The following is a 57,671-nucleotide window of genomic DNA, read 5'->3' as shown; positions in this document are numbered from 1 at the left end:
CGCGATGCACGCCATCGAAGTTGCCGATGGCCGCGATGGACGGGCCGAAGTCGGACGGGATCTCAGATAAAGAGCGATAAACAGGGACGGTCGCAATCATCTGCTCTGTCATACGCATGCCGCTCCCAGTTCGATCGAGAAACTCAGTTGGTCGTAGGCAAGGCGGATATTTGGAGGCAGGTTTGTATTCGTCTCTTCATGACCGAGTTCGTGAGCGATGTGAGTGAGCCAGGCATGCTTTGCGCCAATGCGCTGTGCCCAACCGACGGCCTGCTCTACGGTGGCATGGCTGGGATGCGGCTTATGCCGCAACGCTGAGAGCACGACATGATCGAGGCCGCGAAGGAGCGCAAAGCTCTCCTCCGGTATATCGCTGACGTCGGTCAGGTAAGCGGTGCGTCCGAAACGGAAGCCGCAGATTTGCTGGTGACCGTGAAGGATAGGCACGCGGAGGAATTCGACGCCATAGGCACAGATCGAATCGTTGAGCGGCTCAATCTGAACGCGGGGGCGATTGGGATAAGTGGCGTCGGGGGAGAATGTGTAGTCGTAGACCCGACGGAGAGTCTCTTCAGTCTCGGCGGACGCGTAGAGCGGAATGCGGCCGCCTTCGCGCGCGACGGTGAAACTGATGGGGCGAAGGTCGTCGAGCCCAAAGATATGATCGGCGTGGCCGTGGGTGTAGAAGACGGCGTCAACGCGAGTAAGTTTGTTGCGCAGCGCCTGCTCCCGAAAGTCGGGGCCTGTGTCGATCAGGACCACTCGGTCGCGGCCGTCATGATGCCATTGCAGCAGGATGGATGGTCGCAACCTGCGGTCGCGGGGATCGGAAGAGGTGCAGACGGCGCAATCGCACCCCAGGGTCGGGACTCCCATGGAAGTCCCGGTGCCCAGAAATGTGAGCCGGCCCTGCATGGCGGCTAGTGCTTTTCCGGTTTAGGAGGCGGGGCCTGCATCCCTTGCAGAGAGATCATTTTGCTGAGTTCGAGGAAGGTCATGCGCAGTTCAAAGAGCACTGTCTCGAGCATGCGGGCCTCGACGTCGGTCAAATTGCCCTTAGTCTTTTCGTCGAGCACGCCGAGCAGGTCGATGCTCTGGCGGGCCCCGATGATATCCACGCGGGGACGCTGGCCTTCCGGCGTCGCAGCACCCATCTGCATGAGGGCTGAAAGATAGAGCTGCTGGACCAGGTGCTCGAATTTGATCGGAGGCTGCGCACCCATCGTGGGGTTCTGGGCGCGAAGAAGGTCTTCGACACGCTGTGCGGAAGCCTCATAGGCCGATTCCTGCTCGCGCATCTCCTCTTCGCTGGGCAGCGGGGGCATCTCGGCAGCCAGTTCGTCCTCTGGACCTAGCGAGGGTGGCTCTTGCTGCGGCGGCCTGGCCTCTTCCGGCTCAACCAGACGAGGTCCGGCGGATTTCTGCGCGGGTTCTGGGGCTGGCTTCGCTTGGGAAGACGTGTCGGGGGAGGAGGGGCCTTCCTGCTCCTCGTCCTTCTTCATCTTGCGGCGATCGATGACTTCGAATTTGGGTGTGTCGCTCATTATTCAAATACCGTCACTATCGATGATATAGGCCTGTGATGCGTCGATCACAATTCAGGTGGTTGGGCCAGGATTCTGCCAGTTGTCGGCATGTCCTTGCAGGCGAGGGGCTGATTTTTGGTTTCGGCTTCGCCACGAACCATGGCAAGCGCAAACCGGCGGGGGCCGAAAGAAAGCGGCAGCTCGGCTGCGCTGGTGATCTGGCCGACTGAGGCGCCGTCAAGGAGGAGTTCGGTGCCGGAAGCGGGAAGCGGGCCGTCGATTTCAAGTTGGCGGAGGTGACGGTGAACATTGCCGCGCGAGCGGATGCGCTCCACGATCTCCTGGCCGAGGTAGCAGCCCTTGTCGAAATGAAGGGCGCGCGTCTGCGAGGTTTCCTGAGGCAGATCGCGCTCGGCGATGTCGACGCCATAGGTTGGAATGCCTTCGGCAATGCGGAATGCATCGAGCGAGGCAGCACCCACCGGGGTTGCTCCTGCGGTGGAGAGCGCGCGCCACAGAAGTCCCAATCCCGCGATCGGAGTATGAATCTCAAAATGCTGGGCAAGAGTACCGAAGCTGCGGCGGATCGTGAGGTCGAATCCATTCCACTCGCTTCTGAGGGTTGTCATGGGCTCGGATGGAGCAGGCAGGCCCATGCGTGAGAGAACCTCAGTTGCCTTGGGACCTGTCAACCCCAACACAGTCTCGGCGGAGACGTCGTGCCCGACCAGCTCTACGTCATCCATGATGATGAAGTGGTCAAAGTGCGCCATCAACTTGTCGTACTGGTCCGCGGCAATCTCGAGCTCGAGCGAGTCACCGTCGCGCCACACAGTCAGATCTCCCTGAATGCGACCCTGCGCATTGAGGACGAGATTCCAGGCGCCGCCGTTTTCCGGGATATCCTTGACCGTATTCGTGACCATGCCGCTCAACCAGCGGGTGCTATCTTCACCCCGGACAGTGACCCGCCGCATCCAACCGAGATCGTGAGCTGCGGCTCCTTTGGCCAAAGCCGCTGTTTCGAGAGCTGGAGCGTCCAATTGCTGAGGAGTTATGAATCCCCGAAACTCCATCAGTTGAGGCTTGTTGGAGCCGGTGGTGAGTTGAGCAGCGAGGGGAGTGAGAATCGTGGAAACAGCGAGATGATCGGTCATAGGGGAGCTACTAAACCGTCTGGCGCAGTTCTCGATCACATCGACGTACGCCCGGACGCATCCTGATTATAGCCTTGAGATCAGATGCAGATTGCCGCTGGCTGGCGATGCCCGTGTTTTGAGGAGTATAGATGAGCAAGTGGTTTTTAATGAATAATCTACGCAAGGGTATCGTCGTGCAGATTGCGGGGGTGGTGCTGCTGCTGGGGCAGCAGGCTGCGCATGGGCAATCGCAGCAGGATTCGCCCGCCGCTGGGAGGCCATCAACTCCCGATCAGGCCAAGCCGGGATCGCCGGTGAAACCGGAGACGCACATCACACCCGAGGAGGCGAAGCAGCTCTTCGGGCTCGTGGATGAGCTCATCAAGTTTTCTTCGCAGGAGACGGGCCTGCCAATCAAGAGCCAAGTGAAGCGGCAGCTCACAACTCGGACCGCGGTCGAGAAGTACCTGAAGGAGAAATTTGAAGACGACGAAGACTCGAAACGGATGCAGCGCAGTGAGATTGTGCTGAAGAAGTTTGGTCTTCTAGATCGCGATTTCGATCTGAAGCCGTTTCTGCTGGAGCTGTTGAAGGAGCAGATTGCCGCGTACTATGACCCGAAGGAAAAGACTGTCAACCTTCTGGACTGGGTGTCCGTCGACGATCAGAAGTCTGTTCTTGCCCACGAGCTCACGCACGCTCTGCAGGATCAGCACGTGAATCTAGACAAGTGGAGCGACCAGACACCGCCTGATGTGTCCCACACGGCCGCTGAAGACAGACAGCACCTGGCGAAGGATGAGATCGACACCGCGCGCGACGCTGTCACGGAAGGCCAGGCGACAGCGGTGATGATGGACAACATTTTGAAGCCGATGGGAAAGAGCCTGGTTGGCGATCCAGAAGTTGTGGAGATCATCAAGCAGAAGATGAACGGCTCAGAGGATTCGCCCGTATTGGCGCGGGCTCCGCTGCTACTGTCGGAGTCGCTTCTGTTTCCTTACCGGGAGGGGTTGAGCTTTGAGCAGGACGTGTGGATGGACCGCGGTCAGGGCGCTGCATTCACGGGCGCTCTGGATCGGCCTCCGTCGTCGACATGGGAGATTATGAATCCACGCGAGTATGAGCGCGGACGCGCGCCCTCTGTTCCTTATCTACCGGATATCCATCCGCTTCTGGATTCGGCATATCGGCCGTACGACATCGGCCAGGTGGGCGAACTGGACGTGCAGATTCTCGCCAATCTGTTTGGCGGTGAAAAAGCAGCGCGAAACTTGACTCCGGCATGGGATGGGGGAGTCTACTGGGCCGGGCAAAAGCTTAGCGCTACTCCAGCGGAGCAGGCCACGACGAAATCGATCACCTTCTTTTACCTCTCGGCGTGGAAGAACGAGAGCTCTGCCCAGTCGTTTGCGGACCTTTACGCTGAGGAACTGGGTCGCAAGTACTCTGGAGTGAAGCGCGACGCAGCGGCAGAGAAGGATGCGGAGGCTCCCGCTGACGTGACGGAAAAGGTCTGGACCACCGATGAGGGCCCGGCCGTGATCACGCAGAAGGGGAAGCTGGTATTCGTGGCGGAAAGCTTCGATCTGCCGGTGGCCCGGAAGCTCGCGACGCTGATTCTGGAGTCGCAGGCAAACGGCCCTCTCCAGAACGCCTCGGTCGAGCCTTCGGTCGGGTTTCGACCTGTCGACGACGACGGTTCGCGTCCAGGGAGTCTCTCGGGGCCGCTGGTCCGGTTCATGTCGAACTGCGGGGTTGCAAAGGCCGTTGTCGACGGCGCCCGGCAAAGCACCCGGAGGATGACTCACTAGCTCTGACGGTAACTTGCAGATGGCAATTTGTGCTTGCCTTGGCCAGGCGAATTCTGCTGTTCTGAGAGAGAACAATCCCCCAGCGGAGGGTGCCCATGAAAGCCACACCTCTCTTCGTCTCTTGTGCCCTCGCGCTTGCACGCACGGCCGCAGGCCAGGCCTTCGGTGAGTCGATCCAGTTGAGTCAGCCCGCGCTGCACAGTACGGGAGCGGCCACTGCCGTTCCAACTTCGCCGCTGTCACGATCAGGGTTGCCGCAGCAAGGCGGGGTGCTGGTTGTGAACGATGCGTACCGTGGGCAGGCAGATTGCCATTGCGCCAAGCCGCCCGTGTTTCTGCCCAGCCCTAAAGACGTTCTTCCCGGCACGGTCGTGATTCTCACGAGCCCTAATCCGAATGCGGTGATCTATTACACGGCGGACGGATGGACGCCCACTGAGTCCTCGAGCAAATATGAGACGCCGATCCCGATTCTGGGAAGCACGCGCATCCAAGCGTTTGCCGTGGAGCCGGGGAAGGCGCCAAGCCCGATCGTGGCCGGGAACTACACACTCAGCGGCGCCCCTACACCGCTTCCGACGGATGAAGCAATCAGCGGTTCGACCGTGCCGAAGGGAACGCAGATTCGGCTGCAGACCGGGAATCGACTCTCTTCAGAGACGGCAAACGTCGGAGACCACTTCTACGTGCTGCTCGACCAGAACATCATTGTGAACGGCAAAATGATCGCGCATCGCGGGATGTCTGTGGATGCGATTGTGACTGCGGTGAAGCAGGCCGGACAGAATGGCCGATCGGGGATGATCGTATTCAGGCTGGCGGGACTTTCTGCAAACGGAGTGCGGATCCCTCTTGATGGGATCTACACGCTGGTCGCACCGGACATCGGAGCCGAGATCAATCACATCGCGGATACAAGCTTTGTGCATGTGGCCGGACCGCTGCCGCCGGGCAATCAGGCGAAGATCGAGCCGGGCATGATGCTCACGGCATCGGTGGCAAGCGATGTGGCTGTAAGCCAGTAGAGAAAGACACGCACAGAAATAGAAGAGGCGGGCCCGTAGAACCGGACCCGCCTCGTTGTTCTGACGAACCCTCTTGTTGGAAATCCGTCTAGCCCGTCTCGGCTTTCGCGGAGATGGTTTCTGTTTCCTCGTCGACTGTCTTTTGAATGAGGTATTCGTCAATCAGGACGGAGACCAAGACGGCGGTGGGCACGGAGACGATGGCGCCGAGCACGCCTCCCAGTTCCGAGCCGATAAGCAGTGCCACCAGGATGGAAATGCCGGGAAGGCCTACGCGGGTTCCCATGATGCGCGGGATCAGAAACGAATTCTCTACCTGTACCCAGATTACGTAGAAGATGGCGACTCCGATGACGCGGCCCCATGAATCGACGGCGGCGACCAGCAACGCAACGGCGATACTGATGGCAGAGCCTACGACCGGGATGATGTTCAGAAGTCCGGTGAAAACGCCAAGGGCGTAGGCGTAGCGCACGTGGAGGCTGGCATAAACTGCGGTGCTGGCGATGCCCAGGATGAGCATGAGACTTCCCTGCCCCAACAGCCACTGTCCCATGCGAATGTCGGAGCGCTGGAGCGCCGCATCGAGCCGGGCCCGCCTACCGGGCGGGAAGAATGAGAGAAACCACCGATAGGCGATGTCGCCCTCAAGGATGAAGTAGACGGTGAGGATGACGCCCATGGCGATGCTGAAGATGGCGCCTGCCCAGTTCTTGATGGAGAGCAGGAGATACGTCGCCGCATTGCTGACGAAGTCCTGCACTTTTTCATTGACGGCATCGGTGTTGACCTGGTCGGCGAACGGGACGCTCTTCAGCTTCTCGAGAAAGACGGGGAGCCGCTGCGGCATTTCCTTCCCCGCCTCGTTGAGATCGCGGATCACCGGCGGGAAGGCCAGAAATCCGAACGCGGTGAGCGCTCCGACCACCAGGAGCATGAGGATGAGAATTGCCTTGCCTCTGAATGGCCGTCGATTCCCGATGCGAAACCGCGAGGTTGCACGAACGATCGGCGTGAGGACGACGGCAGCGAGAGCGCTTACGAAGAGTAGAAGCAGTACGTGGCGCAGCATCCAGGCCAGGTAACACAGGACGCCCAGCGCGAATACGAACAGGATGTCGCCGCGTAGGTCGCGTCTCGTGCCTTCAGTCTCTGTCACGTATGAACCCTTCCCGTACCTGGGTGCATGTTTCTGTTGGTCGGATCATCACCTGGATCGCTACTGGTCGTTGCCGAACATTGAACCGAGGACTCCTCCGAGGATGGCACCTCCTGCGGCAGCAGGACCCACCTGACGTCCTTCCACATGCGGGAGGTACTCGCTGATCTGATGAGCGAGGCGCGAAATGGGCAGCGTTTGCAGCCATACAGTTCCCGGACCGGTGAGGACGCCGAGGAAGATTCCATCGCCGCCGAAAATCATGTTTTTGATGCCGGGGACGGTCGTGATCTGGAACCCGACGGAAGCCTGGAAGGCGCCGACGTGGCCTGGATGGACCAGGAGCGTTTCGCCGGGTGCCAGGTTCTTCATGATCAGTTCGCCGGAGAGTTCGAGCCATGCCATGCCGTAACCCGCGATGCGCTGGAGCAGGAATCCGCTGCCGCCGAAGATGCCGGCGCCGAGCGACTGCTGGAATCCCACGCTGATGGTGACCTGCGGTGTAGCGCAGAGGAATCCGTGGCGGTGAACCAGATACTCCTGACCGGGCGCGACCTGCACTGGAACGATGTGGCCGGGTACCTTCGTGGCGAACGAAACCTCGCCCGGATACTGCACGGCACGGTATTCGGTCATGAAGATGCTGCCCCCGCCGGCGACGCGCTTGAGTACGCCAAAGAGGCCTCCACCTCCGCCCATCTGGGTGTGGGTGGTCATCTGGATGGATGCGGTCATCCATGAGAGTTCGCCACTCTCTGAGAAGATGCTCTCGTTGGGGTCAAGCTGCACGTCGAGAACGGGCATGGTGGTGCCCTGGATCCGGGTCTGCATGAGGTCTCCTGTCGTGGACAGTGTATCTGCTCGGGGTTGAAATGAAGCGGCGGCCGTGATCTGGTTGGAGTACCCGAAGCGGCTAGAGCCCACTAATCAACGAGTTCGTCGGCGATGCCGAGATGACGATCGAGGGCTGCGATGCCGAAGTCGATCTCCTCTTTCGTAACGATCAGCGGTGGGGCGATAACGAAGTGACTGATCCAAGATTGCTGGGCTACGCCATCGGCCATCATCTTCGCTGCGATCTGATCCACGATCATCGGCTTGCCTTCGACTTTGTCCCTCATCGTGTTGAAGGGCTGCTTTGTCGTGCGGTTCTTCACGAGATCGACGGCAAAGAAGAGGCCGATGCCGCGCACGTCTCCGATGGACGGGTGCCTCTCTTTGAGGGCTTGCAGTTTTTGGCTGACATATGGCTCCAGTTCGGCGGCTCGCTCGACGAGTTTGAGCCGCTGCATCTCTTCGATTGTCGCTGCCGCAGGACCGAGCGTGATGGGGTGCGCCTCATAGGTGTGTCCGTGGGAGAAGTAGCGGTCTTCAAAGTGATCGGCGAGCTTCTTCGTGGTCGCGCAGAGACCTAGAGGAACGTAGGCGGAAGTGATTCCTTTCGCAGTGACGAGAATGTCCGGCTTCACGTTCCAGTGGTCGACCGCGAACCACTTTCCCGTGCGGCCCCATCCGGTCATTACTTCGTCGGCGATCATCAGAACTTCGTGGCGATCGCATATTTCGCGCAGCCGGGGAAAGTACTCCGGAGGAGGAATGAGCACGCCATTGGTGCCTACGATGGGCTCGAGGATGATGGCAGCGACGTCGCTTTCGTTCTCGATCATGTGCTCGATGTAGTCGACGCAGGCCACGTTACAGCCGGGATAGGTGTGCTTGATGGGGCACTTGTAGCAATTCGTTTCTGGCGCGAAGACGACGTGCTGGCCTTTGCCGGCGGGCTCCATGGCCCAGCGGCGCGGATCTCCGGTGGCGGCAATGGAACCCATCGTTGAGCCGTGGTAAGAACGGTAGCGCGAGATGATCTTGCTCTTTCCCGTGACCATGCGGGCGATCTTGAAGGCGGCCTCGTTGGCTTCGGTGCCGCTGGTGGCAAAGAAGAACTTTTCAAGGCCCGCGGGTAGGACCTCCAGGAGTTTGGCGCTGAGGCGGGCGCGTGCTTCGGTGGCGTAAGCCGGTCCCATGAAGGCGAGATCGCGCGCTTGCTGCGCGATTGATTCAACGACAGCCTTGTTTTTGTGGCCGAGGTTGACGCACATGAGTTGCGAACTGAAATCGAGATAGCGCTTTCCTGCGCCGTCGGTGATCCAGCAGCCCTCAGCGTCGGCGATGTAGAGCGGCTTCCAGGTCTTTTGGACGCGCCAGGTTCCGTAGTTGGTTTCCCGCGTGAAGCTGCTTATCTCGTCGGGCGTGAACGGAGGACGAAGGGGTTCGGTCATACCGCACCTCGCGGAAAGTATGGCTCAATGCTATGGCTTTCGATAGCTTCGAGCTACCAGCTCCCAAGTCGCTGACTGATGGCCATCAATTACTGCGCTGAATTCATGCGCTTTCAATCCCAGGTCTCAGGATCGAGACCTGGGGCACCCGAAGTCCGTGATTGGTTATCGGTATTACTGTTTACTGTGCATCTGAAGGAACGACGGAGAGGCTGATGTAGCTTGCATGGTCAGGTGTGTGCCAGATGCGTTGCGTGGCTTTCTGATAGTCCTGCGGCTGGGCGGTGAGAATGTTCGGCACGAACTTCTGCGGGTTGCGATCATAGAGCGGGAAGAGCGTCGATTGCACCTGAATCATGATGCGGTGGCCGGGCAGGAAGGTGTGGTTGACCAGCGGCAGCGCGAATACGAATGGCAGCGGCGCGTTGGCCTCCAGTGCTTCGGGGTGCTCGAAGCTGGTGCGGTAGCGTCCGCGGAAGATGTCAGTTGCGATGGGCAGTTCATAGCCGCTCATCTGCTGTGTGGGTTCGACGACGCTTTCGGGCTGAACATCAATGATCTTCACGACCCAGTCGGAGTCGGTGCCTGACGTCGAAGCTACAAGGTGCACCATGGGCTCACCGGACAATTTGATCGACTTTTCCAGCGGATCGGAAACATAGGTGACGACGTCGGGACGGCCGTCGACAAAGCGCTGATCCGTAACGAGCCACGTGCGCCAGTTGGCCTGGGTGACAGGGCGCGGCAGATACGGCACTGGGTTTGCGGGATCCGAGACATACTCTGTGTACTTCTCTTCCGAACCGGTGGGCGGCTTGAGAGAAAGCTTGCCGCCTGCTTGGAGATAGAGCGGCTTCGACAGCGTAGGGCATCCCTTCTCGCAAGACTGCGGGAACGTAGAGTAGGTGTCCCATCTGTCCAGGCCTGTGTCGTAGATGAGCGCATTGGGCGTTTCGGCTTTCGGTGAGCCGGGCTTGAGGTATTGATTAAAGAACGGCAGCAGAATCTTTTCGCGCCACCAGGCCGTTGTGTCCGTGCCCCACACGAGCGGGCCTAGATTGCGGCCCGGCCGATTGACCTGGCTATGGAACCACGGGCCCATCACGATATGGTTCATCGCATCGGGTGTGCCTGCGGACTTGAGCGCGCGATAGCTGTGGTTGGCGCCCCACATGTCTTCCTGGTCCCACAGACCCTGCTCCCACATGGTTGGGACTGAGAGCGGCTGCTTGACGATGAGCTTGTCGAGAGCCTGGCTCTGCCAGAAGCCGTCGTACGCGGGATGCTCGACGGTGACCTTCCAGAAAGGAAGCTGATCGGCGCCGAGTTTGTGCGCGAATGCTGCTGCAGACCCCGCATTGAGCAGTCCGGTGTACTCGTCGTAGTTGGGATGCGGCACGTCAAAGCCGCCGGCGCGCTTCGTCGTCTGCCCCAGCATGTAGTCAATGTTGGGAATGCGATATGCGCCGTAATGGAACCAGTCATCACCCATCCAGCCATCGACCATCGGGCTCTCCGGCGCGGCTACCTTCAGCGCGGGATGCGGATGGAGCAGGGCCATCACCACAGTGAAGCCCTCGTAACTGGAGCCGATCATGCCGACGCGGCCGTTCGACTCGGGAACGTTCTTGACGAGCCAATCGATGCAATCGTATCCGTCAGTGGTATCGTCGGCGCCGCCAGGATTGTAGCCGGAGTTCACCGGAGGAGGCGTCATGATGTACGGGCCTTCGGAGCCCCACTTTCCGCGCACGTCCTGGTAGACAATGATGTAGCCGGCTTTGACGAAGACCTCGTCCGCGAGTGGAAGAGCCTCGATCATGCGCGGGCTTTCCGAACGCTCGGCGCGCTTCGCCGCGTTGTAGGGGGTACGATCAAGCAGGATGGGCGCGTCCTTTGCGCCCTTCGGAATAACGATGACCGTGTAAAGCTTGACTCCGTCGCGCATGGGCATCATGACTACGCGCTTCTCGAAGTCGGTTGGCTGTGCGGGAGCCTTGAAGTTCGGATCCAGATCGTCAGGCGGGAGATTGTTTTGCTGAGCGGACGCGGCGATGGACAACAGAGCGAGAACGGCTAGGGCAAAGGGGATTTTTCTCATGGCCTCTCTTGGGCTGATCCAGGTGGAATGAAAAGAACCCTGGATGGCACAAGAGTACAACATCGATGCGGATGAGCCGTGTCGCGCGGAGCGTTCGGTTTCCGCAAGCGAGGTCTCGCTGCGCTAAGCACCAAGTGGAGAACAAAAGAAAGCCCCGGCAAAACTGCCGGGGCTTGATTGGAAACAGTTGATCTCGCTATGCGCTGTAGAGCAGGATGCCAGCGGCTTTCTCTTCGCTGCCACCTTCTTCAGAGCTGACGGGGCGATAGAAGAGCTGGTTGTTTTCGAGGTAGACCTCGAGGAAGGCGGGACGCTGCGGAATGCCACCCGCAATGAGCGCCTCCGACAGAGGATCTTCCACGTACCGTTGCAGAGCGCGACGCAACGGACGAGCACCGTAGCTGCGATCTCCGAGAGTCTTGTCGAGGATCCACTTCTTTGCTTCCTCGGTGACAGAGATGGTGATCGACTTCTGCGCCAGGTTGGAGTTGAGCTGCTGCACGAGCAGTTCGACGATCTGGATGAGGTCGGCATCTGAAAGCGACTGGAAGAGGATCACTTCGTCGAGGCGGTTGAGGAACTCGGGATTGAAGGTCTTCTTGACCTCATTCTTGACGAGCTCTTCCACCTTCTCGGTGACGAGATCTTCGCGATCGCTGGCGAAGCCGAGGCCCTGCTTTTTCTGCAGGTGCCGCGCGCCGATGTTCGACGTCATGATGATGATGGTGTTCTTGAAGTCGACCGTGTTGCCGAGTCCATCGGTCAACTGGCCGTCCTCAAACACCTGCAGCAGGATGTTGAACACATCGGGGTGCGCCTTCTCGATTTCGTCGAGCAGGACCACGGAGTACGGCGAACGCTTGACCCGTTCGGTCAACTGGCCACCCTCTTCGTAGCCCACGTATCCCGGAGGCGAACCGATCAACTTCGAGACCGAGTGCTTTTCCATGAACTCCGACATGTCGAAGCGGATAAGCGCCTTGTCTGAGCCGAAGAGGAATTGCGCCAGAGTGCGCGCCATTTCCGTCTTGCCGACGCCTGTGGGTCCGAGGAAGAGGAAGCTGCCGATCGGGCGGTGCGGCGACTTGAGGCCTGCACGCGAACGCCGGATTGCACGGGCGAGGGCAGAGATCGCCTTCTCCTGCGAGATAATGCGGCGGTGGAGCTCTTCTTCCACACGTAGCAGCTTTTGCGTCTCTTCTTCCTTGATGCTGGTGACGGGGACGCCGGTCCAGCGGCTCACGACATCCTCGATGTCTTCGCGGCCGACAATGCCGGCGGCGGAGTCATCGAGGTGGTATTTGTCGCGAAGAGCGCGTAGGTTTTCGCGCTCCTTCCGCTCCTCATCGGAGTAGAATCGGGCCTTCTCGAACTCGTGATTCGCAATCGCCGAGTCCATGCGGTGGACGATGAACTTGATCCGCTTCTGGACCTCGGTGATCTCCTCAGGCAGCGAGGTCTGGCGCAGCTTGACACGGGCGCCGGCTTCGTCAATGAGGTCGATGGCCTTGTCGGGCAGGAAGCGATCAGGTATATAGCGGTTGGAATGCGACACGGCAAACTCGATGGCCGCATCGGTATAGCTGACCGCGTGGAATTTTTCGTACCGGTCCTTGATGCCGTTGATGATCTTGACCGCATCGGATTCGCTCGGAGGCGGAACCTTGACTGCCTGGAAACGGCGCTCAAGTGACCGGTCCTTCTCAATCGATTTGCGGTATTCGCCCGGCGTGGTTGCACCAATGCACTGGATTTCGCCGCGCGAGAGAGCCGGCTTGAGGATGTTGGCAGCGTCGAGGGACCCCTCGGCGGAGCCGGCACCCACCAGCGTATGAAGCTCGTCGATGAAGATGATGGAGTTCTGATTCTCCATCAGTTCCTTCATGATGGTTTTCAGGCGCTCTTCGAACTGGCCGCGGTATTTGGTTCCAGCGACGATGAGCGACAGGTCGAGGGCGAGCACCCGTTTATCAGCGAGGAAGCTGGGCACTTCGCCGTCGGCGATGCGCTGAGCGAGGCCTTCGACGATGGCTGTCTTGCCGACGCCTGGTTCGCCGATCAGCACCGGATTGTTCTTGGTGCGGCGGCACAGAATCTGAATCACCCGTTCCAGTTCTCCGTCGCGCCCAACAAGCGGATCAAGCTGACCGTCCATTGCGGCCTGCGTGAGATCGCGGCTGAACTCGGCCAGAAGGCTGGACTCCCGCTGGCGCTGCTGCGCCGGAGCCTTCTCCTGCGTGACGCGGGCCAGCTCGTCGCGAATCTGGGCGAGTTTAAGGCCGCGCTCCTGAAGGATCTCTGAGGCGAAGCACTTCTCTTCGCGCAACAGACCCAACAGCAGGTGCTCTGTTCCGATGTGTTTGTGGCCCAGGCGCTCGGCTTCTTCTGCCGCATACGCCAGAACGCGCTTGCACTCATTCGAGAGCGGCAGGTCGACCGAGGTCGAGACCTTCTCGCGAATGGTCGTATGCGCTTCAATCTGCTTGCGAATCGACTCTACCGAGGCATGCGAACGCAAAAAGCGATTGGTTAAAGCCTTGTCCTCGCGCAACAGGCCAAGCAGCAAGTGCTCGGTTTCGATATAAGGCGACCCGAACTGGCTGGCCTCATATCGCGCGAAGAAGATCACGCGTCGTGCCTTCTCCGTATAGCGTTCGAACATTTTGTTCTCCTCTTACTTCAGGCTTGGGAACGAGATAGTCGTCCGATTGTGCGTCGGCCTCAACTTCTCTGTCCGTGCCCTTCTTTAAACTACGCCGCCGGAAGCCTCTGGAAAGTCTTCAATAACTGCGCCCCGAACAGCTCTTTTGGATGGACCGGAGTTCGAAATCCTGATCCGGCCGCCCCGGAATTTCTCGTCCGAAAGCACCCCACCCACCGCTCGCGAGACCGGTATTGCGACCGGACCCACATATCCATCAGACTCAAAAACCACCCGGAAAGGTGCTTTATACCTCGTCCGAGGTTACTCACGCCGCTGCGTGAAGGCGCCCGCTCTCCAGGCGCAGAGTCCGCGTACAGCGCGCGGCCAAATCCAGGTTGTGGGTCACCAATATCGAGGTGAGCCCGTGGGTTAAGTGCAATCGTTCAAGCAACTCAAAAACTCGTCTCGCTGTGGTTTCGTCCAGGTCGCCCGTCGGCTCATCGGCCAGCAGCAATCGAGGGTTCCCGACCAAAGCTCTCGCCAACGCAACCCGCTGCTGCTCTCCACCGGAAAGCTCTCCTGGGCGGTGTTCGCTGCGGTCCTCCAGATCAACCTCTCTAAGCCAATTAGATGCAGCATCTAGCGCCTGTCGACGATCGATTCCGCGCGCCAGAAGGGGCATGGCAACGTTCTCGACAGCCGAAAACTCCGGAAGCAGGTAGTGAAACTGCCACACGTAGCCGATCTCGCGGTTGCGAAAAGCTGCGGCCTCCCGGGCGTTGAGAGCTGCCACGTTGGTTGAAGCGCAGTGTACAGTGCCCGCAGTTGGCGCATCAAGAGCGCCCAAAATGTGCAAAAGTGTGCTTTTTCCTGTGCCGGATTGCCCAACGATTGCAATCAGTTCTCCGCTATCGACCGTAAGCTCAAGACCTTTGAAGAGCGTCAGCGCTCCTCGGGAAGTGCGATAGGTTTTCTCAAGATTGCGAACCTGAACGAGCGGAGATGCGGTCTGTACCCGCACGTCTGTCTGCCGCGTAAAGCGGATGGCCTGCCCGGCAGCCGCTGGAGTGCTGAAAGCCATTCTCTGGCTTCATTTTAATCGGTCAACCGATTTTCCTGTCATGGCCAAAGTCACCTTGATGCACTTTGAGGTAACCGAACTTGCATGCCGCGACAGGAATTTGTAGCCGCACAGGAACGAACCCGATTTCTGCTTTGGTACGCAGCACGATTACGAACTGCGATAAAGCGGCCGGACGAGGTCACGACCGCTGCGGTTCCGCTGCGATCTCGGAAGCAAGCGAACTCTGGCCGCGATGTTCCGGTCGAGCGTTTTGGCCGACCGGCACCATCGTGATGCACTCGTCCACAGGACATACGAGCGCGCAGAGATTGCAGCCGGTACACTCGGTTTCGTCTACACGGGGGATCTTGGCAAGCGGAGTGGGGTAGGGGCCGTGGTTCGAGGCGGCGGCGGCACGCTCCTGCCGCGTGACCGGCGTGGTCGCAATTGAAGTGCGCGATCGAAACTCGACTGTGGGGGGCCCATCATGCAGCTCGATGCGCCCATTCACGGGACCTGACACACGATCCGAGTGAATGCACTGATTTGCGCCATCCCAGCAGGAGATCTGACACAAGCCACAACCGATGCACTTCTGCTCGTTGATGTGCGCTACAACCTTGTAATCGCGATTGAGGCCTTCCCAGCCGGTGACCCGCTGCAAGGAGAGTCCGCGAAGATCTTCGAGGGTTGCGAAACCTTTGGTGCGCATCCAGTTTTCGAGCCCTTCGGCCATGTCTTCGACCACCCGATAGCCGTAGTGCATCGCGGCGGTGCACACCTGGACGGTCGTGCAGCCTAGCAGCATGAATTCGACGGCATCGCGCCAGGTTGAGATTCCGCCGATACCAGAGAGCGGCAGAGCAGAAGCGGGGTCGGACATGATCTGCTGGACGATGTTCAGCGCGATCGGCTTAACGGCTGGACCGGCAAACCCGCCGTAAGTGCCAGCCCCGCCGACATTCGGCTCGGGAACGAGCGTGTCCAGGTCGATGCGCGGAATTGAGTTGACGGTGTTAATGGCGGAAAGACCATCCGCGCCACCTCGCCGTGCGGCCGCCGCGACCACCCGGATATTCGTCGCGTTCGGCGAAAGCTTCACGAGCACGGGGATGCGCGCTTTCTCTTTGACCCAGGCAGTGATCATTTCCGTACGCTCGGGATCCTGAGAGAGGGAGCCAGCTTGACTACCGCTGAAGTTGAGTTCCAACCCGTCGGCGCCGGCGTCTTCGGCCCGCTGCGCGATCTCGTGCCACGACTCGCGTACCGATTCAGCCATGAGCGAGGCAATGATCGGGTGGTAAGGGTAGTACCTTTTGACCTCCGCCAGTTCGCGCAAGTTCTCTTCGATCGGACGATCGCTGATGCGCTCGATGCTGCTCAGGCCCATCATGCGGTGTCCGTTCCAATCGACCGAGGAGTAACGCGGACTGGTGTTCGTGGCAGGGTCGCCTATGGTCTTCCACACCGCTCCGCCCCAGCCTGCATCGAAGGCGCGCATGATTTGCTCGCCCTTGTTCGAGACAGGTCCCGACGCGAGCCAGAAGGGATTCGGGCCGTCGATTTTGCCGGCGAACTGATGGACACGGATATCAGGCATAGGCCGCCTCCGCGATCTTGAGGATCGCACGGGCTGCGCGCTTTCCGTCGGCTACGGCATCCACCACCTCTTTGCCGCCGTTAGCGCAATCACCGCCAGCGAAGTAGCGTGGATTGTCGGTCTGGCCGGTCTCGGGATCTACGACGATGACTCCGTTGCGCAACTCGATGCGCCGAAGCTCCTGTACGAGCTGAGCGAAAGGCGATTGTCCGATGGCTGGGATAACGTAGTCGCACTCGATGACCTGTTCGGAGCCGTCGACGGGTTGGAGCAACCTGTCGACCTCATTAACCTGAACGGTGTCGAGCAGCAGACGGCCACGCTCGCTGGTACGGATCCGGTATGGCTGCCGGCGCCAGAGGAACTGCACCCCTTCGTGCTTGGCGTGCTCGTATTCGAAGTCGAATGCCGTCATCTCGCGTTCGCCGCGGCGATAGAGGAGGTAGACGGTTTCGGCGCCAAGACGCCGAGCTGCATTCGCGGCATCGATCGCTGTGTTCCCTGCACCGACTACAACAACTGTGCCGGATAGCTCTTTCAGGCGACCGGTTTTGTAGGACGCGATGAACTCGAGCGCATTCAAAACGCCTTTCTGATCCTCGCCGGGAATGTTCATGCGCTGCATGGCGCCGAGGCCGACGCCGAGGAAGAGGAAGTCGAACTCCGACTCAAGCTCTTCCAGCGCTTCCGCAGTTTCGATGGCCGCGCCGGTGCGGAACTCGACTCCCATGCGGCGGATCATCTCGGCTTCACGCAGGCTGTCGGATGTGCGCAGCTTGTACTCAGCTACTCCGTAGGTGTTAAGGCCACCGGGAAGCTCATTGCGCTCGATAATGATGGCGTGCGCGCCGTGCCGGCACAACTCCGCGGCGCAGGCCAGGGATGCCGGTCCGCCGCCGATGCAGGCGACCTGCACGTTCCGCGATCCACGCGGCGCGGTGAGCAACTCCTCGCCCGTCGCCTGGAACGAATCCATCGCATAGCGCTGCAGACGCCCGATCTGAATCGGTTCTGTGTTGTAGCGGTGCATTACGCAGGCGCCCTCGCAGAGCACTTCGACGGGGCAGGCCTTTGCGCAGCTGCTGCCCAGGATGTTGGCGTCGAGGATGCGGAGAGCAGAGCCACGGAGATTGCCGGTGCTGATGCGCTTGATGAATCCCGGAACATCGATATGGGTCGGGCAAGCGGCAGTGCAGGGTGCGTCGAAACAGTTGAGGCAACGATTGGCTTCAATGACAGCTGCCTGCGGCGAAAGAGGGGGCCTGATCTCGGTGAACCGCTCTCGCAGGAGGAGATCGTCAGGGATGGATGTGGTACTCATGAGGACCTCGGGAAGCGCGCGTACTCTGGTCTGCCGTCCTTATCGAGTATCCAGCGACAGACTCCCGTATGAAAAGGGATGAGTTAATAGACGTTATCGTACCGAAATCAACTTGAGCAAGGGCGGGACGTTGCATTAAAAGCACTTCCGATTGGTTTGGCGCCGGATGGCAGGCTGAGTGACCTGAAAAGCGCTCGAGAGTTCGAGCCCGTCTAATAGGGAATCTTTTGCGCGGACGCAATCCAGGCTTCGAAGCTTGCCCAAGCCTCTTCGCGCAGGAACTGAGCCTCAGGAAGCAACCGATCGGCCGGATCTTTGCGGAATTCTCCGTACAGAAACTCGTCGTCGAAACCAGCCTTAGCCGCATCTTCCGCGCTTGCTGCAAAAACACCGCATCAAGTCGCGCCCAATGCGACGCTGCAAGGCACATGGGGCAGGGCTCGCAGCTCGAGTAGAGCTCACACCCGGTCAAGGTGAAAGTGCTCAGCGCCTTACAGGCGTTCCGGATCGCAGTGACCTCGGCGTGCGCGGTCGGATCATTCGTAGCCGTAACAACGTTCACTCCCTCAGCGATCACCTTGCCATCTCGCACCACAACCGCGCCAAACGGCCCGCCCTTGCCGGTGCTGACGTTGCTCGTGGCGAGCGAGATTGCCTGGCGAAGAAACTCCAGATTTGGCTGGCGACTGAATGACATTGTTCCGTGGGTCGGGCTGCAGGCTAATTTCGGCTGCAGGCAGATTCAGTATTGCATGCGGTCCGGGAGGCCTATGAGCCGGGAGGCATCCTCGGGGCTATCGATGTCCAGCTCACCACCTTCGAGGGGAATTTCAGCGACGGATCGGTCCGCTTCAGCAAGCAGACGACGGGCACCCTGATCGCCGCGCAACGCAAGAAGATCCTGGAAGGCTTGTGCCGGGAAAATGGCCGGAATGCCGCGCTTGCCCGCATAAGTCGAAGCGATGACGTTGGTCGGGTTCTGTCGGAAAGCACGGAACATTCGGCCCAGGTGCTCAGGGGTGACCGCGGGCTGGTCGCAGACCAGCAACAGAACGCCGGTGGCATCGGGCTCGTGTTCCATGAGCGCTTGGACGCCAGCGGTGATCGAACTAGCCATCCCTTGTTCCCAGGAATCGTTGACCACGATGTTGGCTGCAGAAAGATCCACCTGCGTCTCGATTTGGTGCCGATGTGCTCCGAGCACCACGAATACAGGGCCAGCGCACGCTGCGCGGGCCGTCCGGATGCACCTCGCAAGAAGGGTTTCGCCATTCAGCGTCAAGAGCTGTTTCGGTTGGCCGAGTCGCCTGCTGGCCCCGGCGGCGATGATGACTGCGGCGACATCTTTCATGGGGATCAGTGTACGAGGCGCTTACGCTTGCTGATCCAGATCTGCCTGAACGAGCAGGAGCAGCACAAGGGCGAGAATCGCGAACATTCGGAACGCCTGCTGTTGTCCGTTCCATGTTGGCGATTGCCACATCAGGAACCACTCTCCGCCCACATCGAGGAAGGCAACAAGCCACATCAGAAGCGACACCGCGAGCGCGGCGACGGCTACGCGCTTTTGTGTATTGAAGGTAGCCGCGGGCTTGCGAAGTGCACGAAAGAGGCTCGCTGTAGCCCACCAGAAAAGAGTCGTACTGACGAGCTCCCACAGAATGATCGTCCAGTAGAAGATGAGATAGATCGCGGGCGAGTGAATGGCTCGACCCATCTCCCGATTTCCGGCGAAGGTGGAGTCCATCGCAAGCACGTGTTTCACGAACTGATAATTCGAGTTGAAGTCAGTCAGGTTGTTGAGAACCACCAGCGTGTAGTAGAGAGCCATGGCTGCGAGTAAAAGCAATTTTGTCCAACGGATGGTCACGGCAGACCTCGTTCAGCAAATTTCGTCATAGCAATGAAGAGTTTGGGCTTGCCTCATCGTACCGTGCACGCGTGGAGAGAAACGAATGCCGGCTGGTCCGGGTCCCGCACCTACAATCCGGTCATGGAGTTTCCGCCAACAATACGCGAAGCGCGAGCCTTACTCGCCGCAGGGGCCACTACGCCCGGGTTGATTGCAGAGGCAGCACTGGCGCGCGCCAATGGGAACGCCGGAAAGAACACCTATCTGTGGCGAGATCCGCAATGGACGACGAAGGAGGCTGCGAACGCCTCTGCCTTGGCTGCCACACCGCTCGGCCTCTTCGGGGACGGTAGATCGAACCTTTGGGGCATCCCAGTCTCTGTGAAGGATCTGTTCGACCTGGCCGGAACACCTACGAGTTGCGGGGTCGAGTTATACCGCGTATCGAACGGTGCTGCAGCAAACGATTCGTGGCTGGTCGAGCGGCTTCGTCGGAGCGGAGCCGTGATCACTGGCAAGACCCATCTGCATCCTCTCGCATTCGGGATCACCGGCGAAAACCCCGATTTCGGCGACTGTGTGCAACCGGGCGATGCTGACGCTCTTACGGGCGGGTCGTCAAGCGGCGCGGCTGCCAGCGTGCTTGAGGGTTCCGCCCTCGCTGCGATCGGCACCGATACGGGCGGCTCCATCCGATTGCCCGCGGCTCTTTGCAGCCTGGTTGGCTACCGGGCGTCCATCGGCCGGGGAGACTGGCGGGGAGGCGCACATCTCTCGCAGACATTCGACACGATGGGTTGGCTCTTTCGCGATCTTGAAGACGCGCCTCTGCTGGCAGAAACATTCGCTCAGTCGGAGCCGCCAGAGATCCGCGAGTACACGAGGTTTGCCGTCGTGGATGAAGGTTTTTTGGATGACTGCGATCCGGCCGTTGCCGAGAACCTGCGCAGTGTGACTGCGGAGTTGCAGGCGCTCGGCCTAAGGAGTTCCAAGATCGATGTGTCCTGGTGGCGGCCATCTTTTGAGATCTACGCCGCGATCCAGGCGCGGGAAGCGGCGGAGATTCACGCAGGGAACTACGCGCACTTCCCGCCCGCTATTCGGGAGCGCCTCGAGTGGGGAGCCGGGATCAATGACGCGGAACTGAGGGTCCGTCGTGAGCAGCACGAGGAATTTAGCGCGCGAATCGATGCACTGCTCGGTGAACATCAGCTTTTGTTATTGCCCGCGTCTCCTGTCGCCAGACTGACCGCGGGCGGAGACCACAGCCGCGCACGCAAGCAGATCCTGCGGTACACGACTCCGTTCAGCCTTGGCGGCTATCCGGTTGTCACGATCCCTTGCACAGTTGGAGGGATGCAGCTCGCTGCCAGTCGCGAGGAGGATGAGAGCCTGCTGAAGCTCGCAGCCCGCGTTGGAGCACAGCGGGCTGCGGCTTTTTGACGAAAACAGTCTGCGCTAGATCTGAGAAGCTGCCAACGGGCTGAGGATCAGGTTCGTGATGTTGCTGACGATCGGCTCGAAGGCATACTTCTGATCAGACGAGAGCTTTTTCCACGTCGGATCGTTGCGGAACTTCTCCCACTTGGCGTCTAGTTCTGCGTGATCCGCGAAGCTGAGCATGTAGGTAAGGTTCGGCATGCGCGGACCGATCACGGTGTCTCCGTAGAAGACCTGATGGAAGCCTGCGTTCTTGAAGATGTCGAACTCGCCGGAGTGAAACATCTCGACCTTGCGTACGTGGTCTCGCAAGCTAGGGCTCTCGTAGGTGCGGAGTTGGAAGATGCGCTTGCCCTTTTCAGGCGGCGTGATCCTGGGCCAGCCTTCAAAGGCCGCCAGCAGCGAAGATTCCACGCGAATGAAACCGGGCGACGAGGCGGGCGCGCTCCAGAACGGCTCGGCCGCCTTGATGTACGTCTCATTCTGATTGAGATCGACTTCCAGAGAAGCCGCAGCCGCCGGCGACGGCAGCGGGATCAGCACGTAAAAGGTCGGCGTCTCCGGTCCGATATCGAGGCGGAATGCTCCAACCGGCCCACCCCTTCCGGCCAGCGCCGGAATCAGCGCCTCGCTGATGTACTTCTCTGTCATCGAGCTCTGCGGGCCCGACTGCACGAAGTACCGGCGAATCTGGTAGTACTCGCGCTGTTTTGATTGATTGTCCTGGGTCTGTGCGCCGGCTCCGGGTGCAATGGCCAGCGCGGATGCAGCGAGAGTTCCTGCTAGAAAATCGCGACGCTCCATGATCTCTCCAGTAAAGCAGATAGAACTGCCAAACTACTCCTCCCCAATATCCTCGTTCCAGATCTCGGGATGTTCGCGAATGTAGCCCTCGAGCAGTTCGCGGCAGGCGCTGTCGTCGAGATCCACGACTTCGATACCGTTTTCGCGAAGCCACTCGATACCGCCGGAAAACGTCCGGCTCTCGCCCACGATCACCTTGCCGATGTGAAATTGCCGGATAAGGCCGGAGCAGTACCAGCATGGCGCAAGAGTCGTAACCATGATGAGATCGCGGTAGCTCTTCTGCCGGCCCGCGCGGCGGAAGGCGTCCGTCTCGCCGTGCATGGTTGGGTCACCCTGCTGAACGCGGCGATTGTGCCCGCTGCTCACGAGTCTCCCATCCAGGGTGAAGAGAGCGGCGCCAATGGGAATTCCACCTTCAGATCGGCCGTAGCGCGCTTCCTGGAGTGCAACGGCCAGCATCGATTCATAACGTTCGCGATCGTCGTTCATTTCAGCAACGATCATAGGGGATCAATGCGCGGCAGAGCCAAGAGCACGAGTGGAGAATCGAGACCGCCACGCACCTCGGACAAGAATCTGAAACCTGATCAGCTGAGGCTATCAGTTGCGCTCCTTCCTTAAGAATTGTTAAGCCAAAATCGAGCTTCGCAGGAGGCTGATAACGTTATCTCGTTGAAAAGGGGTAAATTGCGGAAATCTACTCTCAGACCCTATGTATAAAGATCGCGTAAACGTCTCATTTCAAGAGCCTAGTGGCGTTGACTTCGTGTGCGCTCAAAGTTGTAGCGTGGGAAGTGATGAGAGACGCTGGTTACACTATCCGATCCATGGCTGAGCGTTGCGGAATGACCGCGCACACTCTTCGCTACTACGAGCGCGTTGGCTTGATCCAACCAGTCGGCCGCGCGCGCAACGGTCACCGAAGGTATTCCGAAGCAGACGAGGCCTGGCTCAACTTTCTGCACTGCATGAGAGCCACCAACATGTCTATCCGCGAGATGCAGAAGTACGCAGCGCTCCGAGCGCAGGGCGACTCCACTTCTCTCCAGCGCCGCAAGCTGCTGGAAGAGCACCAGACAGGCATCGCTGAAAAGATCGCCGAGCTCCAGAAGGCGCACGACCTGCTTTCGCACAAGATTGCAAACTATAAAGCAGTTGAAGATCGAACCCGGATCGGCGGCCCGCGGCTGGTTGAGCCGGAAGAGCACACCGAGCTGGCAACAGCAAGCTAGATGAAAGCACGATGGCCCGGCTGACCGGGCCATCACTGTCTGCGGTGGAGCAGAAACATCCGAGCCATTTCCGTGTGCTGAAAGTCCCGGATTCCCACCTGCAAGGCCGTGGGGGTAGGATATCGGCACGGCGCTTTTCATGCTTTTTGTTCGCGTTCGCCGGTAGCCCGAAACAATTAAATGGCAGTCCTGTCCGAGGAGGTCGACCTGTGGCAGACAGCATTGACACGCGCTTCAAGCATTTACGCTCGCGCACGCCCGAGCACTCGAACCACCCACTCGCTCCCGATCAGCAGTCGGTGGATCTCGAGCCGATCGGTCTCGAATCAGCGAAGGTGCGGGTGAGCCGTCGAACCTTCCTCTCCGGCATCGGCGCGACGAGTCTGCTGGCCGGCGCAGCTCCGCTGGCGACTGCTGCTCCGGTTGAGGCCCCGGCGCAGGAGCAGACAGAAGCCATCGGCGGCAACACCATCACACTGCGCGTCAACGGCAAAGACTACCCGCTGAAGAACCTCGACGTGCGCGCCACGCTCCTCGATACGCTTCGGGAGCGCATTCACCTCACGGGCACGAAGAAGGGCTGCGACCACGGCCAGTGCGGCGCCTGTACCGTGCACGTGAACGGCCGCCGCGTGAACAGCTGCCTCTCGTTTGCGCTGATGCATGAGGGCGACGAGATCACCACGATCGAGGGAGTCGGCCAGCCCGGCAATTTGCATCCCATGCAGGCGGCCTTTGTCGAACACGACGGATACCAGTGCGGCTACTGCACCAGCGGCCAGATCATGAGCGCAGTGGCGCTGCTTAAGGAGCCAATTGGCTCGACCGATGACGAACTGAAGCAGGCGATGTCCGGCAATATCTGCCGCTGCGGCGCCTATACGAACATCCTGACTGCCGTGAAACAAGTCCGGTCGTCGCGGGCCTAAAGAGGAGACTGACAGATGGAAACTTTCAATTACGTCAAAGCTCCGAATGTCGAGAAGGCTCTAGCCTCGGCGGAGCAGGCAAAGTTCATCGCGGGCGGCACCACCCTCGTCGACCTGATGAAGCTGCACGTCGAAACGCCGAAGACCCTGGTTGACATCAACTTGCTGCCGCTCGAAAAGATCGAAAAGCTGCCCGATGGCGGCCTGCGCATTGGCGCAATGGTGCGAAATTCTGATCTCGCCTGGAGCGACGAGGTGAAGAAGTCCTATCCAGTGCTGTCTGAAGCTCTTCTCTCCGGTGCATCCCCGCAGTTGCGCAACATGGCCACAACCGGCGGAAACCTGCTGCAGCGCACCCGCTGCATGTACTTCCGCGAGCCCAATGCGGGAACTCCCGGCGGCTATGGCTGCAACAAGCGCACTCCCGGCTCAGGTTGTGCTGCATTGGACGGTTTCAACCGCATGCACGCCGTTCTGGGCACGAGCGACAAGTGCATCGCGACGCATCCCTCTGACATGTGCGTGGCCATGGCCGCCCTGGAAGCCGTGATTCACGTCGAAGGACCCAAAGGCAAGCGGACAATTCCATTCGCAGATTTTCACAAACTGCCCGGCGACACACCGCACATCGAAAACGCGCTGGAGCCGGGGGAGCTGATCACGCACGTCGATCTGCCCAAGCCCGTGGAGGGAGCGAAGTCCACGTATCTCAAGCTGCGCGACCGTGCCAGTTACGAATTTGCGCTCGCATCAGCGGCCGTCGTGGCGCGTGTCGAGGGCGGCCATATCCGCTACATCCGCGTTGCGATGGGCGGGGTCGGCACAAAGCCGTGGCGCTCGCACGAGGCCGAAGCGGCCCTTATGGGCAAGCCCGCGAACCAAGCCTCGTTCAAAGCGGCGGCGCTGGCTGCTCTGGCGAAATCCAAGCCGCACAAAGACAACGCATTCAAAGTGGAACTGGCGAAGCGCTGCCTGGTGCGCTCGCTAAAAACCGCAACAGCAACCGCATAGTTGCGCATTATGGAGTTGCTTATGGCGACGGATTCCCTTCCTCACGCATCGGGCATCATTGGTGTGGCGGTGCCTCGCATCGATGGATCGTTGAAGACCACCGGCACGGCGCGTTACGCAGTCGATCACAACTTCCCCAACATCGCTCACGCGGTTGCCGTGCAGGCCACCATCGGCAAAGGCCGGATCCGCAGCATCGACGCCTCTGCAGCGGAGAAGATGCCCGGCGTGCTGCTCGTCATGCACCACGGCAAGATCGACAACGTCTACCGCTTCTATCCGCATGAGTCAGACGGCACCATCAGCGAGGCGCGCCCGCCGTTCTCTGACGATAAGGTCTACTACTGGGGTCAGTTCGTTGCCGCGGTTGTCGCCGAGACATTGGAACAGGCCAAGGCCGCTGCTTCCGCGATCAAGGTGGAATACGACGCCGAGACTCCGGACGTTAATCCGGACCTGAGCGACTTTGACGGCGAGAAGCAGGAAAGCTGGAAGCGCGGCGATCCTGACAAGGCGCTCGCATCATCGCCCGTCACCTTTGACCAGACCTACGTTACTCCCGTAGAAACGCACAATCCCATGGAACTGCACGGCACCGTCGCTGTGTGGGACGGCGACAACTACACCCTCTACGAATGCACGCAGGGCGTGGTCAATCACCGCGTCGTGATGTCGCAGGTGCTTGGGGTCCCGCGCGAAAACGTGCGCGTGATCTCGCGGTTTATTGGATCGGGATTCGGCGGCAAGCTATTCCCGTGGCCTCAGTCTTCGATCGCCGCTTCCGCTGCGCGCACGCTCAATCGCCCGGTAAAGATCAGCGTCGATCGGCGCATGATGTTCTCGAATACCGGGCATCGGCCCCGCACGCAGCAGCGCATCCGCCTCGGCGCCACGCAGGATGGCAAGCTGACCGCGATCCGGCATGATTTCTTCACCCAGACATCGCAGCTCGATGACTTCGTCGAGCATTGCGGTGAGCAGACTCCGTTCCTTTACAGCACGCCGAATCTCGTTGTCACAACCGGCATGGTTCGCCGTAACGTTGGCGCTCCCGCCCCCATGCGCGGTCCTGGAGCGGTCCCCGGCCTCTTCGCCCTTGAATCGGCGATGAACGAACTCGCTGAAAAGCTGAAGATGGATCCGCTAGAACTCCGACTGAAGAACGACGCAGAGCGCGATGAAGGCAAGAACCTGCCCTTCTCTTCGCGTCACCTGAAGGAGTGCTGGACGACCGGCGCGGAAAAGATCGGCTGGAAGAGCCGCACTCCCGGAGTGGGCTCGATGCGGCGCAATGGCAAGATTGTCGGCCTAGGACTCGGCAGCGCCTCCTGGTCCGCCGCGCGAATCCCCTGCACCGCCAGCGTCGAGCTTTGCCCTAATGGACGAGTTTGCGTGCGTTGTGCGACGCAGGACATCGGTACCGGCACATACACGATCTTTGCGCAAGTAGTTCATGCGGCGACCGGCGTGCCGCTCGACCGCATCGACGTCTTCCTCGGCGACAGTTCGCTCCCCGATGGTCCCACCTCTGGTGGATCGATGGCCACAAGCGCCGTTCTCCCCGCAACGACTACCGCGACGAACTCTGCTGTTACGCGTCTGCTCCACATCGCCACCAGCCTTCCAGATTCGCCGTTTCATGGCATCAAGCCTGAAAATCTCGCCATCGCCAACGGCCGCGTGATGCAGAAGAACGATCAGCAGCCGAAGGTCGTCGGTGTCTCGATGAGCTCCAGCCGCGATCTGACAGCAAACGGCGTCCCCTTCGAAGAGGTGCTGAAGATGGCGAACCTGAGCGGCATCACGGCGACCGGCAAGACCGCGCCATCGTTCGAAGATCCCAAAGCGAAGCAGTACTCGCTCCACTCCTACGGCTGCCACTTCGCTGAGGTGGAGTGGGAGCCCGAGATTGCTCGCCTTCGCGTGAGCCGCGTCGTCTCCGTCTTCGACTGCGGCCGCATCATCAACAAGGGCGCAGGCACAAACCAGATGCTCGGCGCCGTGATTATGGGGCTGGGCATGAGTCTATTCGAAGAGACAGTACACGACCACCGCACAGGCCAGCCGATTAACAACAACTTCGCGGACTACATCGTTCCCACGATGGCTGACCTTCCGGACCTCGACATCACCTTCCTCGACTATCCCGACTACATCGTCAATGAGTACGGGGCGCGCGGGATCGGCGAGATTGGGATGGCTGGAGTCGCGCCTGCGATCACGGATGCGGTGTACCACGCCACCGGTGTTCGTGTGCGCGAATTACCGGTACGAATCGAGGACCTGTTGAAGTCGACTGTCCACGAGGCTTGATCAAAGAACGGAAAGAGGCACGCATGAGCACGACACCCTCTGGCATTATCGGACGTCCAACCCCGCGCATCGACGGTCCACTGAAGACGACAGGGGCCGCCAAATACGCGACCGACTTCCACATCGACGGCATGGCTTATGCGGTCCCTTTCGTCTCGTCCATCGCCAGCGGGCGTATACGCAATCTAGACACCTCTGCAGCGGAAAAGATGCCGGGAGTATTGCTCGTGCTGCATCGGGGGAATATCGGCCAGCTTTACCGCACGGTTCCTGGAGATGGTGACGCGACCAACAGCGAAGTGCGTCCGGCATTCGAGGACGACATCGTCCGTCATTGGGGGCAGTACGTCGCACTGGTTGTTGCAGAGACATTCGAGGAGGCGACGTCAGCCGCAGCGGTGATTCACGCAGAGTACGACCTTGAAACGCCGAAGCTCCGCTCCAGCCTCGATGACTTCACCGGCGAACGCAAGAAAGGCAGCCACCGCGGCAATTTCGATGCCGCCTTTGGGTCCGCTCCGGTCAAGGTCGATCAGACCTACGTCACCCCCATTGAGACGCATAATCCGATTGAGATGCATGGCTCCGTTGCCGTTTGGGACCGCGACCAACTCACCATGTTCGAAACCACGCAAGGTGTGGTGAATCACCGCGTCGTGATGGCGCAGACGCTTGGTATTCCGATTGAGAACGTGCGCGTAGTCACGCGTTTCCTGGGATCGGGATTCGGCGGCAAGCTGTTCCCCTGGCCTCATTGTGCAATGAACGCCGTTGCTGCGTGCAAGCTCGGCCGACCCGTCAAGCTGTGTCTCCCGCGTCGCATGATGTTCTCGAGTGTCGGGTATCGACCGCGAACTGAGCAGCGCATGCGTCTAGGCGCATCGATGGATGGCAAGCTGCTGGCCCTGAGCCACGATTATTTGAATTCCACGTCGCTACTCGACGACTACGATGAAGGCTGCGCGGAGGCGACTCCATATCTCTATAGCGTCGCCAACCTGTCCGTCACGAGTGGACTCGTGCGCCGCAACCTCGGCGCGCCGATGTACATGCGTGGGCCTGGAGCAGTTCCTGGACTGTACGCAATGGAAGCTGCCATGAACGAACTGGCGGACGAACTCAAGATCGATCCCGTGAAGCTTCGCATCCTCAACGACGCCGAGAAGGATGAGGACAAGAACATTCCCTTCTCGTCGCGACACTATCGTGAGTGCCTCGAAGTTGGCGCGAAGAAGTTCGGCTGGGAGAAACGTACGGTTGGTATCGGGTCGATGCGGCGCTATGGAAAGATTCTAGGCTGGGGCATGGCCGGAGCAAGCTGGGTTGCGCTGCGCCTTCCCTGCACCGCGCATGTCGAGTTCCACGCAAACGGACGCGTCTCCGTTCGCAGCGGTACGCAGGACATCGGCACCGGAACTTACACAACCTTTGCGCAGGTCGTTCACGAGAAGACCGGCGTTCCGCTCGACCGCATCGACGTGGTCATCGGCGACAGCGCCTTGCCCGACGGGCCGATGTCCGGCGGATCAATGGTGACAGGTTCGGTGTTGAATGCGATCGCCAACGCTTCCACCGAAGCCATGAAGAAGATGATCGCTCTCTCGACCGGCACTGAAGGCTCGCCGCTCAAAGGGACGAAAGCGGAGGAACTCGAATTTGCCGAAGGACGCATTCGCAAGAAGGACTCTGCCGCAGGCGATCCGGAGTTCGCGGAGATTCTTAAACTCGCTCGCGTTGACGGTCTTAGTGCCGAAGGCAAGACTGTTCCCACCTGGGAAGATCCGCAATCCAAAGACAAGTCGCTTCACTCGTATGGCGCGCAATTTGTCGAAGTTGAGTGGGAGCCCGACATCGCGCGCCTGCGTGTGAGCCGAGTGGTTACCGTTATCGATGCCGGCCGGATCATCAATCCCAAAGCTGCGGCGAACCAGATCGCCGGCGCTGTGGTGATGGGCGTCGGAATGGGCCTGCTGGAAGAGACGGTCCACGACCAGCGCACAGGCCAGCCGATCAATGGCAGCATGGCAGATTACCTGATGGCCACCTGCGCAGACAGCCCCGAGATCGACGTGACGTTCCTCGACTACCCAGATCCCGCAATGGGCGAGTACGGTGCGCGGGGGGTCGGTGAGATCGGGCTTGCAGGCGTTGCCGCGGCCATTACCGCTGCGGTGCATCACGCGACCGGTGTGCGCGTTCGTGAGCTGCCGGTGAAGATTGAAGACCTGCTTCAGTCGAAAATCCTGCAGGCGTAAGCTATTTGGGAATGACGGATCTCGAAAACATTCTCCCGCTTTGGCAGGAGTTGGAAGCAGCCGGGGCGGAGTATGTGCTCGCTACTGTCGTCGAGGTTGAAGGCCCGAGCTACCGCAAGCCCGGGGCACGCATGCTGATTGCGAAGGACGGCCGGCGCGCAGGAACCGTGAGCGGCGGCTGCCTCGAGGCCGAGGTCGCCAAGCGGGCTTGGTGGCTCACCGAGTCGGGGCCTGTGATTGGACGGTACTCCACAGTCGCAGACGATGGCGAGATGCCCTACGGCTCCGGATGCGGCGGCGTGGTCTACGTTCTGCTTGAGCGTCGCGCAACCGCGGATCCGCTGTTGCGCGCGCTTGAAGCTGCATTCCACGCGCGTGCGCCCTTGGCGATTGCCACCATCCTGGAAGGTGCCGCAATCGGCACACGGGCTTTCGCAGGTCCAACCATCGCACGCGATTCCGGCATTCGCGAAGCTGAAGAGGAGGTTCACTCGACTCTGAACGGTATGGCCCTGCAGGCGCTCCAAGGCATGCAGACCGTAGACCAGCGCGTCAAAGCCGGAGATCTAACAACCCGAGTGTGGGTGGACTATCGCGCAGCGCGGCCGGGGCTCTGGATTTATGGCGCGGGAGATGACGCAAAGCCCATCGTTCATCTCGCGCGGCAGCTCGGATGGTTTGTCGCGGTCGCGGATGGACGAAGCCATCTCGCCACTCGTAATCGATTCCCCACCGCTGACTCTGTCCTGACGCTCCCGATCGAGCAAATGCCGGAGAGGAGAGCGCCTGTCCTCAGTGAGCTGAAGTCTACGGACGCGGCAGTCCTGGTGACTCACAGCTTCGAGCAAGATTCCCGCATACTCGCTTCGCTGTTAGCTCGTGAGACCCCGCCTGCTTACGTCGGCGTGCTCGGACCGCAGCGGCGGACGCGCGAAGTGCTCGCGGAAGCCTTTCGTCTTCTCGGCCGCGAAGACGGGCAGGAGCAAATTGAAAAACAGCTCGCGGATCTACACGCTCCCACGGGCCTTGACATTGGCGCTGAGACCCCCGCTGTAATCGCGCTCTCTATCATCGCGGAGATTCAGCAGACCTTGAGTAATGGATCCGCACTGCCGCTGCGCCAGGTTCGCGCAGTGCAGGCCAGTGTGCCATCCAAGGCGTGATCTTCCCTGCCTAAGCTGCCGCGTCCTGCTCCAGATGGGCAGCCAGCACGTGCAGGAACTTCGCCAGCCATGCTGGATGGGCCGGCCAGGCAGGTCCCGTGACCAGATTGCCGTCAATCATCGCATCCGTCATCTCAAGCGAAACAAATGTGCCTCCCGCCAGCCCGATCTCCGGCGCACATGCGGGATAACAGTTCAGCTTGCGGCCTTTCAGTACGCCGGCCGCCGCCAGCAATTGCGGACCGTGGCAGAGCGCCGCGATGGGCTTCCCTTCTCTGTCGAAATGCCGAACTACATCCAGGACCTTCTCATTCAGCCGCAGATACTCCGGTGCGCGGCCGCCCGGGACGACAAGAGCGTCATACGTGGCCGGATCTACTTCGGCGAACGTGGCATTCAGCGTGAAGTTATGTCCTCTCTTCTCCGAATACGTCTGATCGCCTTCAAAATCGTGAATCGCGGTGCGGACCTGTTCGCCCTTCCTCTTGCCGGGGCAGACGGCATCAACGGTATGGCCGACCATCTGCAACGCCTGGAAGGGCACCATAATCTCGTAGTCCTCGACAAAGTCGCCGGCCAGAACAAGAATGTTCGCTGGTTTCATCGCAATAGCTCTCCGTGTGACACATGCTATCCGATGCAGCGATCTGGGTGAAGACGAGGTTGTGAAAAGCTCATCGAGTGTGAGCCAAATCGCGATTCACCGATCGTTATAACCTGTAAGAAATGGTTTCTCCCCCGAAAACGCTCGAAGCGCTGAACGCGCGCATCGTTCAATGCGATCTCTGTCCGCGCCTGCGGGCGCACTGCACGGAGGTCGCGCGCGTGCGGCGCCGCGCTTACATGGACTGGGAGTATTGGGGACGGCCGGTGCCGTCTTTCGGGGATCCTGAAGCTCGCGTGCTCGCTCTGGGACTCGCTCCCGGAGCACATGGTTCAAATCGAACGGGACGCCCATTCACGGGTGATGGATCGGGCGACTTTCTGTACCCGGTTCTCTACGATGCAGGATTTGCTTCTCAGCCGAAGGCCATGTCCCTGAACGATGGCATGAAGCTCCGCGACCTCTGGATTACGTCCGTGGGACGTTGCGCTCCACCGGGAAACAAGCCGACTCCGGAAGAGTTGCGCAACTGCGCTCCCTGGCTGGACCAGGAAATGACCCTTCTCAGGAACCTTCGCGTGGTCGTCTGTCTGGGACGCATTGCTTTCGACGGCCTGCTCGCCCACGAGCAGAGAGTGGGCGCGCGTCTACTTCGCGCCGAATTCCCTTTTGGTCATGGCAACGAATTCACGCTGCCCAGCGGAATCAAGGCACTCACCAGCTATCACCCGTCACTTCAGAACACCAACACCGGCAAGCTGACGAAGGTGATGTTCCTGAAGATCTTCATGCGGGCGCGCGAACTTGCAGGATTGGAGTAGCTGTCGCCGAACCGGCACGGATCTGTATTCTTCCAACTGGCGGTATCTTTGCCGGAGGTCGAGATGCGATTCGCAACTGTAAAGCTGTTGGCTTCAGTTCTCGTTTTTAGTACGGTGGGAGCACAGGCGCAAACAATGAAACTGGATCACTGGTCTAAAGCACAGCTACTGGAACGCGCGAAACACCTCGAACAAGAAGCTGCAAGGGGCGATGGCTCCGCAAGCGAGACCCTCGAGAAGTACCCTCATCATTACACCATGCTCGCTTTTCGCGAGAAGAGCGGTGGGGGCGAGTTGCATCAGAACTTCGCCGACATGTTCGTCATCCTCGATGGACGCGCGACTGTCGTGACAGGCGGCAGCGTCGTTGATCAGAAGATCGTCGGACCCGGAGAGATTCGCGGCAAGTCCGTAGAGGGTGGGACGCGCGAGGAGGTGAAGGCCGGGGACGTCGTCCACATTCCTGCGGGCATGCCGCACCAGACGCTTGTCGCAGATGGCGATACAGTGACGTACTTCGTCGTGAAGGCGGAAGAGACGCGCTAGGCCGAAATGCCTGAGTCGATAAGTGGTTCACGTTGAGAGGCACGCGACGCGATCCCCCGCTCCAGCTTCTTCGAGAGCAAGATGCTCGAGATGCAGAAGCCGATGAAGAGATAGTAGCCGGGCAGGATGGTCGAGCTGTCTGTAGGAAGCACCAGTTGCTGGATGGCTGGTTGCGACCGTATGCCGCCCATTCCGCTCTCGATCACTCCGTTGAAGGCGATGAACGACATGAAGATCGCGAGCACCATTACGTCGGCCATCGACCATTTCGAAAGGTCGAAGGCAAGCAGCGTCACGATGCGGCTGTTGCGCAATAACGACGGACGAAACAGCGAGGCGCTCAAGGCAAGCATCTTCAGAGCCGGGAACACTACGCTGAATAGGATCACCAGCACCGCGACAATCGACATCGCGGGACGGCGCATCTCCAACAGGCTTCGCGAAACTTCAAGCACCGTCTTGCTGCGGTAGTAAAGTGATTGGTCTCGAAACTCGATAGGCGAGCCGAGCAGTGTCGCATCGAGCCTGGTGACGCGCACTTCCACCTCAAGCATCGGGCTCAAAACACCGCCCACAAGCATGGCCAGGCAGAACAGCATAAGCACCACAACCGCACTTCGCGACAGAGGCGCGCGCGTGGCGGCGAGCAAAATGAACGCCAGCGCCGCCGATGCGAGGACGACGATGTAGTCCCTGGTCAATTGCCCGTCAGCCTGCTGGATGCGACTGCTCAGGATCGGTTCACACTCTGCGCCGTTTGCGCAGCCGTACCGCCTCAGAATGGCGTTGTACGTCGTCATGTCAACTGAACTGAACGTGTTCTTCACCGCATCGTTCAGCACTGTGCGTATAGACTCTTTAAACGCATTCTGGTTCTGTGGCTTCGCTATCTCGGCCATCACAACATTTGTGTACTCCGGAATATGCGGACGCAGCGAATTGACGATCATGTTTACCAGCATCGGCGGAGCGGCGAACCCGGGAGCCGCGGGCTTCGCACTCACTCCGGTCGCTGGCTTCCCCGCAGCCGGCTTTGGTGCGGTCATCTGCTTTTGGATGTTATCGAGGAGGTTGTTGAGCGAGTGTTCAACCATGGGCCGAAGGCCCCTGCTCTGCGCCTGAAGATCAAGCTTGTCTACCTGCGCATTCAGAATGGGTCCGATGATGCCCCGCCACCGGTCTGCGCTCAAGATGCCGTACCGCACATGCTGCAACTCGGCCAAGTCGACGCGAAGATCGCGGCGCTGACTCAAGCCATCAACCGTCTGCCAAGTGAACCAGATCGCCGGTAGGAGCAAAACCGCGCTTACCGCGAGCCTGGCGAAGTACCAGCGCGAACGTTCGCGCGAAGGAGGATTCGGTTGTGCGGCCAGATGTCTCACTGCAGTGAATACGAGTATATGCGGTCGCTCGGGCGCTCGGAGGATAGCTAGAACGAGGACCAGATCGCGGTCGAGCGGGAGGAGGGCGCTACTGCCCAAGCGCTCCCCCAACCTCAAGATGAGTGATAGGGTTTGCTGTAGTGCGTGGACCACTGGACCAAGCCTGCGTTCAGAAAGCGCCAGCTGCCTTGGTCGGGATCAATCTCGAGCAGCATGTACGCGTTCGGATCGTATCGCGTGGCGGCCATGATGTAGTGCTGCGGTCCGTAGGTATGGGCGAAGTCGACCCACTTGTGCACGTGCCCGGAAACAACCAACTGGATCGTGTCCTGATGTTTGCGAAGCAGCGGATGCAACCCGAAGTCCTTGAACTCGACATCCTGCACCGCGATCAGCGGGTAATGAACAAAGACGAATGTGGGCTTACCTTCCGCAAGCTGCGCTTCGAACCACTGGAGTTGCTCCTCCCCGAGACTTCCCATACTCGGGTTGAAATTTGGCGCTTTGTTGTCCTGGGTTGATCCCAAAAAGTTATTCAGGTGAACAAATTTGTAGCCCTTGTAGTCAAACGCCCAATACGGTTCAGTGTTGAACTTAGCCTTGAAGAGCTTATGGCTCATCTCGCGCGGCACGCGGCGCACGTCATAATCGTGATTACCCCAGCCGATGTGGACCGGCATCTTGAACTGATCCGTGATCGCCTTCGCGTTGTCCAGTCGGGTTTTGTTCTTAAAGTAGAAGTCGTAATCCTGTGACGGGTAGTTGTGGAAGTAGTCGCCAAGGAGAAAGACTTGCTCGATTGCGGGATTGAGCGAGTTGATGAAGTCGCGGGCAGCGATCAGACGCGGCGTTGTAAGCAAAATGCTTTCGTTATCTTCGACTCCGTTTTCACTGCCCTTCACGTAGAAGTCGTCGATGATGTGTGTGTCTGCGATGAGTGCGATATAGAATTTGCGGCTGCCGGATTGTGGCGCAACCTCACGCGCCCAGAGCGAGCGCGTGAGATTTGCGGTGAGGGCCGCGGCGGTGAGTGCGCCGAAGCTGCGACGTGTGAGATGCGCCATGCAAACTTCTCCAGGTTAGAAGCTGAGTTTGCCCGCGACCTGAAGCTGACGAGGCGGGAAATAACCGGTGATCGAGCCAAAGCTGCCTGAGCTGCGATTCGAGTTTGGAGCTGTGTAGTTGACCTTGTTCAGCACGTTGAACGCTTCGCCGCGCAGATCGAACGAGGAGTGCTCATTCCACAGGCGGAAGCTCTTATGCAATCCAAGATCAAACTGGTTGAAGGTCATGTCGCGCAGCGAATTGCGTCTCGCGGTTCCGTAGGGGTGCGATGGATCGCCGGGCAGCGTGACGGCAGTTGTGCTCAGGTATCCGTTCAGAGCTGAGGCAGTCTTGACCCAACTGCTTGCCGGGTTGATGGCGTTGCCGTTCTGATTGGGCCGCTGGTTCAGCAACGGGCTGAGCTGGAAAGCAGCAGAAGGGCTGTACGTGAGATTGAATGGCTGACCGCTGGTGTCTGTATTGATGGCCGTAAGCTGCCATCCGCCGAGCACTGTATCGACAGCGCGCGGCATGCCGGCGGCGAAGCGGCGACCGTTGCCGAGGGGAAGGTCCCAGACGAGACTCAGCGTGTTGTTGATCGGCTGGTTATAGGCAGACTGTCCGCGTTCTCCGTCGAGGTTGGCCAGGTTCACGCGCGAATTGTCACCGTTGGGCGTGTCCAGGTGGCCAGACGCATTGTCGATCGCGTGCGACCATGTGAAGGAATTAAGCAGATAGATGCCGCCCGCGTAACGGTGCTCGAATTTGCCCTGCAGTCCGTTGTAGCTAAGGAACCCCGCGGGAATGGATTCTTCGATCGTGGTGAAGGTCGCGATCGGTCGACGAGCCTGTACGCTCAGCGTGCCTTTCGCCGCGTTTGCCGCTGCCTGATTTAGATCGGCAAGCACCCAGATGTGGACACCGTGTTCGCCGACATAGGAGATTGTGAAAACGCTGTTGTGCCCGAGCTCATGCTGGAAATCCACGTGCCATGCCTGAACATACCCCGTAGGGATGTTCTTCGGGATATATCGAGTCTGTGCAATCAGCGTGTTGAAGTTACTGGCCGCCACGAAGTTCGAGGGGTAGCCCTGCATCACCGTGCGAAAGCAGTTGGTGTAATTGTCGCCTGTGCAGAGCGGCTGCTTGGTTCCCGTAAAGGCGAAGGGCGCCACCTGGTTTACAGCCGAGTTGATGATGTAGGGGCCGTTGTAGGCAAGCAGGTTTTCACCGCCCTCACGGTTGAACTGGTCGTAGCTGATGCCGTATGCAGAACGCACAACGGTCTTCGGATCGACCTGCCACGCGATACCGATGCGCGGCGCAAAATCTGTCTTCGGCGTGTTGACGAGAGCGCGCTTGTACAGTGAGCCACCCGAAGCCTGGATCAGCGTGTTGGTTGTCGGATCGAAGTTCGCCAGGTGATTGCCGTCAACATACTGCGGTGTTACCAGTTCATACCGCAGACCCGCATTGACCGTGAGCGAGGGCAAAAGCTTCCAGTCGTCCTGCACATAGAAGTAGTTCATCTGCTGGTGATAGTTCACAATGCGGAAGTTGTTGAGCTGATAGCTGTCGCGCGCGCCCGTGAGGAAGTCCGTGAGATAAGCGGCAGTCCCCGCGCCGGCGTCGCTTGTACCTCCGCCATTCTGGCTGAATCCCTGGTTGAATGTTTCGCCACCGTAGACAGGATTGAAGTCATCCACCTGGGTGTTGATCGAGAGATACTCCCAGCCGAACTTCATGCTGTGGCGTCCCCTGATCAGTCCGTAATTCACCTTTGGGTTGATCACGAAAGGGTTTTGGAACTGCGGATTCGATGTCTGTGCGCCCCAGGTGCTGAAGTTCTTCACGCTCTCATTGCTGAGCCTGCGAACGACTGTCTTGTCAGTGGGAAGGCCCGGAACGCCCGCCTGCACATTGAGGCTCTCCTGACCGGCAAGATACGGAGCCTTTCCGCCGTGCGTCCACGTAAACCCAATGCGAGCATCAAGGGTTGAGTTCGGCCCAAAGGCATGGGTCACACCGGAAGCAATCTGCTGGTTGTACGCGTGAATTGTACCGTTGCCGCCGTCGCCGGCAGGACCGGGAATCGAAGTTGCGTCGACAATGTCACCCTTGTGATCGCTGAAGCGGCCGAAAATCGTCGTCTTGGTGCTCATGATGTAGTCGAGCCGGCCATCGCCCTTGTTATCTGTCAGCGTTGCGCGTGGGAACGAGACATAGTTATTGGAGAAGCCAGCGACGTTGGGCGAAGGAAGCGCGTTGATAACCGAAAGTGCCAGCGGTGTCCAATCCGACTGCGGGACAACGCCGTTTGCGTACACCGTACCGGTGATCGGATTGCGTAGCGGAACCGGGGCTCCTGTAGTGGTCTGGAAGATGCCCTGACGCTGCAGATCGGTCGGCACCGTTGCGGCCGCGTACTGCGCCTGCACCTGTCGGTTGCCCTCATAGTCCGCAAAGTAGAACAGCTTATCGCGCAGAATCGGGCCACCGATGTCGCCGCCAAACTGGTTGCGGATCAGCATGGGCTTTTGTGCCTTGCCCGTAAGCTTATTCGTCGGTGCCGCAAAGGGTCCGATCGCATTGAAAATCGTATTGCGGTGATATTCCCAAAGCTTGCCGTGCACCTGGTTGGTGCCGCTGTTGATCGAAACATTGATCACGGCGCCGGACGCGCGGCCGAACTCCGCGGAGTAATTGTTGGTCTCCACTCGAAACTGATTGATCGCGTCAGGAGACGGCGGAATTGCCTGGTTGGAAAAGCCCTGATTGGACGTGCCGTACGCATTGTTATCCAAGCCATCGAGCAGAAAGTTGTTGAACTCGGATCGCTGACCGTTCACGTTGTACGAAGCATCGCGGCTGGTCACGGACTGATTCTCGAGATTGTTGCGGCGAACGCCGGGTGCGAGCGACATGAGATCGCCGTAGGCTCGCCCATTGAGGGGCAGGTCGTGCACCTGTGTCTCGGAGATCATGGTTCCGGTCGAGGAGGTCTCGCTCTCCAGTTGAGTCGCGGCGCCGGATACCACCACAGTTTCGGCAACGCTGCCGGGCTTGAGCGTGACGTCGACGCGCTGGCGTGTGCTGACGTTTACTGCGAAGGGGTCGGTCACGGAATCGCTGAACCCAGGAGCAGAAGCGCTGACCTTGTATCGGCCGACGTGCACGTCGGGGAATTGGAAGTGGCCATCGTTGTCAGTGGTCGCTGCGATGGTCGCTCCGGTGCTGACGTTGACGAGCGTCACCTTACCATTTGCGATTGGTGCTCCGCTCGAATCACGGACGAAACCAAGGACAGCAGAGGTCTCAAATTGAGCCCAGCCGACTGACGCGCAGATGAGCAGAAGTAGAACTACAAGGAAGTGTTTGCGTCTCACGATGTTGCTCCTAAAGTGTGTTGCGTGATGTTTCCAGAACCTCTACTGGTGGGGGTCCAAGGGCGCGTAGACAAGGGGATCCACATGCCAGAACTCGCTACCAGCCCGAAGATGACTTTTTCGTCACGGGAAAGCTCTGCAATACCCTACGGGCCTGCCAAAACCGATGTCAATCGTCATTTGTCACAAGTTCGAACAAACTTGAAGGTCCGGACTGCAATTCCTGTTGATAAAGGCTCCGGCCCTGGTTTGCTGCTTATGATTGAAGAGTACAAACCTCTGGTAAATCTCACGTTAAGAAGATCCGTCAGCCTGCTGTTCGTTTGAGCTTTCATGCAGGGATCTATCTTTATGCCGAAACCATTGATTCGACTCGATCCTGTCCCTAGCATCTTGTTATGGGCGAGCCGCGATCCGGCGCTGTTTCGGCGCTGGCCTTTGAGTACGGATTAAAGCCGGCTGGAATCGCGGTTGTCTTCGTACTCGTAGCCCTGCTGTGGACGTTTCCGCTGCAGCACCTCATCGATTACCCCTTTGTTTTCCTCTTCTTCGGCGCAATCATGGGGAGCGCATGGTTCGGCGGCAGCATCGCAGGGGTAATTGCGGTGGTTCTATCTTCTCTGCTCGTCACATACTTCTTCATCCCACCGTTCTATTCCATCTCTGTTGCAGCGGAGTCGCAGAGTTTCCTGGCTGCGTTCATTCTGTTCGCGATCACCATGAGCTTCGTCAGTTCAGCCCGGAAGCGCGCAGAGACGCAGGTAAAGCAGGCGCGCGATCTGCTGGAAACGCGCGTACAGGAGCGCACCGCAGAACTCGAGCAATCAACCCGTGAAATCCAGCGGAGCGAGAGGGAGCTACGACTGCTGACGGAAGCTATCCCTCAACAGATATGGCGAGCCGATGCCAGCGGGGCAATCGAATATGTCAATCAGAATCTTCGCGAGTACCTCGGATCTCCGGAGGAGAAGCTACTGAAGGAAGGCCTTTTTCGCGCTCTCGATCCTCGCGACGCAATTGTCTTAAGAGAAACCTGGCAACAGGCGCTCGAAACCGGAACCCCGCTTGAAGTTCAGGCTCGAGTGTTGAATGCACAGAAGGAATCACGATGGTTTCTGATTCGCGCGTTTCCTCAGAGCGCCGAAAACGGAAGGATCGTTCGCTGGTATGGTCTGCACATCGACATCGAGGAGCATGAACGCGAGCAACAGTCGCTCACCGCACGACAGGAGCGGCTCTCGCGCATCTCTCGGGATCTGAGCATGTCTGAGATCGCTGTCTCGATAGCGCACGAGCTCAATCAGCCAATGACGGCGCTGCTGACACACGCATATGCCTGCCGCGAATGGGCAGCCTCCACACCTCCGAATCTCGAGAAGGTATCCGCGACGGCGGAAAAGATTGTGCAGGAGAGCACGCGGGCCAGCGCGGTGGTCAAGCGGGTTCGTTCGCTGTTCAGCCCGGACGAACCGGTACGAGTTGCAACAGATCTGAACCGGCTAATCCAGGACTCCGCGCGCCTGCTTCGCGACGATGCGGCGAGACATGGGGTCCAGATGGATCTTGATCTTGAAGATAAACTGTCCGATATCGAAATGGATCCGATCCAGATCCAGCAGGTCATTCTGAACCTTGCCAAAAATTCGATTGAAGCGATGGCGGGATCGCGGAAAGAGCGCGTCGTTCAACTTTCTACGCGCGCCGCAAGCGAAGATGAAGTACTTGTGATCGTGAGCGACACAGGGCCCGGAATCGCTCCGGAGATCGTCGCGAACATCTTTGAGCCATTCTTCTCAACGAAGAAGAACGGAACCGGTATCGGTTTGGCAATCTGCAGAAGTATCGTTGAAGCGCACAGCGGCCGAATCTCGGCGTACGAGAACAAACTCGGCGGGGCGACACTTCAGTTCACGGTGCGGACAAGGGGATGACAAGCTCCGTCGATCAGATCGTGCACATCATCGACGACGATGCATCCATCTGCGATGCACTCCTGAACCTGCTTGACGCCATCGGCATCGGTGCAAGGTGTTATTCATCTGCCGAGCAGTTTCGAGAAGAGATAGGAACTGCGCTCGCTGGCTGCATTCTTCTCGACGCGCGCCTTCCGGGGATCAGCGGGCCCGAATTTCAGGATCAACTGCGTCGCTCAGGTTGCGAGCTGCCGATCATCTTCATGACGGCGCATGGCGACATGGCGATGGTGCGAAAAGTGTTGAAGGCGGGAGCGATCGAATTTCTCATCAAGCCATTCCAAAAAGAAGAACTACTCCAGGCTGTACAGCAAGCATTCGCGATTGATGCTGAGCGGCGGAGTGAAAGGGCGACGCTGGAAGGCATTCAGGCGAGAATCAACGCGCTGACCGATCGTGAGAAGCAGGTGATGGCTATGGTGACGGCGGGCCTGCTGAACAAGCAGATCGCGGCGGAACTCGGCATCAGCGAGATCATGGTGAAGGTGCACCGCCGCCGAGTGATGGACGGCATGCAGGCAGGTTCGCTGGCCGATCTAGTGAAATTATGCGAACAGGTGAAGTTCGCTTCGTGGGTTGGAACCTAGTCGCCGAAACCGAACTGCTCTTCGCGCGGAAGCCTGCGCAGGAAGCCATTGTCCAACTCGAAGCGAAGGCCAACGAGCTTTGCCCTCATGGCTAAGGAATGGACGCTTCGATGAGAGCTATCCTGGCTACGCAGATTGCCGACGATGATCAGTTCGCGAAACTGATTGTAAGAAGCACGGTAGAACCGCACCCGCGCTCTGCTCAGTTCCGGCAGGCTCGCGAACAAAAGGGCGCGCAGATCGATCGCATCCCGAAGCGCCTGCAGGGCGGCATGCCTCCTGCTGATCTCGCGTGCCAAATCGACGTCCCACGGGTCCGGATTGCGCGCGACGCAGTCGCATTCGGCGGTTCCGTCTTTGATCAGCAAACGTTCAAGGTAGAGAGGAGACCGGGAGAGTCTTCCGAACCGCAATTCTGTTTTGAATTCGCGAACGAAACGGCTGACGCGGCAGAACTGTTGCGTCAGCCTTGAACTACCCTGCGAACCCAGGTCTTGGGGATCGAGTTCACAGGGGGGAATAGGACTCGCATAAGACATGGGTAGTGTCCCGACTGGGTCGAATTGGGTGAGTTGCCGGGCATGGCGCGCTCGGTAGTTTTGGCCGGGCAACAGAAGCACTCAGGCTTCCTCAGATCGCCGCGAGATCGCGTTCTTTACTGCGAATGCGTATGGCGCCTCCCACGTTGTAGAGGAAGATTTTGCCGTCTCCGATTTTGCCGGTGTAGGCGGCATTCGAGATGGCTTCAATCGCTTTCTCTACGGTCTCGTCGGAGAGTACGAGTTCGAGTTTAATTTTCGGAAGCAGATCGACATCGTATTCACGGCCACGAAACACTTCGGTGTGGCCTTTCTGACGTCCGTGCCCGCGAACTTCCGATACCGTCATTCCTTCCACTCCCAGTTCGATGAGAGCAGCCTTAACCGCTTCAAACTTATTCGGACGAACTATAGCTTCAAGCTTTGTCATGGATTCCTCGCTCTCTGGTTATGGAAGGACCAGGGCACTTACGCTCTGGTCCTTCCTGAGCTGTACATCAGTCACCGGTCGTGGCGGCGCTACGCAAGGCATGAGCATCGTGGGCGAGAGACTGGCCGGTTACGTCCTTGGGCATACCGGCCGGAGCGGCCAGTGAGGAGATGACGTACTCCGGATACGCCGAGATGCCATGCTCGTGGAGATCGAGGCCGTAGAGTTCGCCCTCTTCCGACACACGGAGCGTGCCGGTCAGGTTCACGACGTACATCAGCACCATCGCTACTGCGAATGTTGCTGTGGTGACGATGGCGCTGCCGATGAACTGCGCCTTCAGCAATGTGAGTCCGCCGTGGTAGAAGAGACCTGCGAGAGGAGCGGAGTTGTCAGGACCGGTCGGCCCAGATGCGCCGTACTTACCGCATGCGAAAAGCCCAAGGGAAAGAGTTCCCCAGATGCCGCACAGGCCGTGTACAGGAACCGCACCGATGGGATCATCGATTCGCAGCCACTCCAGCAGTTCGACGCCCAGGCAAACCACCACACCGGCGATGCCGCCGAGAATGATCGAGCCGGTCGGGCTGACCCAGTAGCAGGGGCATGTAATGGCAACCAGGCCCGCCAGGAATCCGTTGACGGTGAAGCCGACGTCCCATTTCTTCGTGAGGAAATAGGCATACATCATTGCCGTGAGCCCGGCAGCGCAAGCTGCGAGGGTTGTATTGGCTGAGACGCGCCCGATACCTGCGAGATCCATTGCGGAGAGCGTCGAGCCGGGATTGAATCCGTACCAGCCGAACCAGAGGATCAGCCCGCCGGAAGCCGCGATCGTGAGGTCGTGCGGCAGCATCGGAGCACCACCGTCGCGCTTGAACTTGCGTCCGAGACGCGGACCCAGAACGATAGAGCCTGCAAGAGCGATGAAACCGCCGATCGTGTGTACGACGGTGGATCCTGCGAAGTCGTGGAAGCTGGTGCCAAGGTTTGGAAGGAAGTTACCGGCCGAACCCATCGTGGCGAGGAAGCCATCCGGGCCCCACGCCCAGTGGCCGATGATTGGATAGATGAATCCGGAAACACCGAGCGAGTAGAGCAGGTCCCCGATGAATCCAGTACGGCCGATCATGGCGCCGGACGTGATTGTCGAGCAGGTATCGGCAAACGCGAACTGGAAGATCCAGACCGCAAGGAACGCGACACCGGTGGACTCGTACGTCTCAGGCGCATCCTGCAGGAAGAACCAGTGGTAGCCGATAAAGCCGTTGCCATGGCTGAACATGAATGCAAAGCCGATGGCATAGAAGAGAATGCCGCAGAGGCAGGTATCGACGATGCACTCCATCAGCACGTTCACGGTTTCACGCGAGCGGCAGAAGCCGGCTTCCAGCATGGTGAAGCCGACCTGCATGCCGAAAACGAGGAAGGCAGCGATGAGCGTCCATGCGGTGTTGATGGGGTTGATCACGTCCGCAGCCTTCATCGGCGTGTCGGCAGCGTAGACCTTCGCGAAGAACACGGCCGTCATGCCGGCCATGATCAGCAGCGTGAGTCCGACGCCGGCGAGTTTGCCGACGAGCATGGTGGCGCCATACTTTTGCCACCGGGGTTGACGCAAGCGTTCTGCGAGCCGCGTCAGCTTCTGCGAAAAAGATAGGGATCTCCCTCGCCGCACAATGGATTTCATCGTGTAGCTCCTCCGATTGTTTTGGTGTTGTTGCCTTCAGCCGAACTGCCGGACGGTACTGAGTCCTCCGCTCTCGTAATCTGCTCGGTGCAAATGAAGTTCTGCGATCAGAAACCGCAGACTTGGGGAGAGCCACTGCCATTCAGCGAGACGATGGACGAGTGCGTATTCGCAATCTACTGAGGAGGGATACGCGGAACAAGCTATACCTTTGTATAGCCAGAAAAGAGCACGAAACTCATAACATCTTTACGGGCCCTCCGTTCTAATGCGCTTCGGTATGGCTCATGCACTGATCATTTTTTCGGAGCGCATAGTAACCGCGATGTTCTTTATTGGACTTGTCGGCTGCGCAAGCGTAGTTGTTGTTAGCTGGGTATCTATCTTTAAAGATGGATTCTCGGACCTCAAGAACAGGCAGAACGAATCTCACTGGGACAGCGCTCAGATTGGGGCGCATGTATCCGGCGTGTCACGAAGTACCTCCGCAACGCTCGGGTAGGTCACCGCTCTGGAATTGCGGGGGAACGCGTGGCGAGCGAGTTTGTCCGAAAAGGATTGGAGCGGGAGACCAGGATCGAACTGGCGACATTCAGCTTGGGAAGCTGACGTTCTACCACTGAACTACTCCCGCTAAATTACTCACTCTCAGAAGCTTACGCCGGATTACCTTGCGGCGTCAACTTCCTGACCAGCTCTCTTTGGCGAGTTGATCAATAGGACGAGCCTACAGGAGAGGGCATTCCGATAGCTAGAGGAGCGCTTATGGCGCCGCGATAAGCGTGATGTTCTCTTGTGCAAGTGACAGAGACAGCTCGCTAGGTTTTTGCTAGCCAGATTCTCCTTCTTATTCGGCCAAGGAGCGAGGGGCGACGATTCCGCCCATCCTTGAGCATTCGCCCGATCTGTTGCGGAGAATTGCGCGGATCGACCATAATCCTACGAAGCAGGTGGGGGTGAGTTTCGAGGTGGTTGAGTCCTGGAATCACGGAGAATGCCAACTCGAAGTTTTCCTTCACGATCTCGACTGACCCGGCATCATAGTGCCCGAACGGATAAGCGAAAGACTCCGGGCTCTTTCCGATGATCTTGCAGAGTGCCTCCTTTGCGCCCACAATCTCAGAGAGCTGTCCTGCCACATCCAACTGCACTAGATCCGCATGGGTTCGGGTGTGAACTCCAATATCAATCCCGCGTGATACCCAAGTCCTAATCTGGTCAACGCTGGCCAGTTTCAGGACGCTCCTGTTGTTGCCCGATTCGTTCCACACATCCATGCCTCCGGTCAGGGATGACACCACAAAACTTACGGCACAGAACCCATGCCGCTCCAGAATTGGAAACGCAAAGGCAAATGTGTCTGCGTAGGCGTCGTCGAACGTGAGCATCACCGACTTCTTGGGCAAAGGGATGCCGTGGATCAGCCAATTAGACAACTGGGAAATGTTGATGGTCCTGTAGCCCTTGTGAGCGAGGTAGCTGATCTGTCGCTCGAAATGCTGGGGTTCGATAGTCAACTCGTAATACGTTAACGGGTTCCTCGGGCCGATGTGGTGGTACATCAGTACGGGGACACCGGCTCCGAATGAGTCCTCGATCGCTTCCCACGATCCCGCCTGTTTGATGCCGGACAATAGCGTTTCCATGCGGTGCCGGTGCGCCAAGGCGCGAAGACCTATCTTGCGGAGGGGCGGAAGATCGCGGTGTCTGTCTGCTAGATCGATGAGAATATCGAGCACCAAAGCGGGCAAAGACGGTGCCGAGAGAATTGCTGAGCGGAGGACTCGTTTTGCAGTTCCACCCCGAGCCAAATTTGCGAAGACGGAGAGCTTGCGGTACTCCGGATGCTTGCGACAGAACAGCCACTCTGCTTTGCCGAGGCCGCGAGCGTCGCTCGTGATCATCTTCCGGGTTGGCTTCGAGAAGATCTCGAAGACCAATGCATCTGGAGCCGAACGTAAGACAACCCCGCGCTTCATGAGGCGGTAGAGGAGTTCGAATCCTTCCAAGGGGAACGGTACGGAGAGATCCACGCCGCCACACGCTTCAATTTCGCTTCTCAGAACCGAAGTATTAGCAAAGATCGAGAAGTCCTGAGGCAGTTGAACTCCATTCTTCTCAGGATTGAAGACGCTTGCATGCTGCTCATACCATTGACGCGTGGCATCTGTTGCCAGTGTTTGGGGACTCTCGGGAGCCACAAAGATCGATCCTCGGACCATCGCAGGACCCGTCGATCTCTCGTGTACAGTCAGATGGTGTTTCAACACCTGCTCAGTGAATCGAATATCGTCGTCCGTGAAGAAGACATACCGACCGCGCGCGGTTTCGAGAGCAGCCTGCCTTGCTGCTGCCGGACCGCGATTTTGTTGAGACACGGTTCGGAAAGGATGTGCCACCTTGAGTTCTCTGAGCATCTCAAGGGTTCCGTCGGTCGAGCCGTCAACAACAACAATGACTTCGAACTGGTCTGCGGGAAAATCCTGGGCGCAGACACTCGGCAGCGTCATCGCCAGTACGTCTCGCCTCTGAAACGTCGCCATCACGACAGAGAAGAGCGGGCCGCTGGGTTGTTCAACCATCATCTGGTTGACCCCTCGGGGGCGTCGCGTCGGTGGAACAAAGTGTCTACATACAGATCATCCATCTCTTGAGTGATCAGCGAGAGCCTACGATCGGCGGAAAAACAGTTGCTTGTGCGCACCCCCCCTCGAATAAGCCACTTCGCCCAACGAGATGATTCGAAAACATCGTTTCCGCGCACGTTCCCGAGCAGTAGATAGCCGCCCGTTCGCAATCCGGCTATGAGCCTCTCCTTCGCTGCTCGGACATCACCAGGGCGGTAGTAGGTCTCCAAAACACTTGTGGCCACGATAAGATCGAAAGTGCCTGGGACTGCTTCCGTTCTCAAGTCGAAGTTCTGAAACTCTACGTTTTCCCAGTTTCTGCGGTGCCGAGCGCGCTCCAGCACTACGGGAGAAAAGTCAACCGCGATCAAGCTGCCGCACCGGGAGGCGAGGTATTCAGTGAATGCTCCTTCGTGACAGCCGATCTCGAGCGCACGGGGAAACAGTTGTCCGTTGCGGACTCTGTCCAGCATCCGTGACTCTCGAAGGAATCTGTCTTTTCCAGATTGTCCAACTGTGGAGTATTGCCAGACATCGGTCGAAACCGAGTGGAGTCTATCAAGCTTCGAGCGACTGCGGGCTGGCGTGTCGAAGGCGGCGGCAGTCAGCGCTCTAGCGAAGTGATACAAGCTTCTCAACCAGGCCACGTTCCGCAAGATTATTCGCATCCTACGAAGATCAACCGCCATCCTGCATCATCTCTCACTCGTAGAATAATTGCGACAGTGCAATTCTATCGGACGTTCACGAGGGTGGCTAACGATGGTCCAAGTCTCAGGTGAGTTTCCGCATGTGCCAAGGAAGAGCACTGGTTGGCCTTGGACCGTCCCATCATCGATGCCAAACAACTCAGGCGTCTGCAACCTACCCTTGATTAGCATCGTGACACCGTCATTCAATCAGGGGAAATATCTCGAAGAAACGATCCGTTCGGTCTTGTTACAAGGCTATCCGAAGCTGCAATACATTGTGATCGACGGCGGCAGCAGCGATGAGAGCCTGTCCATTCTGCAGAAGTACGGACCGTGGCTCTCCTATTGGGTCAGCAAGCCCGATCGGGGACAGCCCAGCGCCATCAATGAAGGGCTGCAGATGGCGACCGGAACCCTGTTTGGGTTTCTGAATAGTGATGATCTCCTCGCTCCCGGGGCGTTGTTTGCCATTGCCGAAGCTCATCTCCGCGCTCCGGAAAACCTCGTGGCCGGGGATGTGATCGAATTCCGCGAAACGCAGGATCGGGTCGTTCAACGAGTGGACCAGTCGGGACTGAAGCTTAACGAACTTATTCAGTTTTGGACGGAACCCAATTGGCATCAACCTGGCGTTTTCATTACTCGAAAACTGTTCGACATCATCGGTCCGTACGATGAATCACACCAGTTCGGGTTCGACTACGACTTCATGTTGCGAGCGTTGCACCATGCGGAAGTCACCCATGTTAGAGATGTGGTAGCGTTGTTCCGCCTTCACGAGAACTCGAAGACCTGTTCCGGGAATGCCTTGCAGGTTATGGAGCAATTCAAGATTTCAAGACGTTACTGGGGTGACCTCAAGGAAGGGGACAAGAGAGCCGCGAGACGGTACACCGCAAGAATCCTGTTTGGCAGTGGTTGTTCGAACCTTATTCGGCGGCGCAGGATGGGACTGCGCCTTCTTGTTGAAGGGCTGTCCATAGATCCGGTTTACGCTATTGCAAACGCGGGAACTCAATTCCCGGGATGGGTCAGTCGGAAACTCCGAAGGAGCTTATCCATCGCGTCCCGCACGAATCCTTGAGCTGAATCAACTCTCTCCTCCGTCGTGAGCCAATCGGCGCCTGAAAAGGCGGAGCAGTATCTCACGCTCTTCCCAGGAGGACCGGAGAGACAAATGGCAACCCATAAATAACATCATGCCTGCAGCTCCGATCAATCCCAGCACGTAGACATGTGTTGGATGGGTGGCCCTGCAGATCGCCCATACGCTCAGGATGCAGACAGCTGTTGGTAATGCGAGTCCGCGAAAGATGAATCGGAGCAGAGCTTTCAGAGGAATCTCAAACTTCTTACAAGAAAATGCGATCAACTGAGCGGTCCCAACTGCGAAACCCGCCGAGACCCCAATCGCCATTCCTGCAACCCCGAAATGGAGCATGCACGCGAATCCGACGACGAGAGTCACCGTCCCGCTGGAGAGAAGTATCATCAGCAATGCTTTGGCCTCTCCCGCTCCCCACAGCATGCTGTCCGCTGCGTATCCCAATGCATCGAAGAATGCCGCAAAAACATAAATGCGCAATACCTGAACCGATTCAGGTGGCGCCGCAGGGATCCACACATGCAGCAAAGTAGGTCCTAGCACGAAAAGAACCGCGAGTACTGGAGCATTCACCAGTGTCAGGGCGCGCGTGCTCCACTGCAGTACATCGCGAAGCCTGTGCAGGGAATCGCTCACATGATATTCGCTGCTCGCAGGATAGAGTACTTCTGCGATCCGACCGCTGACTCCAGCCAAAAATTGTGGAAACTTCAGCCCTACTCGGTACGGCACGATCGCTGCTGCTCCAAGTACAAAACCAATCATAGGAGTAACACCGTCGAAGATCGCTTTGCTTATGACGGTGTTTGCCTGACTTGCGAAGATGAACGCCGCATGATTACGGAGCGTTCGAAGTTCAAACTTAGTATCCCATTTTCCGAGACTTGGCTGAATGACATAGACCATGACAGATGTTGCAATGGCTCCGGTCACCGAGAGCCCGACACGCAAACACGCAATTGAGAGGATCGAGTGGCCCGTGCGGAGCAATTCATAAGTAAGCAGGCCATTGGCGATCGTGAGAGCAATGGCGGCGCTTCCAATGAGATCGAATCGTCGCAACCCGGCGAGAACAGCTAACCCGACCGCACTGATTTGCTCACCTGCAAACGCGATTCCCACGAGGATGAAGATCGGCCCGACAAGAACCTGGGTTTCATGGGAGAGGTGCAGACGATGAGATGCGGGCTTTGCAATTGCTGAGATCGCAATCAGTACCACAAGCCCAAGGGCAGCGTAAAGCAGACGCGACGTAGATACAAGCCTCTCGCAACCGTTCGCTTCAGAGCCGCCGGCGCTAGATGCTACCTCGCGCACGATCAAAAGGCCGAGTCCGAAGCCGAGGCCGCCAGCGATATCAACCATCGAACTGGCTGCCAGCCAAAGACCATAACGTTCCGTACCGAGGCCCCGGAACATGATGGGGACCAGGACCAACCCGACAAGGCCCGAGACGGCAAGGCTTGCGATGTTCCACGTGCTATCGCGAAACAAGCGGACACGCTCGCTCCACTGCACGGCTGGAACATCGGAGGGATCCGCTGACTCAGCTCCGGGTCGCAATTAAGTATCCGCCTTCTTGATCCAAAGGTGGTTTGAGATCGACTCTGAACCCTTCCTCCTGCAGGAACCCAGCGAGGTGTCGCGGCTCATGCTGATTCAGACCCAGGTGATACTCCATCGCGATGTTTTCTACACGATCCAGCGTTCGCCGTCCCGCAGAATATAGGATGTCGTATTCGGCCCCTTCACAATCCAACTTCAACATGTCGCAATGCTCGATCGCACAGTCCGAAAAGAGTGTGCTTAGAGTGATCATCTTTACTTGCTGAGTTGTCCTGAAACTGTTTCCGTACCGGTCGGTTGAGTAGATCGTGTTGCAAGCTGCGGGGCCGCGCGCAAGAAGGTCTACCATGCAGTCGGATGCGCCACAGGCCGCCTCAATGACCTGTACATTCGACAGGTGGTTTGATGAGACGTTTCGACGGAGATAGGCCAGGGATTCCGAGAAAGGCTCGACTGCAATGACCCTTGCGCCCGGATGTGGCACTGCAGCCCACATCGTGAACATGCCGACATGTGAGCCTACGTCGACAATGACTTTCCCATCTCCTATTGAAAAACCTGGAATCCTGTACTGACCCTCAACCCAAATCTCCTTAAAAAGATGTAAGAGCGGTTCCGATGAAGGGGCCGAGATTTTGATGCCGCCCCGCAGGATTAATTGATTATCGAGATGTAGTTGCCTTCTGAGTGGGTAAAAGAGAGCGCTCCCTAACCTTACGTCATTCTGCAGCAACATCCGGGCTGTACGAGCGTTCGTCTTCAGCCTGCCCACATAGCTCACTGGAGCGCTCCCGAGGCGAACTGACCTTCCTTCTCCGAAAGTTCGTGCCCAACTACACTTCGCAGAATGGCATCGATATCAAACTTCGGTGAGAAACCAATCAGTTGCCGCACCCTTGTGCAATCGGGCACACGCCGATCGATATCCTCGAATCCTGGTCCCAATGCATCGTCATAAGGGATATTGTGAATCTGGGACGAGGATGTGGTAATCGCCTTGATCCTTCTTGCAAGGTCGTTTACGGAGATCTCCTCGGTTCCGCCAAGATTCACAACACGACCCTTCGCGCTAGACTCGCTTGCGAGTTGAGTCAACGCATGGACCGCATCGGAGACGTGAAGGAAGCAGCGCATTTGCTCTCCGGTACCGAACACGGTTAGAGGTTGCTGCTTCATCGCTTGCCGCACGAGTGTCGGGATCACCATTCCGTAGTTGCCAAGCTGCCGCGGACCTACCGTGTTGAACAAGCGCACAATCACGCCGTACAGCCCGTGCTGTCGCATGTAGGCTTGTATCAGGAACTCATCCACCGCCTTCGAGCATCCGTACCCCCAGCGAGGTTTTACGGTCGGCCCCAGAACAATGTCATCGTCCTCCGAGAATGGCACTTTCGCGGATTTTCCGTATACCTCCGAAGTGGACGTAAATAGGAGGCGCTTCTTGAACCGATCTACCGCACGCAACACGCACATCGTTCCGGAGACATTTCGCTCAATTGTGCCGATTGGATCGTCAACGACCCGCCTCACCCCCACGGAAGCCGCCAGGTGGTACACGATATCGCATTTCTCCACCGCTTTCGATGTTACGTCGAGGTCCATCACCGAACCCTGCTGGAACGAGAATTTCGGGTGCTGCAAAATTAGCCGGAGATTTTGAATTCGCCCGGTCGAGAGGTCGTCAAGGACGACGACTTCATCGCCAAGTTCGATGTGGCGTTCCGCCAGATGGGACCCGATGAACCCTGCTCCGCCAGTGATCAGTACGCGCATTTCAGCCATTATATGGGCGTTTGGACTCGCGAGTTTCTGACACGATTCGGGGATTCTTCCCGGCCTGATTGCTTGTCTTCCTTTAACGCGTTCTTTGAGAGGTAAGCGGAGCACATGTTTGTTACGATTCGTTCCGATTAGAATCGCGTAATGGCGATACGTCGGGCATTGCATGTGCTGGGAACGGCCGACTTTGCCGGAAAAGCGGTGAATGAAATCGTTGAATATCTCGCAACCTCACTCGACCCCACCAGATATCAGATCGAGGCATGCTACTTGCGTTGCGGAGAATTCAATGACCGATTTCGAACGATCGGAATCAAGTCCCGTTGTGTCGAATGGAACGGGGCACCGAGCAACCCGATAGGCGCTGCCAGGTTCGCAGCAGTCTTGTTGTCAGGAAAGTACGACCTCATCCACCTGCACACGGGAGGAAGATATCTCACAAAGCTATGCCGCCTGTTCAGCAACGCGAAAATTGTGAGACACGTTCACGGGCGCGCCTCCGAGGAGACGGGCGAGATCAGTCTCGTTCTGAATTTGCCCGAGAGCGATGTAACGGTCGCGAATTCCAGAACCGTCGCCCAAGCCTGCGGAAGTCGGCATGTAACTGTGATCTATCCCGGTGTCGACGTGAACGAATTTAGCCCCGATAAGATCCGACGAAGGACGCTTACTGTTGGAACGGCATGCCGTCTGGAACCCGTGAAGGACGTCGCGACTCTGATCGACGCAGTCTCGATTGTTGCAGCACAACATCCGGCCATTCGCCTTGAGATCGCCGGCGAGGGAAGCTTAAGAACTGCTTTGCAGGAGCGCGTGCATGCTCTGGGCATCTCGGAAAACGTGGCCTTCCTCGGCTGGCGGAGTGACGTTTCCGCGCTACACCATTCCTGGAGCTTATTCATCCAACCTTCTCTCGATGAGGGCTTCGGGGTATCAGTCTTGGAGGCAATGGCGTCAGGATTGCCGGTGATTGCGAGTGACGCCGGAGGTCTCCGCGAACTGATAGTGGATGGAAAGACAGGGCTTCTTGTGCCGCCAGGAAATCCAACCATTCTTGCGGAGAAAATTCGGCTCTTAATCGAGAGTCCGGATGTAATGGCAACAATGGGAGACGCTGGCCGCCTTCGTGCTCAGGAGAGTTTCTCGCTCCAACAAATGATGAGAGAAACTGTCGACCTGTATGACCGCCTTTTTGAGTTGGTGTGAATCAACGTTTTCCATTCGCCATTCGTGCCAAGTTGTATGTGAATCAATCTGCAAGCGTGAGCGCCGCAGCAAGACTCAGCACGGGACCCACCGCACTGAACACTGCGCGAGCCGCATTGCCCAGGGCATCATCGTATGCACCCATCACAAGCGCCGAGGCTCCGGCAGTAAACGAAGCCATCACCCAGGGCCGCGGCAGGCGCCTCAGGCTCCCGAGTGCCAGCGGCGCGAGCCACAAAAACGTGAATAAGAACTCACGCGCCGTCAGACAACGCCAGAGTCCACCAAGGTAAAAGAATCCCGCGCCGGCGGCCTGCCTCGATGAGACGAAGGCGGCGGGCGTCTCAGGGACCATTACCAGCACCATCGCCGAAACCGAAGCCAATGCCATCGCGGTGATCCAGATCAGTTTCAGAGTGCCGCGATCTAAGAGCCACCATGTGAATGCCATGATGATCGCCATAGGCACGAAAGTCTCCTTGGCTGTCGCACCGAGAGTCGCAGCGAACGGAAGCACCCACCACCGATTACTGAGCATGGCCCATGCCATAGCCATCAGCATGCAAGTGACTGCCGAGTCGACGTAGCCCGCGAGGTTCAAATTCACGGTTGCAAAGTTCACGAGGAACAGCAACGCGCCGATCAGGCCGATACGCTGACCTGCAACCGATCGGCCCACAAGCACGATCAGTAGCGCCGTCCATGCGGTGAAGAATGCATTGACCGTCAGCAGTGCGAAGAAAGCAGGATTCCAGCTGTGCAACCGACCTTTGGCGAGCCAGTAGACGGGCCGGGCCAAATAGGGCACAAGGATGCGGTGGCCAAGATCACGCTGATCCTCCTGCAGGGACTGGTTCATCACCATCGCGCAGTACGCTTTGGCGTCGTAGAGGCCGGGGACATCGCGCGGGTCGTAACGGTTGAGAGTGGCATATCCCAGACCCATTGCGATCAGGAAGAACAGGAACCAGAGAGGGGCCTTCGAGTAAGCGCCGATCATTGATCTTAAGCTCCAGTTCGAGATGAATCCCGTCTCTCTGAACCCAATGTTCGTCGTGAACTAATAGAGGAAGTTGAAGCCCAAGCTGGCGATTCTTACTGCTTGCCTGGTTCCATGTTGTAGAGGAAGACGGCGCGGAGTTCGAGATAGGGGCCGTGGAAGTCGCGGGGTAGCGGTGGGTAGTTCGAGCCGGTGAGGGCTCCCCATGCGGCGCGGTCCAGGCCGCTATCGCCGGAGCGACCTTCGAGAACCATGCCCCCTTCCATCAGACGTCCATTGGGCAGAACCTTGAAGCGAATGACAACGGCACCCTTCTTGTAGATGGGAGGATTGACCTCATCCGGAATCAGCGGATCCCAGGTACGCTCCGTCTCCCGATGCCAGCGGAGAAGCCAGGAACTGAAGTCGACCCCCTGGGTATCGCTGAGGACCTGCACGCCGCCTGAGCCTGCACCTGGATGCATCGGCATCTGGGCCGGGCCGCCAGGTATGCTTGCCGCGCCGGGTCCTGAGCGCGCACCTTTCATGGCTTCGCGAAGCTGGTCGGCGGGGTTCGCGGAACCCATCGCAAAGCTCGGTCGAGCGGGAACAGCCTGCGGCTTTGGAGCTTCCGTAGGTTGAGCCGGTGCCGGCTCGACCTTGGGAACCGGCGATGCGAGCGCTGGATTGGCCGGGGGTGTCACGGTCTCAGGCGTCGGTTCGGGCGTCGGCGGAGGCGGCGCGGGCTTGTTCAGAGCTTCAAGGGTTTTCTTATCGACGCGGGGCTGGCGCTGTGTCGGAGCGGGAGCGACCTTCGGCTTGGCTTGCAATCGCTTGATCACGTCGGGCGGCAGATCCAGATACGTAAGGTCCTTACGCTGCTTGATCGCGTCGAAAGGATCGATGACGCGGGGCATGAAGACGTACTTCGGAAGCAGAATTGCGGCGAGCAGAAGGGCAATGTGGAAGAGGAGTGCAATCCAAATTCCTTCGCGGAGCCGTGCCCAGCGACGTTCGTCTTCGAGTTCGCTGATCATCATCAGCAACTCGTGGGTGTCGTAGTCTACCCAGCGTGAAGTAGCGGCCCCGCGCAATAGGCGGCGGCTTGGAAAACCGCTTGAATCCGAGCCCGGTGTTGCAGATTCCTCAAGGGCTGGAGCATCTTCTGCCCAGATGCGTTCGTCTTCGGGGTAACTGATATTGAGTGGGCCTGTGCTGGCCTTTGCTGGGTGGGAAGGTACCGCGTGTTTATCCTGCTCATTCGCGGTAGGTTGGGCTTCACTGGTCGGCATGCGTAAGGGGCAATGACGGCCGCGGGCGAGCACATTCCGGGCCAGCTTGCTTCAACTCTCTTCTATTCTCTCATTCCCAAGGATTGCGGCCAATCGGAACCGGAGTGCGCGATGCTAACCGTACAATGATCTTTCGCGCCCCGAAAGTAGGAGGAGCGCGAAACTCCACCCCGTTGAACATTTCGCGCTGGGGAATTGGACGTTTTCCGGCGCGAAAAGGACGTTCTTGAAGCACTTTTTTCAGACAATCTGGTCGAAGTGGAAGCTTGTCTTCCTTCCTGTGCTGATCAAGTGGGGAATCCCCGGAGCCGGCGCTGTCGCCCTGATGGATTCATCGACAATCCCCGTTCCCATGGACGCGCTGATCGCGGTCTGGGTCTGGAAGGACCAGAACCACTTCTGGGCATATTGCCTGATGGCGGCAGTGGGCTCGGCAATCGGCGGTCTGCTCCCATACGCAATTGGCCGGGCAGGCGGAGAGTTGTTCATCCTGAAACGCGTGAATCGCGAGCGCTACGAGCGAATGAAGCTGCGCTTCGAAAAGCAGGAGTTCCTGGCGATGGCTATTCCCTCGGCATTGCCACCCCCTACACCTTGGAAGGCGTTTGTCTTCGCCGCCGGCGTGTTTGAGATGCGAGTGCTTCCGTTCATGCTGGCGGTGTTTACCGGCCGACTTGTCCGCTGGCTGGTCCTATCCGTTCTCGTAATCAAGTTGGGACCGGGCGCGGTCGGGGTGGTTCAGCACCATGCGCTGACGGTACTGCTGGTGGTCGGCGGCATCGCAATGGCCGGGTTCGCGATCTGGTGGCGGCGAAAGCGGAAGTCCGGGGAGATTCCGGAACATCCGCTGCGAGGCTAACCCCTCATTCAGTCCTTTGCCAGATTCTTCCAGAGAATAGCGACCAGAACGACCAGGACCGACAGCAACCGGATCAGGAAGATCATCGGCGTCCCTATATTTGGTTGCGGCAGTTCGAGCACAACAGCGTTTGTGCACCCCTGGACCACGAAGAAGATCAAGAAAGCGAGAAACAGCGGATCCCGTGTGGAGCGATAGAAACGAAGGAAGAATAGCCCGGCGACGAGAGAGCAGCCAGCTATGAAACCAAGAAGGAAGTTGTCCAGGTTTGGAAAGAGTATCGGGCTCATTGACTTTCCCACACCAGCCCCCAGAGAAGCAGGCACATGGCGATCGCTGTTGCGCTGAGACGATAGGTGTAGAGGTCCGACGCGAGGAAGATGCGCAGGTCTGCGATGCGCAGGGCGTTAGAAACCGCGAGCCCAACGAAGCACAGGCCGCTCCACAGCAGGAGGCGCTTGCGTACGTTGCGGTAGGCGCGCAGAAGCAGTCCGGCGCAGAGAATGGTCGTCAGAAGAGTCAGGATATCGAGTGCTATCGTCATCAATCCCGATCCTTTTTGAAGCGGAATGCCCGAGCGAACTCACGAACGGAGGGAGAAGCCTTCGCGTGAAGCATCGTGGAGATGCGAACAATTTCACGCCGGTACGCAGTGTCGACGCGGAACATCCACTCGTTCTGCTCTTCTGAACGCGGCAGGTAGGAGAAGCGCGGCGGAGGTCCCGGCGTTTGTTGAACAAATTGCTGCCGGATCAGATCCTGGAGTATTTCAGAGGTCCGGTCGGTCGGAACGTACAGTCGAGACGCCAACTCGTCAGCGGCCCAGCCAACCGGACGACTGTTCCAGAGAAGAATGATCGCCTCGAGATGGGGCACGCTGTCCAGCTTCTCGAGGATGTACTCATATACGTCGATGTGAGGCCCTTGCTCATGCATGAGAGCTCACGCAATCAGGAGTGGGATCAGCGGGTGTGCTCTGTCTTTCAACAAGGATGCAAGTACAGCACCTTCGCCTCGGATTTCCGAGCACTAACGAGCTTCGATTGCGCCGGCTTCATGCTGAAGCCTGGCTTTGCGGATAAGCGCCGGGACGCCAAACGCCAGGCCGGCAACGATCGCTGTCGATAGCAGGTCGTTCCGGTAGAACGGCACCGCCGCGGCGTAGCAAGCAGCGAGCCCGCCGAGGGTGTGCGGATACATGGTGCCGCCCGTCCACACTGCGTAGTTCGAGATCAGCCAGAAGGAGGTGGGTCCCAGCACTACAGCCGCACCGACGCGAAGCCATGTCGTCTTTGCCTTGAGCAGAACGCCGCCCAGGATCATCACCGCCACGGCCCATGCCCAGGTGGTGACGTAAGCGGTCCAAACAAATTCGTAGTGGTAGCTGTAGACCGTAAGGTAGTAGTCCGTGGCCATCAGGGCAGCCAGCGGAGCCAGCATCTCGCGCCAGGAACGCCGCGCGCCGAAGTAGAGAAGCGCGCCTCCCACGGCCGTGAAGTTGAGCAGGTCGTGGTGGGGCAGTACACGCGTGAGAACGGCGAGCACCAGCAGCAGATAAGCAGGCATGGACACCTCTGGTTTACGGAAGGATGCCGGTTACGGCTGCACCGGACGGAAATACCATTGTCGAACCTGAGGCTCCGATGGTCAACCTCGGCGAACGGCCGGGTGAATAAAAGTTTTCACCGCGCGGGAGCAACCCCCTGGGGTAACTGGTGTTGAATAAAGCAATTACTTTTTTCGACTTTCGGGCGCGGAGATGATTGCGCTGAAAGCGAAAAGCCGTCAATCTGGGAGCAGGACAAGTCTAGTGAGAATTGCTGGTACATGTGCGTTTGCCTTGGCAGCTGCAACCTTCGCGAGCCCCGCTCTGTCGCAGGGGACCTATCCA

The 57,671-nt window shown here is 58.6% G+C and carries 52 protein-coding genes and 1 tRNA gene (2 of these 53 cut by a window edge); 17 read left to right on the top strand and 36 right to left on the bottom strand.

Annotated features, from left to right (window positions below):
• The 4 genes in view from DHV10_RS20195 to ygfZ are tightly spaced (at most 47 nt apart) and all read right to left on the bottom strand, a layout consistent with a single transcriptional unit that may run on beyond the window.
• A protein-coding gene (locus tag DHV10_RS20195) for a bifunctional riboflavin kinase/FAD synthetase (protein WP_239461952.1) crosses the window boundary here: on the bottom strand, positions 1-112 show its beginning. Its footprint begins 860 nt before the window's first position; 112 of the gene's 972 nt are visible here — the first part of the coding sequence; the start codon lies at positions 110-112; its stop codon lies beyond the left edge, outside the window.
• Entirely contained in the window at positions 109-876 is a 768-nt protein-coding gene (locus DHV10_RS20190) for an MBL fold metallo-hydrolase (RefSeq protein WP_239461951.1), read from the bottom strand. Before DHV10_RS20190 ends, DHV10_RS20195 begins: the two co-directional genes overlap by 4 nt.
• Before the next feature lie 44 nt (positions 877-920).
• Entirely contained in the window at positions 921-1,544 is a 624-nt protein-coding gene (locus DHV10_RS20185) for a DUF1844 domain-containing protein (RefSeq protein ID WP_109488184.1), read from the bottom strand.
• A gap of 47 nt (positions 1,545-1,591) precedes the next feature.
• Complete coding sequence (gene ygfZ, locus DHV10_RS20180; RefSeq protein WP_109488183.1) at positions 1,592-2,683, bottom strand: CAF17-like 4Fe-4S cluster assembly/insertion protein YgfZ; 1,092 nt, start codon at positions 2,681-2,683, stop codon at positions 1,592-1,594.
• A gap of 131 nt (positions 2,684-2,814) precedes the next feature.
• Here ygfZ and DHV10_RS20175 point away from each other — a divergent pair, with 131 nt between their 5' ends.
• Positions 2,815-4,479, top strand: coding sequence for a hypothetical protein (locus tag DHV10_RS20175; RefSeq protein WP_109488182.1), 1,665 nt, complete (start codon positions 2,815-2,817; stop codon positions 4,477-4,479).
• 95 nt (positions 4,480-4,574) lie between these two features.
• Positions 4,575-5,504 (top strand): chitobiase/beta-hexosaminidase C-terminal domain-containing protein, encoded by a 930-nt coding sequence (locus tag DHV10_RS20170; protein WP_109488181.1) that lies wholly within the window; start codon positions 4,575-4,577, stop codon positions 5,502-5,504.
• A gap of 88 nt (positions 5,505-5,592) precedes the next feature.
• Here DHV10_RS20170 and DHV10_RS20165 read toward each other — a convergent pair whose 3' ends face one another.
• From DHV10_RS20165 to DHV10_RS20115, 11 genes are all read right to left on the bottom strand, one after another.
• Positions 5,593-6,663 carry an AI-2E family transporter gene (locus tag DHV10_RS20165; protein ID WP_239461950.1) on the bottom strand — a complete coding sequence of 357 codons (1,071 nt, stop codon included), beginning with the start codon at positions 6,661-6,663 and terminating at the stop codon, positions 5,593-5,595.
• A 60-nt stretch (positions 6,664-6,723) separates the two neighbouring features.
• Entirely contained in the window at positions 6,724-7,494 is a 771-nt protein-coding gene (locus tag DHV10_RS20160; protein WP_109488180.1) for a TIGR00266 family protein, read from the bottom strand.
• A 92-nt stretch (positions 7,495-7,586) separates the two neighbouring features.
• Positions 7,587-8,942: an aminotransferase family protein gene (locus tag DHV10_RS20155; RefSeq protein ID WP_109488179.1), complete on the bottom strand. Its 1,356-nt coding sequence runs from the start codon at positions 8,940-8,942 to the stop codon at positions 7,587-7,589.
• A 181-nt stretch (positions 8,943-9,123) separates the two neighbouring features.
• The gene (locus tag DHV10_RS20150; RefSeq protein ID WP_109488178.1) at positions 9,124-11,043 is read right to left on the bottom strand and encodes a CocE/NonD family hydrolase; all 1,920 of its coding nucleotides are present in this window, start codon (positions 11,041-11,043) and stop codon (positions 9,124-9,126) included.
• A 196-nt stretch (positions 11,044-11,239) separates the two neighbouring features.
• Positions 11,240-13,705: an ATP-dependent Clp protease ATP-binding subunit gene (locus tag DHV10_RS20145; protein ID WP_109488177.1), complete on the bottom strand. Its 2,466-nt coding sequence runs from the start codon at positions 13,703-13,705 to the stop codon at positions 11,240-11,242.
• A 307-nt stretch (positions 13,706-14,012) separates the two neighbouring features.
• Entirely contained in the window at positions 14,013-14,768 is a 756-nt protein-coding gene (locus tag DHV10_RS20140; RefSeq protein WP_109488176.1) for an ABC transporter ATP-binding protein, read from the bottom strand.
• Between the two features lie 181 nt (positions 14,769-14,949).
• The gene (gene preA / locus DHV10_RS20135; protein ID WP_109488175.1) at positions 14,950-16,350 is read right to left on the bottom strand and encodes an NAD-dependent dihydropyrimidine dehydrogenase subunit PreA; all 1,401 of its coding nucleotides are present in this window, start codon (positions 16,348-16,350) and stop codon (positions 14,950-14,952) included.
• Positions 16,343-17,671 (bottom strand): FAD-dependent oxidoreductase, encoded by a 1,329-nt coding sequence (locus DHV10_RS20130; protein WP_109488174.1) that lies wholly within the window; start codon positions 17,669-17,671, stop codon positions 16,343-16,345. Before DHV10_RS20130 ends, preA begins: the two co-directional genes overlap by 8 nt.
• Positions 17,649-18,368 (bottom strand): nucleoside deaminase, encoded by a 720-nt coding sequence (locus DHV10_RS20125; RefSeq protein ID WP_275425930.1) that lies wholly within the window; start codon positions 18,366-18,368, stop codon positions 17,649-17,651. The genes DHV10_RS20130 and DHV10_RS20125 overlap by 23 nt, the downstream gene beginning before the upstream one ends.
• Before the next feature lie 45 nt (positions 18,369-18,413).
• The gene (locus DHV10_RS20120; protein ID WP_109488173.1) at positions 18,414-19,022 is read right to left on the bottom strand and encodes a nucleotidyltransferase family protein; all 609 of its coding nucleotides are present in this window, start codon (positions 19,020-19,022) and stop codon (positions 18,414-18,416) included.
• 21 nt (positions 19,023-19,043) lie between these two features.
• On the bottom strand, positions 19,044-19,541 hold the full coding sequence (locus tag DHV10_RS20115; protein ID WP_109488172.1) for a DUF2165 family protein: 498 nt from the start codon (positions 19,539-19,541) through the stop codon (positions 19,044-19,046).
• A gap of 48 nt (positions 19,542-19,589) precedes the next feature.
• Here DHV10_RS20115 and DHV10_RS20110 point away from each other — a divergent pair, with 48 nt between their 5' ends.
• Positions 19,590-20,966: an amidase gene (locus DHV10_RS20110; protein WP_162601711.1), complete on the top strand. Its 1,377-nt coding sequence runs from the start codon at positions 19,590-19,592 to the stop codon at positions 20,964-20,966.
• Between the two features lie 15 nt (positions 20,967-20,981).
• Here the strand turns inward: DHV10_RS20110 and DHV10_RS20105 are convergent, their stop codons facing one another.
• Both DHV10_RS20105 and DHV10_RS20100 read right to left on the bottom strand, forming a co-directional pair.
• On the bottom strand, positions 20,982-21,767 hold the full coding sequence (locus DHV10_RS20105; protein ID WP_109488170.1) for an NIPSNAP family protein: 786 nt from the start codon (positions 21,765-21,767) through the stop codon (positions 20,982-20,984).
• 33 nt (positions 21,768-21,800) lie between these two features.
• A complete protein-coding gene (locus DHV10_RS20100; protein ID WP_239461949.1) occupies positions 21,801-22,274 on the bottom strand; it encodes a nucleoside deaminase in 474 nt (157 codons plus the stop codon).
• A gap of 293 nt (positions 22,275-22,567) precedes the next feature.
• Between DHV10_RS20100 and DHV10_RS20095 the strand changes: the two genes are divergently transcribed.
• From DHV10_RS20095 to DHV10_RS20070, 6 genes are all read left to right on the top strand, one after another.
• The gene (locus DHV10_RS20095; protein ID WP_109488169.1) at positions 22,568-23,002 is read left to right on the top strand and encodes a MerR family transcriptional regulator; all 435 of its coding nucleotides are present in this window, start codon (positions 22,568-22,570) and stop codon (positions 23,000-23,002) included.
• Between the two features lie 209 nt (positions 23,003-23,211).
• Positions 23,212-23,931 (top strand): 2Fe-2S iron-sulfur cluster-binding protein, encoded by a 720-nt coding sequence (locus DHV10_RS20090; protein ID WP_239461948.1) that lies wholly within the window; start codon positions 23,212-23,214, stop codon positions 23,929-23,931.
• Between the two features lie 15 nt (positions 23,932-23,946).
• A complete protein-coding gene (locus DHV10_RS20085) occupies positions 23,947-24,942 on the top strand; it encodes an FAD binding domain-containing protein (protein WP_109488167.1) in 996 nt (331 codons plus the stop codon).
• 21 nt (positions 24,943-24,963) lie between these two features.
• Entirely contained in the window at positions 24,964-27,255 is a 2,292-nt protein-coding gene (locus tag DHV10_RS20080) for a xanthine dehydrogenase family protein molybdopterin-binding subunit (protein WP_109488166.1), read from the top strand.
• Between the two features lie 23 nt (positions 27,256-27,278).
• Positions 27,279-29,510 carry a xanthine dehydrogenase family protein molybdopterin-binding subunit gene (locus DHV10_RS20075; protein ID WP_109488302.1) on the top strand — a complete coding sequence of 744 codons (2,232 nt, stop codon included), beginning with the start codon at positions 27,279-27,281 and terminating at the stop codon, positions 29,508-29,510.
• 11 nt (positions 29,511-29,521) lie between these two features.
• Positions 29,522-30,673, top strand: coding sequence for an XdhC family protein (locus DHV10_RS20070; protein WP_109488165.1), 1,152 nt, complete (start codon positions 29,522-29,524; stop codon positions 30,671-30,673).
• Positions 30,674-30,683: 10 nt separating this feature from the next.
• On the opposite strand, the gene DHV10_RS20065 is transcribed toward DHV10_RS20070, so the two are convergent.
• Complete coding sequence (locus tag DHV10_RS20065) at positions 30,684-31,277, bottom strand: DJ-1/PfpI family protein (protein ID WP_109488164.1); 594 nt, start codon at positions 31,275-31,277, stop codon at positions 30,684-30,686.
• A gap of 122 nt (positions 31,278-31,399) precedes the next feature.
• On the opposite strand from DHV10_RS20065, the gene DHV10_RS20060 reads away from it, so the two are divergent.
• Positions 31,400-32,098: a uracil-DNA glycosylase gene (locus DHV10_RS20060; protein ID WP_109488163.1), complete on the top strand. Its 699-nt coding sequence runs from the start codon at positions 31,400-31,402 to the stop codon at positions 32,096-32,098.
• A gap of 63 nt (positions 32,099-32,161) precedes the next feature.
• On the top strand, positions 32,162-32,644 hold the full coding sequence (locus DHV10_RS20055) for a cupin domain-containing protein (RefSeq protein ID WP_109488162.1): 483 nt from the start codon (positions 32,162-32,164) through the stop codon (positions 32,642-32,644).
• Here the strand turns inward: DHV10_RS20055 and DHV10_RS20050 are convergent.
• From DHV10_RS20050 to DHV10_RS20040, 3 genes are all read right to left on the bottom strand, one after another.
• Positions 32,641-34,026 carry a paraquat-inducible protein A gene (locus tag DHV10_RS20050; protein WP_162601710.1) on the bottom strand — a complete coding sequence of 462 codons (1,386 nt, stop codon included), beginning with the start codon at positions 34,024-34,026 and terminating at the stop codon, positions 32,641-32,643. The two genes, DHV10_RS20055 and DHV10_RS20050, sit on opposite strands and share 4 nt — an antisense overlap.
• Before the next feature lie 113 nt (positions 34,027-34,139).
• Complete coding sequence (locus tag DHV10_RS20045; RefSeq protein ID WP_109488160.1) at positions 34,140-35,090, bottom strand: metallophosphoesterase family protein; 951 nt, start codon at positions 35,088-35,090, stop codon at positions 34,140-34,142.
• Between the two features lie 15 nt (positions 35,091-35,105).
• The gene (locus tag DHV10_RS20040; protein ID WP_239461947.1) at positions 35,106-38,456 is read right to left on the bottom strand and encodes an outer membrane beta-barrel protein; all 3,351 of its coding nucleotides are present in this window, start codon (positions 38,454-38,456) and stop codon (positions 35,106-35,108) included.
• Positions 38,457-38,854: 398 nt separating this feature from the next.
• On the opposite strand from DHV10_RS20040, the gene DHV10_RS20035 reads away from it, so the two are divergent.
• Together DHV10_RS20035 and DHV10_RS20030 are read left to right on the top strand one after the other, a co-directional pair.
• Complete coding sequence (locus DHV10_RS20035) at positions 38,855-40,387, top strand: ATP-binding protein (RefSeq protein ID WP_109488158.1); 1,533 nt, start codon at positions 38,855-38,857, stop codon at positions 40,385-40,387.
• Positions 40,384-41,016: a response regulator transcription factor gene (locus tag DHV10_RS20030; protein ID WP_109488157.1), complete on the top strand. Its 633-nt coding sequence runs from the start codon at positions 40,384-40,386 to the stop codon at positions 41,014-41,016. The genes DHV10_RS20035 and DHV10_RS20030 overlap by 4 nt, the downstream gene beginning before the upstream one ends.
• On the opposite strand, the gene DHV10_RS27305 is transcribed toward DHV10_RS20030, so the two are convergent.
• From DHV10_RS27305 to DHV10_RS28365, 6 genes are all read right to left on the bottom strand, one after another.
• A complete protein-coding gene (locus DHV10_RS27305) occupies positions 41,013-41,636 on the bottom strand; it encodes a hypothetical protein (protein WP_162601709.1) in 624 nt (207 codons plus the stop codon). The genes DHV10_RS20030 and DHV10_RS27305 overlap by 4 nt on opposite strands.
• A gap of 10 nt (positions 41,637-41,646) precedes the next feature.
• On the bottom strand, positions 41,647-41,985 hold the full coding sequence (locus DHV10_RS20020; protein ID WP_109488155.1) for a P-II family nitrogen regulator: 339 nt from the start codon (positions 41,983-41,985) through the stop codon (positions 41,647-41,649).
• Between the two features lie 67 nt (positions 41,986-42,052).
• Positions 42,053-43,675 (bottom strand): ammonium transporter, encoded by a 1,623-nt coding sequence (locus DHV10_RS20015; RefSeq protein ID WP_109488154.1) that lies wholly within the window; start codon positions 43,673-43,675, stop codon positions 42,053-42,055.
• A gap of 559 nt (positions 43,676-44,234) precedes the next feature.
• Positions 44,235-44,309, bottom strand: a tRNA-Gly gene (locus DHV10_RS20010).
• A gap of 184 nt (positions 44,310-44,493) precedes the next feature.
• Positions 44,494-46,260, bottom strand: coding sequence for a glycosyltransferase (locus DHV10_RS20005; protein WP_109488153.1), 1,767 nt, complete (start codon positions 46,258-46,260; stop codon positions 44,494-44,496).
• Positions 46,257-46,970 carry a class I SAM-dependent methyltransferase gene (locus tag DHV10_RS28365; RefSeq protein ID WP_420818755.1) on the bottom strand — a complete coding sequence of 238 codons (714 nt, stop codon included), beginning with the start codon at positions 46,968-46,970 and terminating at the stop codon, positions 46,257-46,259. Before DHV10_RS28365 ends, DHV10_RS20005 begins: the two co-directional genes overlap by 4 nt.
• Positions 46,971-47,172: 202 nt before the next feature.
• Here DHV10_RS28365 and DHV10_RS19995 point away from each other — a divergent pair, with 202 nt between their 5' ends.
• Entirely contained in the window at positions 47,173-48,078 is a 906-nt protein-coding gene (locus DHV10_RS19995) for a glycosyltransferase family 2 protein (protein WP_204101481.1), read from the top strand.
• Between the two features lie 6 nt (positions 48,079-48,084).
• Here DHV10_RS19995 and DHV10_RS19990 read toward each other — a convergent pair whose 3' ends face one another.
• Genes DHV10_RS19990 through DHV10_RS19980 form a run of 3 tightly spaced genes read right to left on the bottom strand, consistent with a single transcriptional unit; the run spans position 48,085 to position 51,438 of the window.
• Positions 48,085-49,617: a lipopolysaccharide biosynthesis protein gene (locus DHV10_RS19990; RefSeq protein ID WP_204101480.1), complete on the bottom strand. Its 1,533-nt coding sequence runs from the start codon at positions 49,615-49,617 to the stop codon at positions 48,085-48,087.
• Positions 49,618-49,645: 28 nt separating this feature from the next.
• Positions 49,646-50,446 carry an FkbM family methyltransferase gene (locus tag DHV10_RS19985; protein ID WP_109488149.1) on the bottom strand — a complete coding sequence of 267 codons (801 nt, stop codon included), beginning with the start codon at positions 50,444-50,446 and terminating at the stop codon, positions 49,646-49,648.
• A complete protein-coding gene (locus tag DHV10_RS19980) occupies positions 50,443-51,438 on the bottom strand; it encodes an NAD-dependent epimerase/dehydratase family protein (protein WP_109488301.1) in 996 nt (331 codons plus the stop codon). The genes DHV10_RS19985 and DHV10_RS19980 overlap by 4 nt, the downstream gene beginning before the upstream one ends.
• Before the next feature lie 174 nt (positions 51,439-51,612).
• On the opposite strand from DHV10_RS19980, the gene DHV10_RS19975 reads away from it, so the two are divergent.
• Positions 51,613-52,650 carry a glycosyltransferase gene (locus tag DHV10_RS19975; RefSeq protein ID WP_239461960.1) on the top strand — a complete coding sequence of 346 codons (1,038 nt, stop codon included), beginning with the start codon at positions 51,613-51,615 and terminating at the stop codon, positions 52,648-52,650.
• 43 nt (positions 52,651-52,693) lie between these two features.
• On the opposite strand, the gene DHV10_RS19970 is transcribed toward DHV10_RS19975, so the two are convergent.
• On the bottom strand, positions 52,694-53,650 hold the full coding sequence (locus DHV10_RS19970; protein WP_109488147.1) for a hypothetical protein: 957 nt from the start codon (positions 53,648-53,650) through the stop codon (positions 52,694-52,696).
• Positions 53,651-53,745: 95 nt separating this feature from the next.
• Positions 53,746-54,669 carry an energy transducer TonB gene (locus DHV10_RS19965; protein WP_109488146.1) on the bottom strand — a complete coding sequence of 308 codons (924 nt, stop codon included), beginning with the start codon at positions 54,667-54,669 and terminating at the stop codon, positions 53,746-53,748.
• Positions 54,670-55,147: 478 nt separating this feature from the next.
• Here DHV10_RS19965 and DHV10_RS19960 point away from each other — a divergent pair, with 478 nt between their 5' ends.
• Positions 55,148-55,780: a YqaA family protein gene (locus DHV10_RS19960; protein WP_239461946.1), complete on the top strand. Its 633-nt coding sequence runs from the start codon at positions 55,148-55,150 to the stop codon at positions 55,778-55,780.
• An 8-nt stretch (positions 55,781-55,788) separates the two neighbouring features.
• On the opposite strand, the gene DHV10_RS19955 is transcribed toward DHV10_RS19960, so the two are convergent.
• The 4 genes from DHV10_RS19955 to DHV10_RS19940 all read right to left on the bottom strand — a co-directional run bounded on the left by DHV10_RS19955 (position 55,789) and on the right by DHV10_RS19940 (position 57,346).
• On the bottom strand, positions 55,789-56,070 hold the full coding sequence (locus tag DHV10_RS19955; RefSeq protein WP_109488145.1) for a DUF5985 family protein: 282 nt from the start codon (positions 56,068-56,070) through the stop codon (positions 55,789-55,791).
• Complete coding sequence (locus DHV10_RS19950) at positions 56,067-56,324, bottom strand: DUF5985 family protein (RefSeq protein WP_109488144.1); 258 nt, start codon at positions 56,322-56,324, stop codon at positions 56,067-56,069. The genes DHV10_RS19955 and DHV10_RS19950 overlap by 4 nt, the downstream gene beginning before the upstream one ends.
• Positions 56,324-56,716 carry a helix-turn-helix domain-containing protein gene (locus DHV10_RS19945; protein WP_109488143.1) on the bottom strand — a complete coding sequence of 131 codons (393 nt, stop codon included), beginning with the start codon at positions 56,714-56,716 and terminating at the stop codon, positions 56,324-56,326. The genes DHV10_RS19950 and DHV10_RS19945 overlap by 1 nt, the downstream gene beginning before the upstream one ends.
• 93 nt (positions 56,717-56,809) lie before the next feature.
• The gene (locus DHV10_RS19940; RefSeq protein ID WP_109488142.1) at positions 56,810-57,346 is read right to left on the bottom strand and encodes a DUF6580 family putative transport protein; all 537 of its coding nucleotides are present in this window, start codon (positions 57,344-57,346) and stop codon (positions 56,810-56,812) included.
• 274 nt (positions 57,347-57,620) lie between these two features.
• Between DHV10_RS19940 and DHV10_RS19935 the strand changes: the two genes are divergently transcribed.
• A protein-coding gene (locus DHV10_RS19935; RefSeq protein WP_109488141.1) for a hypothetical protein crosses the window boundary here: on the top strand, positions 57,621-57,671 show its start. The gene runs 1,053 nt beyond the window's last position; 51 of the gene's 1,104 nt are visible here — the first part of the coding sequence; it begins with the start codon at positions 57,621-57,623; the stop codon falls past the right edge of the window.

The organism is Occallatibacter savannae, assembly GCF_003131205.1.
Lineage (GTDB): Bacteria > Acidobacteriota > Terriglobia > Terriglobales > Acidobacteriaceae > Telmatobacter > Telmatobacter savannae.
The sequence above is the reverse complement of the archived record's forward strand: the minus strand, read 5'-3'. Positions and strand labels throughout refer to the sequence as shown.

Bases quoted from the DNA above. Each gene is read 5' to 3' on its own strand.
- DHV10_RS20190 (WP_239461951.1), bottom strand. From the start codon at position 876: ATGGGAGTCCCGACCCTGGGGTGCGATTGCGCCGTCTGCACCTCTTCC.
- DHV10_RS20185 (WP_109488184.1), bottom strand. From the start codon at position 1,544: ATGAGCGACACACCCAAATTCGAAGTCATCGATCGCCGCAAGATGAAG.
- ygfZ (WP_109488183.1), bottom strand. From the start codon at position 2,683: ATGACCGATCATCTCGCTGTTTCCACGATTCTCACTCCCCTCGCTGCT.
- DHV10_RS20175 (WP_109488182.1), top strand. From the start codon at position 2,815: ATGAGCAAGTGGTTTTTAATGAATAATCTACGCAAGGGTATCGTCGTG.
- DHV10_RS20170 (WP_109488181.1), top strand. From the start codon at position 4,575: ATGAAAGCCACACCTCTCTTCGTCTCTTGTGCCCTCGCGCTTGCACGC.
- DHV10_RS20160 (WP_109488180.1), bottom strand. From the start codon at position 7,494: ATGCAGACCCGGATCCAGGGCACCACCATGCCCGTTCTCGACGTGCAG.
- DHV10_RS20155 (WP_109488179.1), bottom strand. From the start codon at position 8,942: ATGACCGAACCCCTTCGTCCTCCGTTCACGCCCGACGAGATAAGCAGC.
- DHV10_RS20150 (WP_109488178.1), bottom strand. From the start codon at position 11,043: ATGAGAAAAATCCCCTTTGCCCTAGCCGTTCTCGCTCTGTTGTCCATC.
- DHV10_RS20145 (WP_109488177.1), bottom strand. From the start codon at position 13,705: ATGTTCGAACGCTATACGGAGAAGGCACGACGCGTGATCTTCTTCGCG.
- DHV10_RS20140 (WP_109488176.1), bottom strand. From the start codon at position 14,768: ATGGCTTTCAGCACTCCAGCGGCTGCCGGGCAGGCCATCCGCTTTACG.
- preA (WP_109488175.1), bottom strand. From the start codon at position 16,350: ATGCCTGATATCCGTGTCCATCAGTTCGCCGGCAAAATCGACGGCCCG.
- DHV10_RS20130 (WP_109488174.1), bottom strand. From the start codon at position 17,671: ATGAGTACCACATCCATCCCTGACGATCTCCTCCTGCGAGAGCGGTTC.
- DHV10_RS20125 (WP_275425930.1), bottom strand. From the start codon at position 18,368: ATGTCATTCAGTCGCCAGCCAAATCTGGAGTTTCTTCGCCAGGCAATC.
- DHV10_RS20120 (WP_109488173.1), bottom strand. From the start codon at position 19,022: ATGAAAGATGTCGCCGCAGTCATCATCGCCGCCGGGGCCAGCAGGCGA.
- DHV10_RS20105 (WP_109488170.1), bottom strand. From the start codon at position 21,767: ATGGAGCGTCGCGATTTTCTAGCAGGAACTCTCGCTGCATCCGCGCTG.
- DHV10_RS20100 (WP_239461949.1), bottom strand. From the start codon at position 22,274: ATGATCGTTGCTGAAATGAACGACGATCGCGAACGTTATGAATCGATG.
- DHV10_RS20095 (WP_109488169.1), top strand. From the start codon at position 22,568: ATGAGAGACGCTGGTTACACTATCCGATCCATGGCTGAGCGTTGCGGA.
- DHV10_RS20085 (WP_109488167.1), top strand. From the start codon at position 23,947: ATGGAAACTTTCAATTACGTCAAAGCTCCGAATGTCGAGAAGGCTCTA.
- DHV10_RS20080 (WP_109488166.1), top strand. From the start codon at position 24,964: ATGGCGACGGATTCCCTTCCTCACGCATCGGGCATCATTGGTGTGGCG.
- DHV10_RS20075 (WP_109488302.1), top strand. From the start codon at position 27,279: ATGAGCACGACACCCTCTGGCATTATCGGACGTCCAACCCCGCGCATC.
- DHV10_RS20070 (WP_109488165.1), top strand. From the start codon at position 29,522: ATGACGGATCTCGAAAACATTCTCCCGCTTTGGCAGGAGTTGGAAGCA.
- DHV10_RS20065 (WP_109488164.1), bottom strand. From the start codon at position 31,277: ATGAAACCAGCGAACATTCTTGTTCTGGCCGGCGACTTTGTCGAGGAC.
- DHV10_RS20060 (WP_109488163.1), top strand. From the start codon at position 31,400: ATGGTTTCTCCCCCGAAAACGCTCGAAGCGCTGAACGCGCGCATCGTT.
- DHV10_RS20055 (WP_109488162.1), top strand. From the start codon at position 32,162: ATGCGATTCGCAACTGTAAAGCTGTTGGCTTCAGTTCTCGTTTTTAGT.
- DHV10_RS20045 (WP_109488160.1), bottom strand. From the start codon at position 35,090: ATGGCGCATCTCACACGTCGCAGCTTCGGCGCACTCACCGCCGCGGCC.
- DHV10_RS20035 (WP_109488158.1), top strand. From the start codon at position 38,855: ATGGGCGAGCCGCGATCCGGCGCTGTTTCGGCGCTGGCCTTTGAGTAC.
- DHV10_RS20030 (WP_109488157.1), top strand. From the start codon at position 40,384: ATGACAAGCTCCGTCGATCAGATCGTGCACATCATCGACGACGATGCA.
- DHV10_RS20020 (WP_109488155.1), bottom strand. From the start codon at position 41,985: ATGACAAAGCTTGAAGCTATAGTTCGTCCGAATAAGTTTGAAGCGGTT.
- DHV10_RS20015 (WP_109488154.1), bottom strand. From the start codon at position 43,675: ATGAAATCCATTGTGCGGCGAGGGAGATCCCTATCTTTTTCGCAGAAG.
- DHV10_RS20005 (WP_109488153.1), bottom strand. From the start codon at position 46,260: ATGATGGTTGAACAACCCAGCGGCCCGCTCTTCTCTGTCGTGATGGCG.
- DHV10_RS28365 (WP_420818755.1), bottom strand. From the start codon at position 46,970: ATGCGAATAATCTTGCGGAACGTGGCCTGGTTGAGAAGCTTGTATCAC.
- DHV10_RS19980 (WP_109488301.1), bottom strand. From the start codon at position 51,438: ATGCGCGTACTGATCACTGGCGGAGCAGGGTTCATCGGGTCCCATCTG.
- DHV10_RS19970 (WP_109488147.1), bottom strand. From the start codon at position 53,650: ATGATCGGCGCTTACTCGAAGGCCCCTCTCTGGTTCCTGTTCTTCCTG.
- DHV10_RS19965 (WP_109488146.1), bottom strand. From the start codon at position 54,669: ATGATGATCAGCGAACTCGAAGACGAACGTCGCTGGGCACGGCTCCGC.
- DHV10_RS19955 (WP_109488145.1), bottom strand. From the start codon at position 56,070: ATGAGCCCGATACTCTTTCCAAACCTGGACAACTTCCTTCTTGGTTTC.
- DHV10_RS19950 (WP_109488144.1), bottom strand. From the start codon at position 56,324: ATGACGATAGCACTCGATATCCTGACTCTTCTGACGACCATTCTCTGC.
- DHV10_RS19945 (WP_109488143.1), bottom strand. From the start codon at position 56,716: ATGCATGAGCAAGGGCCTCACATCGACGTATATGAGTACATCCTCGAG.
- DHV10_RS19940 (WP_109488142.1), bottom strand. From the start codon at position 57,346: ATGCCTGCTTATCTGCTGCTGGTGCTCGCCGTTCTCACGCGTGTACTG.